At 60.0% G+C, this 57373-nt stretch carries 53 protein-coding genes and 2 tRNA genes (1 of these 55 running past the window's edge); 24 read left to right on the top strand and 31 right to left on the bottom strand.

Features of this window, described 5'->3' with window-relative positions; translation table 11 throughout:
- The 9 genes from ASD83_RS15735 to ASD83_RS15695 all read right to left on the bottom strand — a co-directional run.
- Window positions 1–751, bottom strand: partial view of an ABC transporter substrate-binding protein gene (locus tag ASD83_RS15735; protein WP_162249182.1) — the beginning only. Its footprint begins 1109 nt before the window's first position; only the first 751 of its 1860 coding nucleotides appear in the window; it begins with the start codon at window positions 749–751; its stop codon lies off the left edge, out of view.
- A 563-nt stretch (window positions 752–1314) separates the two neighbouring features.
- Window positions 1315–2130 (bottom strand): alpha/beta fold hydrolase, encoded by an 816-nt coding sequence (locus ASD83_RS15730; RefSeq protein ID WP_162249181.1) that lies wholly within the window; start codon window positions 2128–2130, stop codon window positions 1315–1317.
- 113 nt (window positions 2131–2243) lie between these two features.
- Window positions 2244–3299 carry an ABC transporter ATP-binding protein gene (locus ASD83_RS15725; protein WP_056312675.1) on the bottom strand — a complete coding sequence of 352 codons (1056 nt, stop codon included), beginning with the start codon at window positions 3297–3299 and terminating at the stop codon, window positions 2244–2246.
- Between the two features lie 17 nt (window positions 3300–3316).
- Complete coding sequence (locus ASD83_RS15720) at window positions 3317–4396, bottom strand: Gfo/Idh/MocA family protein (protein WP_056313300.1); 1080 nt, start codon at window positions 4394–4396, stop codon at window positions 3317–3319.
- A complete protein-coding gene (locus ASD83_RS15715) occupies window positions 4393–5412 on the bottom strand; it encodes a Gfo/Idh/MocA family protein (protein ID WP_056312673.1) in 1020 nt (339 codons plus the stop codon). Before ASD83_RS15715 ends, ASD83_RS15720 begins: the two co-directional genes overlap by 4 nt.
- 3 nt (window positions 5413–5415) lie before the next feature.
- Window positions 5416–6285: a carbohydrate ABC transporter permease gene (locus tag ASD83_RS15710; protein ID WP_056313298.1), complete on the bottom strand. Its 870-nt coding sequence runs from the start codon at window positions 6283–6285 to the stop codon at window positions 5416–5418.
- A 7-nt stretch (window positions 6286–6292) separates the two neighbouring features.
- Window positions 6293–7237, bottom strand: a complete 945-nt coding sequence (locus ASD83_RS15705; protein WP_056312671.1) for a carbohydrate ABC transporter permease — start codon at window positions 7235–7237, stop codon at window positions 6293–6295.
- A gap of 3 nt (window positions 7238–7240) precedes the next feature.
- Entirely contained in the window at window positions 7241–8527 is a 1287-nt protein-coding gene (locus ASD83_RS15700; RefSeq protein WP_056312669.1) for an ABC transporter substrate-binding protein, read from the bottom strand.
- A 59-nt stretch (window positions 8528–8586) separates the two neighbouring features.
- A complete protein-coding gene (locus ASD83_RS15695; RefSeq protein WP_056312666.1) occupies window positions 8587–9879 on the bottom strand; it encodes an ABC transporter substrate-binding protein in 1293 nt (430 codons plus the stop codon).
- 434 nt (window positions 9880–10313) lie between these two features.
- Here ASD83_RS15695 and ASD83_RS15690 point away from each other — a divergent pair, with 434 nt between their 5' ends.
- From ASD83_RS15690 to ASD83_RS15675, 4 genes are all read left to right on the top strand, one after another.
- Complete coding sequence (locus ASD83_RS15690) at window positions 10314–11234, top strand: LysR family transcriptional regulator (RefSeq protein WP_056312664.1); 921 nt, start codon at window positions 10314–10316, stop codon at window positions 11232–11234.
- A 63-nt stretch (window positions 11235–11297) separates the two neighbouring features.
- Complete coding sequence (locus ASD83_RS15685; protein WP_082561268.1) at window positions 11298–14216, top strand: FAD-binding and (Fe-S)-binding domain-containing protein; 2919 nt, start codon at window positions 11298–11300, stop codon at window positions 14214–14216.
- Between the two features lie 113 nt (window positions 14217–14329).
- A complete protein-coding gene (gene pncB / locus ASD83_RS15680) occupies window positions 14330–15637 on the top strand; it encodes a nicotinate phosphoribosyltransferase (protein WP_056312662.1) in 1308 nt (435 codons plus the stop codon).
- Between the two features lie 122 nt (window positions 15638–15759).
- The gene (locus tag ASD83_RS15675; RefSeq protein WP_156386011.1) at window positions 15760–16008 is read left to right on the top strand and encodes a hypothetical protein; all 249 of its coding nucleotides are present in this window, start codon (window positions 15760–15762) and stop codon (window positions 16006–16008) included.
- Here the strand turns inward: ASD83_RS15675 and ASD83_RS15670 are convergent.
- The 5 genes from ASD83_RS15670 to tsaB all read right to left on the bottom strand — a co-directional run bounded on the left by ASD83_RS15670 (window position 16005) and on the right by tsaB (window position 18716).
- A complete protein-coding gene (locus ASD83_RS15670) occupies window positions 16005–16253 on the bottom strand; it encodes a hypothetical protein (protein WP_156386010.1) in 249 nt (82 codons plus the stop codon). The two genes, ASD83_RS15675 and ASD83_RS15670, sit on opposite strands and share 4 nt — an antisense overlap.
- A gap of 77 nt (window positions 16254–16330) precedes the next feature.
- On the bottom strand, window positions 16331–17137 hold the full coding sequence (locus ASD83_RS15665; RefSeq protein WP_056312656.1) for a lysophospholipid acyltransferase family protein: 807 nt from the start codon (window positions 17135–17137) through the stop codon (window positions 16331–16333).
- A complete protein-coding gene (locus tag ASD83_RS15660; RefSeq protein WP_056313294.1) occupies window positions 17134–17535 on the bottom strand; it encodes a Fur family transcriptional regulator in 402 nt (133 codons plus the stop codon). The genes ASD83_RS15665 and ASD83_RS15660 overlap by 4 nt, the downstream gene beginning before the upstream one ends.
- A 90-nt stretch (window positions 17536–17625) precedes the next feature.
- Complete coding sequence (rimI, locus tag ASD83_RS15655; protein ID WP_056312654.1) at window positions 17626–18105, bottom strand: ribosomal protein S18-alanine N-acetyltransferase; 480 nt, start codon at window positions 18103–18105, stop codon at window positions 17626–17628.
- Window positions 18105–18716 carry a tRNA (adenosine(37)-N6)-threonylcarbamoyltransferase complex dimerization subunit type 1 TsaB gene (gene tsaB, locus ASD83_RS15650; RefSeq protein WP_056312653.1) on the bottom strand — a complete coding sequence of 204 codons (612 nt, stop codon included), beginning with the start codon at window positions 18714–18716 and terminating at the stop codon, window positions 18105–18107. The genes rimI and tsaB overlap by 1 nt, the downstream gene beginning before the upstream one ends.
- A gap of 297 nt (window positions 18717–19013) precedes the next feature.
- On the opposite strand from tsaB, the gene lnt reads away from it, so the two are divergent.
- Window positions 19014–20645, top strand: coding sequence for an apolipoprotein N-acyltransferase (gene lnt, locus ASD83_RS15645; RefSeq protein ID WP_056312651.1), 1632 nt, complete (start codon window positions 19014–19016; stop codon window positions 20643–20645).
- 57 nt (window positions 20646–20702) lie between these two features.
- On the opposite strand, the gene ASD83_RS15640 is transcribed toward lnt, so the two are convergent.
- Both ASD83_RS15640 and ASD83_RS15635 read right to left on the bottom strand, forming a co-directional pair.
- Window positions 20703–20906: a CsbD family protein gene (locus ASD83_RS15640; protein ID WP_056312649.1), complete on the bottom strand. Its 204-nt coding sequence runs from the start codon at window positions 20904–20906 to the stop codon at window positions 20703–20705.
- A 524-nt stretch (window positions 20907–21430) separates the two neighbouring features.
- Window positions 21431–23302, bottom strand: coding sequence for an ATP-dependent nuclease (locus tag ASD83_RS15635; protein ID WP_200946522.1), 1872 nt, complete (start codon window positions 23300–23302; stop codon window positions 21431–21433).
- A 402-nt stretch (window positions 23303–23704) separates the two neighbouring features.
- Between ASD83_RS15635 and ASD83_RS15630 the strand changes: the two genes are divergently transcribed.
- Genes ASD83_RS15630 through ASD83_RS15615 form a run of 4 tightly spaced genes read left to right on the top strand, consistent with a single transcriptional unit; the run spans window position 23705 to window position 27638 of the window.
- On the top strand, window positions 23705–24871 hold the full coding sequence (locus ASD83_RS15630) for a DNA cytosine methyltransferase (protein ID WP_082561266.1): 1167 nt from the start codon (window positions 23705–23707) through the stop codon (window positions 24869–24871).
- Window positions 24861–26006, top strand: a complete 1146-nt coding sequence (locus ASD83_RS15625; protein ID WP_056312645.1) for a DNA cytosine methyltransferase — start codon at window positions 24861–24863, stop codon at window positions 26004–26006. The genes ASD83_RS15630 and ASD83_RS15625 overlap by 11 nt, the downstream gene beginning before the upstream one ends.
- Window positions 26003–26818, top strand: coding sequence for a Bpu10I family restriction endonuclease (locus ASD83_RS15620; protein WP_056312643.1), 816 nt, complete (start codon window positions 26003–26005; stop codon window positions 26816–26818). The genes ASD83_RS15625 and ASD83_RS15620 overlap by 4 nt, the downstream gene beginning before the upstream one ends.
- The gene (locus ASD83_RS15615) at window positions 26811–27638 is read left to right on the top strand and encodes a Bpu10I family restriction endonuclease (RefSeq protein WP_056312641.1); all 828 of its coding nucleotides are present in this window, start codon (window positions 26811–26813) and stop codon (window positions 27636–27638) included. Before ASD83_RS15620 ends, ASD83_RS15615 begins: the two co-directional genes overlap by 8 nt.
- Window positions 27639–27696: 58 nt before the next feature.
- Here the strand turns inward: ASD83_RS15615 and ASD83_RS15610 are convergent, their stop codons facing one another.
- From ASD83_RS15610 to ASD83_RS15600, 3 genes are all read right to left on the bottom strand, one after another.
- Entirely contained in the window at window positions 27697–27993 is a 297-nt protein-coding gene (locus ASD83_RS15610) for a hypothetical protein (protein ID WP_056312640.1), read from the bottom strand.
- A 22-nt stretch (window positions 27994–28015) separates the two neighbouring features.
- The gene (locus ASD83_RS15605) at window positions 28016–28354 is read right to left on the bottom strand and encodes a hypothetical protein (RefSeq protein WP_156386009.1); all 339 of its coding nucleotides are present in this window, start codon (window positions 28352–28354) and stop codon (window positions 28016–28018) included.
- Between the two features lie 152 nt (window positions 28355–28506).
- Complete coding sequence (locus ASD83_RS15600; protein ID WP_156386008.1) at window positions 28507–29283, bottom strand: hypothetical protein; 777 nt, start codon at window positions 29281–29283, stop codon at window positions 28507–28509.
- A gap of 179 nt (window positions 29284–29462) precedes the next feature.
- Here ASD83_RS15600 and ASD83_RS15595 point away from each other — a divergent pair, with 179 nt between their 5' ends.
- From ASD83_RS15595 to ASD83_RS15555, 7 genes are all read left to right on the top strand, one after another.
- Window positions 29463–30125: a recombinase family protein gene (locus tag ASD83_RS15595; protein ID WP_056312635.1), complete on the top strand. Its 663-nt coding sequence runs from the start codon at window positions 29463–29465 to the stop codon at window positions 30123–30125.
- Window positions 30126–31085: 960 nt separating this feature from the next.
- The gene (locus ASD83_RS15580; protein ID WP_056312628.1) at window positions 31086–32120 is read left to right on the top strand and encodes a tyrosine-type recombinase/integrase; all 1035 of its coding nucleotides are present in this window, start codon (window positions 31086–31088) and stop codon (window positions 32118–32120) included.
- Window positions 32121–32884: 764 nt separating this feature from the next.
- Complete coding sequence (locus tag ASD83_RS15575; protein WP_056312625.1) at window positions 32885–33148, top strand: hypothetical protein; 264 nt, start codon at window positions 32885–32887, stop codon at window positions 33146–33148.
- Window positions 33148–33600 (top strand): hypothetical protein, encoded by a 453-nt coding sequence (locus tag ASD83_RS15570; RefSeq protein WP_056312623.1) that lies wholly within the window; start codon window positions 33148–33150, stop codon window positions 33598–33600. Before ASD83_RS15575 ends, ASD83_RS15570 begins: the two co-directional genes overlap by 1 nt.
- A gap of 56 nt (window positions 33601–33656) precedes the next feature.
- Window positions 33657–34193: a hypothetical protein gene (locus ASD83_RS15565; protein WP_156386007.1), complete on the top strand. Its 537-nt coding sequence runs from the start codon at window positions 33657–33659 to the stop codon at window positions 34191–34193.
- A gap of 67 nt (window positions 34194–34260) precedes the next feature.
- A complete protein-coding gene (gene rnhA, locus ASD83_RS15560) occupies window positions 34261–34785 on the top strand; it encodes a ribonuclease HI (protein WP_244489206.1) in 525 nt (174 codons plus the stop codon).
- An 87-nt stretch (window positions 34786–34872) separates the two neighbouring features.
- Complete coding sequence (locus ASD83_RS15555; RefSeq protein ID WP_056312617.1) at window positions 34873–37242, top strand: hypothetical protein; 2370 nt, start codon at window positions 34873–34875, stop codon at window positions 37240–37242.
- 50 nt (window positions 37243–37292) lie between these two features.
- Here ASD83_RS15555 and ASD83_RS15550 read toward each other — a convergent pair whose 3' ends face one another.
- From ASD83_RS15550 to ASD83_RS15540, 3 genes are all read right to left on the bottom strand, one after another.
- Window positions 37293–38954, bottom strand: coding sequence for a site-specific integrase (locus ASD83_RS15550; RefSeq protein WP_056312615.1), 1662 nt, complete (start codon window positions 38952–38954; stop codon window positions 37293–37295).
- Window positions 38955–39063: 109 nt separating this feature from the next.
- A tRNA-Leu gene (locus tag ASD83_RS15545) sits at window positions 39064–39148 on the bottom strand.
- Window positions 39149–39204: 56 nt separating this feature from the next.
- Entirely contained in the window at window positions 39205–39567 is a 363-nt protein-coding gene (locus ASD83_RS15540) for a GFA family protein (protein WP_056312613.1), read from the bottom strand.
- Window positions 39568–39710: 143 nt separating this feature from the next.
- On the opposite strand from ASD83_RS15540, the gene ASD83_RS15535 reads away from it, so the two are divergent.
- From ASD83_RS15535 to ASD83_RS15525, 3 genes are all read left to right on the top strand, one after another.
- Window positions 39711–40709, top strand: coding sequence for a complex I NDUFA9 subunit family protein (locus ASD83_RS15535; RefSeq protein ID WP_056312611.1), 999 nt, complete (start codon window positions 39711–39713; stop codon window positions 40707–40709).
- Between the two features lie 35 nt (window positions 40710–40744).
- Window positions 40745–41938, top strand: a complete 1194-nt coding sequence (locus ASD83_RS15530; RefSeq protein ID WP_056312609.1) for a class I SAM-dependent RNA methyltransferase — start codon at window positions 40745–40747, stop codon at window positions 41936–41938.
- 398 nt (window positions 41939–42336) lie between these two features.
- Window positions 42337–42717, top strand: a complete 381-nt coding sequence (locus tag ASD83_RS15525; protein ID WP_056312607.1) for a hypothetical protein — start codon at window positions 42337–42339, stop codon at window positions 42715–42717.
- 284 nt (window positions 42718–43001) lie between these two features.
- Here the strand turns inward: ASD83_RS15525 and ASD83_RS15520 are convergent, their stop codons facing one another.
- The 3 genes from ASD83_RS15520 to ASD83_RS15510 form a co-directional block, all read right to left on the bottom strand.
- Window positions 43002–43826, bottom strand: a complete 825-nt coding sequence (locus ASD83_RS15520) for a sugar phosphate isomerase/epimerase family protein (protein WP_056312605.1) — start codon at window positions 43824–43826, stop codon at window positions 43002–43004.
- A complete protein-coding gene (locus tag ASD83_RS15515) occupies window positions 43823–44992 on the bottom strand; it encodes a dihydrodipicolinate synthase family protein (protein WP_056312603.1) in 1170 nt (389 codons plus the stop codon). Before ASD83_RS15515 ends, ASD83_RS15520 begins: the two co-directional genes overlap by 4 nt.
- Window positions 44993–45086: 94 nt before the next feature.
- Complete coding sequence (locus ASD83_RS15510) at window positions 45087–46238, bottom strand: Gfo/Idh/MocA family protein (protein ID WP_056312601.1); 1152 nt, start codon at window positions 46236–46238, stop codon at window positions 45087–45089.
- A 339-nt stretch (window positions 46239–46577) separates the two neighbouring features.
- On the opposite strand from ASD83_RS15510, the gene ASD83_RS15505 reads away from it, so the two are divergent.
- Window positions 46578–47270 carry a TetR/AcrR family transcriptional regulator gene (locus tag ASD83_RS15505; protein WP_056313292.1) on the top strand — a complete coding sequence of 231 codons (693 nt, stop codon included), beginning with the start codon at window positions 46578–46580 and terminating at the stop codon, window positions 47268–47270.
- Window positions 47271–47371: 101 nt separating this feature from the next.
- Here ASD83_RS15505 and ASD83_RS15500 read toward each other — a convergent pair whose 3' ends face one another.
- The 6 genes from ASD83_RS15500 to ASD83_RS15475 form a co-directional block, all read right to left on the bottom strand.
- Window positions 47372–48058, bottom strand: a complete 687-nt coding sequence (locus ASD83_RS15500) for a PadR family transcriptional regulator (RefSeq protein ID WP_056312599.1) — start codon at window positions 48056–48058, stop codon at window positions 47372–47374.
- Window positions 48059–48287: 229 nt separating this feature from the next.
- Window positions 48288–48674, bottom strand: coding sequence for an endonuclease domain-containing protein (locus tag ASD83_RS15495; protein WP_082561311.1), 387 nt, complete (start codon window positions 48672–48674; stop codon window positions 48288–48290).
- Between the two features lie 290 nt (window positions 48675–48964).
- Window positions 48965–50107, bottom strand: a complete 1143-nt coding sequence (locus ASD83_RS15490; RefSeq protein ID WP_056312596.1) for a winged helix-turn-helix domain-containing protein — start codon at window positions 50105–50107, stop codon at window positions 48965–48967.
- A 156-nt stretch (window positions 50108–50263) separates the two neighbouring features.
- Complete coding sequence (locus ASD83_RS15485) at window positions 50264–51961, bottom strand: alpha/beta hydrolase (RefSeq protein WP_056312594.1); 1698 nt, start codon at window positions 51959–51961, stop codon at window positions 50264–50266.
- A 186-nt stretch (window positions 51962–52147) separates the two neighbouring features.
- Window positions 52148–52223, bottom strand: a tRNA-Ala gene (locus ASD83_RS15480).
- Window positions 52224–52363: 140 nt separating this feature from the next.
- Window positions 52364–52768 carry a TIGR02300 family protein gene (locus ASD83_RS15475; protein WP_056312592.1) on the bottom strand — a complete coding sequence of 135 codons (405 nt, stop codon included), beginning with the start codon at window positions 52766–52768 and terminating at the stop codon, window positions 52364–52366.
- Window positions 52769–52958: 190 nt separating this feature from the next.
- Between ASD83_RS15475 and ASD83_RS15470 the strand changes: the two genes are divergently transcribed.
- The 4 genes from ASD83_RS15470 (at window position 52959) to sppA (ending at window position 57358) form a co-directional block, all read left to right on the top strand.
- Window positions 52959–53612: a (d)CMP kinase gene (locus ASD83_RS15470; RefSeq protein ID WP_056313291.1), complete on the top strand. Its 654-nt coding sequence runs from the start codon at window positions 52959–52961 to the stop codon at window positions 53610–53612.
- A gap of 65 nt (window positions 53613–53677) precedes the next feature.
- The gene (gene rpsA, locus ASD83_RS15465) at window positions 53678–55513 is read left to right on the top strand and encodes a 30S ribosomal protein S1 (RefSeq protein ID WP_320409113.1); all 1836 of its coding nucleotides are present in this window, start codon (window positions 53678–53680) and stop codon (window positions 55511–55513) included.
- Between the two features lie 73 nt (window positions 55514–55586).
- On the top strand, window positions 55587–56090 hold the full coding sequence (locus ASD83_RS15460; protein ID WP_056312590.1) for a GNAT family N-acetyltransferase: 504 nt from the start codon (window positions 55587–55589) through the stop codon (window positions 56088–56090).
- A gap of 320 nt (window positions 56091–56410) precedes the next feature.
- On the top strand, window positions 56411–57358 hold the full coding sequence (sppA, locus tag ASD83_RS15455; RefSeq protein WP_200946521.1) for a signal peptide peptidase SppA: 948 nt from the start codon (window positions 56411–56413) through the stop codon (window positions 57356–57358).
- Window positions 57359–57373: the final 15 nt, after the last annotated feature.

Here is a 57373-nt window from a genome sequence, read left to right as displayed (position 1 = left end):
ACTGGTTCTGCACGAAGGCCAGAGCGCGCGTTTCTTCGGCGCCAAAGTCCTTGTAGAGCACGAACTTTGGTTTGGGTTGGCCCAGATTGCCCCAGCCGGAGCGTTCCCAGTCTTCACGCAGTTCCCACAGCTGCCAGGCGCCGTTGGGGTCGAATTCCTTGATCTTGTAGGGTCCGAGGGTCACCGCATTGGTGTTCTGGAAGGTGACGACAGCATCGCCGAGCGGCTCATAAACGTGCTTGGGCACGATGACGAACTGGCTACCCCAGGTATAGACGCCCATCACGGTCTGGAAATCGTAGGACGAGCGCGTGGTTTCGACCTCGAACGTATAGTCGTCGATCTTCTTCCAGCTCTTGACGAAATTGGCGATCACCGCCACGCGGCCAAGCTGGCTGCGATATTTGATATAGGTGTCGAGCGAATAGATGACGTCGTCGGCAGTGAACTCGACGCCATCGCTCCAGTAGACGCCTTCACGCAGTTTGACGCGGAACTGGGTGTGCTCGTCATTGAGCACTTCGACGGGGCCAGCGGCGAGTTCGGGATAGGATTCACCCGTTGCGGTGTCCATTTCCCAGAGCCAGCTCCAGCCGAGTTCGCGAAAACCGCGCCAGATGGCGTAGGAATTCATCGGGTTTTGGGCGGACGCATTGGCGGCGCGACCGTCGAAGGTCTGCACGATCAGCGTCTCGCTGCGCGGCGTGCCGACATCGGTCATGGCGCCCTGCGCAAATGCGGTAGTGGTCAACATGACGCCAAGGACAGACGCCATCAAAGAACGGCCAAGCCGAACCATATTTTCCTCCTTTGCCGGTCGCCAGCCCTCCAGCCGGTCGACCCACGAAACACGAGGCGTTTGAGGGAAACAGGGACGCGTTTTCAGCCTCGCGCACCGGGTGCATTCCGGGCACAATCAGACTGGCCAAAAGCTTTCCATATCCTCCCGCGCGCTCCCGCAGCGGCCGCAAAATCGTTTTGTTATTTTCGATTTCTTGCGATTACTAACGATTATGTACGGAACCCGAGCTTGTCAATGGCCCTCCGGCCGCCTCGATCAAATGCCTGCGCCCAATAGCGGGGCGGCAGACCATCCAGAGGCGCAGTTCCGATGCACCGCCAGTCACAATGTATGAACAGCAAATACAAAGAGTTAGCCGACTTTTGGCCCAAAGCAAAAGCGCCCGCTTTCGCCGCTTGCGCGCCAAAACCTCAGAATTCGCAAATTTTCCGAATTACGCGAAAAGCAAATTCACGCCGGAAAGCGCCGGAAACCGCATGTGAGCCCGCATATTTCCTCTGAGGAAGCCGGGTTCAATGGACCTGCACCGAGCCGAGCTGAAAAAACACCGTCAACAGCGGCGCCAGGAGTTTGGGGTCATATTCATGGCTCTGGCCGGCCAGCGTCATGCGCTCGACATTATGGAGGCCCGACGCGACCCAATCGGCGCCCGCCGCCATGAAGGGAAAACTCTTGTCCCCGTCGAGCACCAGCACCGGCATGATGGCGTTCTGCCAATGCTCGGGCGGGGTATCGCCGGCGCGGGCATCGGCGAGAATGCGGTAGTCGTGTTCGAGGGTCATGCCAACGGCGGCGTAAGCGGGCCAGGCCGGGCTCTCCTTAAACGCCTGTAGCGCCTCCCTGGACATGCCGACAGCGAGCAGAAAATCGCTCATCATCTCGGCGGCGCGACCCTGCGCCGCCTCCATGGCCATCTGCATATGCTCATAGCGATAGGCGTCGCCGGACCGGTCCGGATCGATCGGCGGCTCATAGAGCACCAGACCCTTGATCTTGCGCGGCATGGCGGAAGCCGCTTCCAGCGCCAGCACGGCGCCCGAGGACACGCCGAAGACAAAGGCCTCGCCCCCGGCGATTTCGAGCAGGGCGGCGATATCCTCTACTTCGCGCGCCACCGCATAGGGCCATTTGTCGGTGGATTCCCCGCGGCCGCGCCGGTCAAAATTGACGACGGTAAAATGCTGCGCCAAAAGCCCGATCAGCGCCGGCGTCCCGGTGCGGTCCACCGCCCGATATTGCGTCGCGCCGGCGACGAGGATCACCGCCGGGCCACTGCCGGTCACATCATAGCCGATGATGACGCCATCCTTGGAAACAACCTGCGGCATGAGAGGACCCTCTTTTGCCCGCACTATGCCCGTCCCGCCCCGCCGCGTCATGCCCGCCAAACGAAAATCCCCGCTTTCGCGGGGATTGCATTATGCGTAGCGGGGCAAAAGCCCTAGCGGATGGCGTTGCCTTCGGCGTTGAAAACATGCGCCTTGGCCGGATCGATATAGGCCGGGATGGTCGAACCCAGTTCGACATGGCGCTGGCCTTCAAGCACCACGGTCAGCGCCTGACCATCCGTTGTGGTTGCGTAGAGCACCGTCTGGCCGCCGAGATTTTCGACGAGATCGACGCGCAGATCGGCAAACTTGGCGCCCGTGCCTTCGACAATGGTGATGTGCTCGGGGCGAACGCCCAGCGTCGCCGTGCCCACGGCAGAACGGCCCAGCGGCAGCGAACCGCTGGCGGTCTTGACCGTCTCGCCCTCGCCGGTGGCGGTGAGCAGGTTCATCTTCGGGGAACCGATGAAGCCGGCGACGAAGAGATTGCGCGGGGCGTTATAGAGGTCGAGCGGCGCGCCAGCCTGTTCGATGATCCCGGCGCGCAGCACCACGATCTTGTCGGCCATGGTCATGGCTTCCACCTGATCGTGGGTCACGTAGATCATGGTGTTACCCAGATCATTGTGCAGCTTGGCGATCTCCACCCGCATGGCGACGCGCAGTTCGGCGTCGAGGTTGCTGAGCGGCTCGTCGAAGAGGAAAATCTTGGGTTCGCGCACAATGGCGCGGCCGATGGCGACGCGCTGGCGCTGGCCGCCCGAAAGCTGCTTCGGCTTTCGTTTTAGCAGCGGCTCGATTTTCAGGATCGCTGCAGCGCGCTGCACGCGGCTCTCGATCTCGGCCTTGGGCATTTTTGCCGTTTCGAGGCCAAAAGCCAGGTTCTGGTAGACCGACATATGCGGATAGAGCGCATAGGACTGAAACACCATGGCGATGCCGCGCTTGGCCGCCGGCACTTCGTTCATGCGCTGGCCGTCGATAACCAGGTCACCGCCGGTAATCGGCTCAAGGCCGGCAATCATGCGCAAAAGGGTGGATTTGCCACAGCCCGAGGGGCCGACGAAGACGGTGAAATCGCCCGGCTCGATATCGAGGTCGACGCCATGAATCACGGCGACGTCGCCGTAGGATTTCTGGATCTGGCGGAGTTGAATGCTGGTCGCCATGGGTCTTCTCCTCAAACTTACCGGAACTCGGCCGGAACCCAGCTCTTGTAGAGCGGGTGGTCGGGGCCCAGGGGCAGAACGACCTCCTGGTGGGTGGACGAGGAATGATAGAAGGCCGTCACCAGTTCAAGCGAGCGGCGCGAATCCGCTGACGTCACTGGCAGGGCAATCTTACCCTCGATAGCATCGTGGAACCTAGCCATCTGCGTCTGGAAGCGGCTCGGCACATGCTGCCAATTGGCCAGCAGCGCATCGATCCTGGCTTTCACCTCGTCATTGCGCGGCAGGATTTTCCAGAGTTCCTTGCCCGGATTATAAGGGGCGTGGTCGCTCTCGATGGTGACATTTTCGAACTGCAGGCGGATGCGGGTGATTTCATCCACCGAACCCAGCGTCGCGGTAAAACTCGCCAGCGCGCCGCTCTTCATTTCGAGCGAGGCCGAAATGGTGTCTTCCACTTCAATGGGATTGACGCGCGTCGCCACGCGGCCAAAGACGCGCGAAATATCGCCCATCAGATACGTAAAAATATCGTGCGGGTGGATGGCGTGGCCCATCAAGACGCCGCCAAGCTCGGTCTTCCACTTGCCGCGCCAGGGCACGGCATAATAGGGGGCCTCGCGCCGCCACATGGTTTCGACGGTCCCGGCATAGGGCTTGCCGGCAATGCCGGCATCGATGATTTTCTTGGCCTGCTCGATGCCGTCGCCGAAGCGATACTGGAACACCGGCATCAGCTTGCCCTTGGCGGATTTTTCCGCCTCCACGATCTGGTCGATCTGTTCGAGCGAACCGACCAGCGGCTTTTCGCAGACGACATGCTTGCCGGCGGCGAGCGCCTTGGTGACCATGGAGAAATGCACGCCGGGCGGGGTGCAGACATCGATCACGTCGATATCGTCCATGGCGAGCAGGTCGTCGAAATTGGTGATGCGGCGCTCGACGCCGAATTCATCACCGATTTTGGCAAGGCGTTCCGGATCGAGATCGCAGAGCGCCAGAACTTTGAATTTGTCGGCGTTGGGCAGATAGCCCTCGACGATATGACTGCGGCCGATACCGCAACCGACGACGGCGACGTTGAGAATACGGCTCATTTCACCCACTCCGTACCCTGTTCGGCCTTGGCCTGGGCAGTCAGCGCCATCTTCATGGCATTAAAGCAGCGCTCCTGCGGCATGGCCGTCTCGGTGCGGTTGCGCACGTCATCGAGGAACTGGCGCCCGAAGGGCAGATCGACCTGCGAACAGTCGATGTGCTGCGTGCCCTTCTTGTCGATAAGGAACAGGTGGTCGGTGCCGGGGCGGCCGGCCACGTCGATATATTTGCGCAACTCAATATAGCCTTCGGTACCGAGAATCGTCAGGCGGCCGTCGCCCCAGGTGGGCAGTCCCTCGGGGGTAAACCAGTCGACGCGGATATAGCCGGTGGTGCGGGTGGTGCGGACATGCGCGTCGCCCACATCCTGCAGGCCCGGACGATGCGGATGGTTGCGATTGTAGACGCTCGACGAGGTCACTTCGCCATCATTGGCGTTCGAGAAGAACAAAAACTGCTCGAACTGGTGACTGGCGATGTCGCACAGAATCCCACCATAGCGATTGCGGGTGAAGAACCAGTCGGGGCGGTTATTGAGGCGCAGCGAATGCGGGCCGAGACCCACGGTGTTGATCACCTCGCCGATGGCGCCCTTGGCAATCAGATTGCCCGCTTCAACGGTCGCCGGCACTTCAAAATGCTCGGAATAGAGCACGGAGAAAATCCTGCCGGTTTCCTTTTGCACGCGCTTGATTTCATCAAGCTCGGCCAGCGTCGTCATGCCCGGCTTGTCGGTGAGCACGTCCTTGCCGTGCCGCATGGCGGCAAGGCAGATCTCGGCACGATCGCCGGGAATAGCGGCGGTCACGACGATCCCGATGGACGGGTCTTCCAGAATAGCCCGCGGATCGGAAACCCGTTTGGCCTCGGGATATTTGGCCGAGAACGTCGCCGCGAGGTCATCTTCCACCGCGTGAAAGGCGACGAACTCCGCGCCGGCGCGCTTGAGGCAGTCGACCTGCCCATAGATGTGCGCGTGATTGATGCCGATGGCGGCGAATTTCAAGTCTGACATAGCTTAACGCTTCATACCGGTGGTCGCGATGCCCTCGATGAGCAGGCGCTGGAAGATGAGGAAGAACAGGAAGATCGGCACGATGGAGAGGACGCTCATGGCAAAGAGCCCGCCATAGTCCGACATGCCGGTGGAGTCGGTGAAGGTTCGAAGACCCAGCATCACCGTGTAGTCGCTCATCTTGTTGAGGTAGATGAGCGGACCGAAGAAATCGTCCCAGGTCCAGATGAAGGTGAAGATGGCAGCCGTCGCCAGAACAGGGGTCGAAAGCGGCAACATGATCTTCCAATAGATGCGCCAGGGTCCGGCGCCATCCATCATCGCGGCTTCATCGAGTTCGCGCGGAATGCCGCGGAAGAACTGCACCATGAGGAAGATGAAGAACGCATCGGCCGCGAGGAATTTCGGCACGATCAGCGGCAGGAAGGTATCGACCCAGCCGAGCTGGCGGAACAGCACATATTGCGGGATCAGCGTCACCTGATAGGGCAGCATCAGCGTCATCAGCATCAGCGCGAACCAGATTTTGCGGCCGCGGAATTCAAGGCGCGCAAAGGCAAAGGCCGCCAGCGAACAGGCAAACACATTGCCGATCACCGAGAAGATCGAGACGATGAAGCTATTGGTGAAGAAAACCGAGAAACTGGTCCTTAGCCCATGCCAGCCACGGAAATAGGCATCGAGGCTCCAGGACGAGGGGATGATGCTGGCCGAGGTGAAAATCTCGTTTTCCGGCCGGAACGATGCCGCGAGCATCCACAGCAGCGGATAGAGCATCAGGATCGAGGCCGAGATCAGGAGCCCATGGCTCACCACCGAGGTCAGGCGCTTGCGCCAGATCGGGGTTTCCGCGCCGACCACGGTCAATTTCATGGGGGCATCAGTCATCGTAGTGCACCCAGTATTTCGAGGTGAGGAACGAGAAGGCGGTGAAGACGGCGACGAGCGCCAGCAGCACCCAGGCCAGCGCGGAAGCATAGCCCATGCGGAAGAAGCCGAACGCCTCCTGGTAGAGATAGAGCGTATAAAAGAGCGTCGAGTTGATCGGATTGCCCGTGCCGCCCGAGATGATGAAGGCCGGCGTAAAGCTCTTGAAGGCCTCAATCGTCTGAATAATGGCGTTGAAGAACACGACCGGTGTAAGCAGCGGCAGGGTGATCTTCCAGAACTGGCGCCACTTGCTGGCGCCATCGAGCGAGGCCGCTTCATACATGTCCTGCGGAATCTGACGAAGTCCGGCGAGGAAGATGATCATGGGCGAGCCGAACTGCCAGATCGAGAGCACGATCAGCGTCCAGAGCGAATAATTGGGGTTCGAAATCCAGCTCGGCCCGATAATGCCGAAAATGGAGAGGAACTTGTTGACGAGACCATCGGCGGCAAAGATCTGGCGCCACAGAATGGCGATGGCGACCGAAGCGCCCAGAAGGCTCGGCAGATAGAACAGCGAGCGATAAAGCGTCAGACCCTTCATGCCGCGGTTGAGCAGCAGGGCGACACCAAGCGCGAAGGCCAGTTTCAGCGGCACCGAAAAGACCACGAAGAACATCGTCACCCGCATGGAGGCGGCGAATTTCGGGTCATTGGTGAACATGCGGACATAGTTGTCGACGCCGGCCCAGCGGGGCGCCGTCAACAGGTCGAAATGATTGAAGCTGAGATAGAGCGAGGAAATCATCGGCCCGAGCGTCAGCCCGAAAAAGCCGATGAACCAGGGCAGGAGGAATAGGTAGCCGGGGGCATCCTGTTGCCAGATGCGTTTCCACACGGAGGCCTTTGGGGCCTCCGAATAGGGGATGGTGGACGTGGCGTTTTGAACGGTCATGCTTTAGCTCGTCCTCCCCAGGGTCTGGATGACCTGGTCGTAGAAGGCGGGACCGGCATCGGCGGGCGATTGCGCGCCAAATGCCACTTCCTGGCTCTTGGTTTTGAGAGCCACTTCGATTTCACCGGCCGAAGCGGGCGGGGTCGGCGGCACATCGCCGGCGATCTCGCCGAGATCAGCGATATATTTCACCACCATCTGGCCGCGCTCGTCGAGGGAAGCCGCAACGGCGTCACGCATGGCCGACGACGCCGGCACGCCGCGCTCAACGCCGAGCAAGGTCGCCGCTGCCGGGGTGTTAACGAAGAAATTGATGAATTCAATGGCCTTTTCCGGCGCAGCGGATGACGCGGAGAGCGCAAAATACTGCGAGGAATTGCGGTAGTGGCCGCCCTTGGAGTCAGCCGAGGTCGCGGGATAGATGGCGATCCCCAGCGGATCGGGCACCAGCGTCTGGTAAGCGACGAGCTGGTTGGAGGTGGTAAAATTCATCGCCGACTTGCCGCGCACCAGCGGCGCAGTTTCAAGCTGCCCCGTGTCGATGGCCTGCTCGTCGGGTGAAATGATCGCCTTGGCCTCGCGCAGCGCCGCCCAGAGTTCGAACCATTCGGTGACGTCTTCGGGGGTGAAGGCCGGCTTGCCGTCGGCATAGAGCGCCTTGCCCTTCTGGCGCAGCCAGTTTTCAAACAGCAGTTCTATGCCGCTGCCATCGGGCGCCATGGCGGTGGCGCCGCCCGTAGCTTCCCAAACTTTCGGGCCATGGGTGAGAAGGTCGTCATAGGTCCAGCGCATGGGGTCGATATCGACACCGGCATCGCCCAAAACCTTGGAATTGAACACGGTCGCGCCGGCAGCAACACCGAGGCTGACCCCGATCAGCTTGCCGTCGATCGTACCGTTGCGCAGCTGGTCTTGGTCAAAGCTCGAGATATCGAGCCCGGCGCCGACATAGCTATCGAGCGGGGCGAGCGAGCCGCGACGGGCATATTCGCCGATATAGCGATAGTCCATCTGAATGATGTCGGGCTGGTTGCCGCCCGCGGTCTGGGTGGCCACTTTTGGCCAATAGTCGGCCCAGCCGAGGAATTCGCCTTCGATGGCGACGTCGGGATGCTCGGCGGTAAATAGGTCCACCACGCCATAGGTGCGGTCGGCGCGCGCCTGGCCGCCCCAGAAAATCAACCGCAGATTGGCATTCTGCGCCCAGGCGGGCAGCACGCCGCTGGCGCCGACTGCGAGAGCCGCAGCGCTGGAAGCAAGAAAGTGGCGGCGGGAAAGCGTAATGGACATAGGGTCACCGGGTATAAAATAACCCCGCGCCCGAGAATGGGCGCGGGGCGAAGGGATGATTAGCCAGCCCGCTCGAGAATGGCCGTGGCTTCGGCGACGAAGTACGGACCAGCGTCTTCCGGCGTACGCACGCCAAAGGACACTTCCTGGCCGATGGTGCGCAGCAGCGAGATATCGATCTCGCCTGCCGAAGCCGGCGGCGGGGGCGGCAGCGGCCCGAGCAGGTCGCCCAGGTTCGCCACGAAGTTGAGAGCGATCTGGTTGGCCTCGTCGAGGGTCGGGGCGACGATTTCGCGGGTTTCGGGCAGGCAGGGAATGCCGCGCTCGACGCCGAGAATCTTTGCCGCTTCCGGATCGGAGATGAAGAAGCTGAGGAATTCAGCTGCCTTTTCCTTGTTGGCGGAAGAACCGGCAACAGAGAAGAACATCGATGGCTTGCGGTAGTGACCGCCGCCAACACCGGCTGCGAGGCGCGGATAGCCGACCATGTCGAGCTTGTCAGGCACGAGGGCCTGGAAGCCGACGAGCTGGTTGGAGTTGGACGGCATCAGAGCCGATTTGCCCGAAACCAGCATAGTGGTTTCAAGCGGCCCGGTATCGAGAGCCTGAGAATCAGGAGCAACGATGACGCCGGCATCGCGGAAGGTCTTCCAGAGGTTAAACCATTCGGTCATTTCGTCGGCGCCAAAGCCGAGCTTGCCGTCTGCGGTATAAAGGGCAAGGCCCTTCTGGCGCAGCCAGTTGTCGAGCATCGGCTCGGTATAGGAGCCGTCCGACATCATCTTCATGCCGCCGCGGATATTGGCCTTGGAGAAGGCTTCACCCTTGGTCATGATGTCGTCGAGCGTCCAGTCATTGGTCGGGGCCTCGACGCCGGCCTCTTCGAACGCAGCGGTATTGACGAGGGTCGCCACCGAGTTGGCGCCGAGCGAAATACCATAGAGCTTGCCGTCGACCTTGCCGCCTTCGAGCTGGTCGGCATCAAAGCCATCGAGCTTGAGCCCGCCGCCAACGAATTCGTCGAGCGGGGCAATGGCGTTACGCTTGGCGTATTCGACGATGTAGCGATAGTCCATCTGGATGATGTCTGGCGCATTGCCGCCGGCGGTCTGCGTCGCGAGCTTGGGCCAGTAATCGTTCCAGGCAAGGAATTCGCCTTCGATCTTGTTGCCGCTAGCGGCTTCATAAAGATCGGTGACGCCATAGGTGCGGTCGGCGCGGCCCTGGCCGCCCCAGAAGATCAGCCGCATATTGGCGGCCTGGGCCCAGGCGGGGCTGATGCCGGCGGCGCCGGCAGCCATAAGGGCCGAAGTTCCCATCAGGAACTGACGGCGATCCATACGAAAAGTCATGTTTTTCCTCCCATGAATATTGAGGCTCCGGCCTTCCGGAGCGAATTGAGCAGCGACCTCCCCGTCGCTAAATCACCAACCAGTTACTACTGCGATCAGATCAAGCGTATTGTCAACATATCCGTGACTGTCGCTCTGCACAAAACCGCTTCTCACAAATAACCAGCCAGTTACCCCTACCATAGGACCGCGCCGTCGGGCAACAATCCTTGTATGGAAGATTTTTTGCGGCTGAGACGCCTCGTAGCGGCCCTTGCCGCGCCGTCCCGTCCTGGTGCTGACCTCCCGCTTTGCCCAGTGGCGGTGCGCATCGCGCATTCTCGCCGGGGCCTTTGTCTTTGACCCAGAGTGGCGCAAAATTGCCTCCTGGAAAACTACAAAATTGCCCGGCATATTATAGAATAAATCTATAGCGACATGCCAAGGAGGCCATTTTGGACAAATTGCTCACCCAGTTCCTGGCCGTCGCCGATGCCGGTTCGCTCAGCGGCGCCGCCACGACGCTGCTGATCACCCAGCCCACCCTGACCTTCAATATGCGCAAGCTTGAAGAGACCATTGGCGCGACCCTCTTCGAGCGCTCCTCGCGCGGCGTCCGCCTGACCCGCTATGGCGAAACGCTTTATGAAAATGCGCGGCTGATGAACCGTCTCTACGACAACACCCTCAGCGCCATTGCCGACCAGCAGCGCGGCACCGAGCGGGGGCTTACCGTCGGCTCGGGCTATTCGTGGTGGGCCATGTTCCTCAAGGATCTGGTTGTCGATTATCAGCGCGAATTTCCCAAGGCCCCGGTGCAAGTCAGTCTCGGCAACCAGTTGCGGCTGCTCGACCAGATGCTTTCGGGCGATATTTCGCTATTTCTCGCCCATGAGATCGATGGGCTCAATCCCAGCATCGGCACCGATTTCATCCCCTTGAGCCGGGTCTATAATGCCCATTTCGTCCATGACGGGCATCCCCTGCTCGGCGCGCCGCGCAATCGCGCCGAGATCAACGACTATCCCCAGATCATCAGCTCACTGGCCGAAAGCCGGCACGAGCGGTTCTTTGATATTTCCCGGCGCCGCACCCGGGTCGAAACGGTTTTCGATCGCACCCACTATGCCTTCCGCTCCAACTCGCTCGCCGCCTGCATCGACTATGCGCTCGCAACCGACGCCGTCCTCACACACACACATGTGATGCGCGCCTCCTTCACCAAAAGCGGCCTGTTCGAGGTGAAACAATCCGAACCGCTGCGCATGAATGTCGCCGGCATCTATGTGCTCAAGGAGCGGCGTGGCGAAGAGCGCGTCGAAGACCTAATCGCCCGCATCAGCGCCGCAGCCAAAACCACTTTGCCGCCGCTCTGAAAGGGATAGCGGCGCCTCCAATCGCACTCGCGCACCGCCAACTAACATGTTAGCGTCACCCCCATGCAGCAAGCCCCTCTCTTTTCCACCCAGCCCCTGGCCCCCACGCCCGATCGCCTCGCCGCCGGCGAGCGCGTTGCCGCGCGCCTCAAAACTCTTGTGCGCGGCGCCATTCATACCGATCCGCTGATGACCTATGCCTGGAGCGGGGACGCCAGTTCCTACCGGTTGATTCCGGCCGTCGTGGTCTTCGTCAATTCCGAAGACGATGTGCGCGAAGTGTTCAAGGCCGCCCGCGCCGAGGGCCTGCCGGTCACTTTCCGCGCCGCCGGCACCTCGCTGTCGGGCCAGGCGGTTACCGATGGCGTGCTGGCGGTTCTCGGCGATGGCTGGCGCACGCTTGCCATCCATCCGGGCGCCGAAAAAATCACCCTGGGGCCAGCAGTGATCGTTGCCGAGGCCAATCGCGCGCTAAAGCCATATGACAGGAAAATCGGACCGGATCCGGCCTCGCAAGCCACCTGCAAGATCGGCGGCGTCGTCAACAACAACTCGTCCGGCATGTGCTGCGGCGTGGCGCAAAACACCTATCACACCATGGAGCGCCTGCGGATCGTCCTCACCGACGGCACCATGCTCGACAGTGGTGACGCCGCCAGCCGCGACGCGTTTCGCGCCAGCCATGGCAAGATGCTCGCCGGCCTCCATCAGCTTCACCACGACGTCATGGCCGACGCTGAACTCGTTGCCCTGATCCGGCACAAATACCGGATCAAAAATACCGTCGGCTATTCGCTCAACGCGCTGGTCGACTATCACGACCCGCTCGATATTCTCATTCACCTGATGGTGGGTTCGGAAGGCACGCTGGGCTTTGTCTCGGAGGTCACCTACAACACCGTGCCCGAGCATCCCTTCAAGGCCACCGGCCTCATCCCCTTTCCCGATCCGCAATCGGCCGGCCGCGCCATTATCGAAATGGCCAATGGCGGCGTGCAGGTGACGACCGGCGTCACCGCCGCCGAATATATCGAGCGCCGCGCCCTTGCGACGGTCGAACATCTCGCCCCCATGGCGCCCCTCTTGCCCTGGCTCACGGAAAACTCCCCCGCCGTTCTCATCGACGTGACCGCACCTGATGCGGCAACGCTCGAAATGGAAGTGGCGAAAGCCAATGCTTTGCTCGCCCGTCACGGCGCCACCCATATCGACCTCTCGACCAACGAGCACCGCAGCCACGCCCTTTGGGATATTCGAAAAGGCTTTTTCACCTCGGCCGGTGCCGCCCGCCCCAAGGGCACGATCATGCTCACCGAGGATGTCGCCGCCCCCATCGAAAAGCTGGCTGAATTCGTCGTTGATCTCCGCACCATGCTCGATGATCACGGCTATACCGATGCCGTCATTTTCGGCCATGCGCTGGCCGGCAATCTCCATTTCCAGATGGGCGACGATTTTTCCAAACCCGGCGCCGCCGAAAAATTCGACATCTTCAACCAGGAACTCAGCACCCTCGTCTCGCTGCGCTATGGCGGGTCGCTCAAAGCCGAGCACGGCACCGGCCGCGCCATCGCCCCCTTTGTCGAGGCCGAATGGGGTTCTGCTGCCTATGCGATCATGCATCGCATCAAGGCCCTGTTTGATCCAGAACGCCTGCTCAATCCCGGCGTGCTGCTCAATGACGACCCAAAAGTGCACGTCAAAAACCTCAAACTCATGCCACTCAGCGATGAAGTGGTCGATCTCTGCATCGAATGCGGGTTTTGCGAGCCGGCCTGCCCCAGCCACCATATGACCCTGACCCCGCGCCAGCGCATCGCCGTCACCCGCGAACGCGAACGTATGCGCAGGACCGGCGAAGACCCGGCCCGCCTCGCGCGTTTCGATGCCGATTTCCAATATGCGGGCATGGACACTTGCGCTGCCTGTAATCTCTGCTCGCTGCGCTGCCCCGTCGGCATCGAGACCGGCACGATGATCCTCGGCGAACGCGCCCGCCGCCGCGGCGGCACGGCCCATGCGGTGGCTCGTTTCACCGCCGACCATCGCGGCACGGTCGAACGCGCCATGCGCGGCGGCGTCGCTTTTGCCGATGCGGCCCGCACGATCATCCCCGCGCCCGCCGTCGAAGCCATCACCGACACAGCCCGCCGCCTTTCGGGCAAGCACATTCCCCGCGTCTCCCGCGCCCTCCACCACGGCCCCGGCGCCCCCCGCGCCCGCGACACGCGGCAAGACCCGCGCAAAACCGGCTTCCCGGTGCCCATCACCCAGAGCGCAAGGCCGCAGATCGTCTATTTCCCCGCCTGCCCCAGCCGCATGTTCGGCGCGCCAAAAACCGAGCACGACCTGCTCGACACGCCCGCCGCCATGATGGCGCTCCTCGAACGGGCTGGCTATGACGTCATCGTACCAGAGCACCTGACGGGCCAATGCTGCGGCCAGCCCTTTCAGTCCAAGGGTTTTCCGGAGCAGGCAATCGAAGTCGGCAAGGCGCTGAAAGCCGAGCTTTCGACCCTCTCCGATGCTGGCCGACTCAATGTCGTCACCGACGCCTCAACCTGCGCCAAGCATCTGAAGGAATTTCCGGGCGATGCGCCGGTCGCCGACTCAGCGCAGTTCCTCATCGCCCATGTGCTGCCAAAGCTGGCGATCACTCAGAAACTGCCTGTTGTCGCCGTGCACCACAATTGCTCGGCCCAGCGTCTCGCCGAACAGCCGGCAACGGAAGCCATCGCCGCCGCTTGCGCCGAAAAACTCGCAGTCCTCTCCTCGATCACCTGCTGCGGCTATGCCGGGGACAAGGGCCTGTTCCTCCCCGAACTCAATGCCCACGCCACGCGGCGCGTCGGCAATGACATTCCCGACAATTGCACCCTTGGCGTCTCGACCGTCTCGACCTGCGCCTCGGGCCTCACCGAGAGGGCCGAAATCCCCTTCGTGAGCCTTGCAAGCCTCCTCGAATGGGCCAGCCGGCCCTGATTTCAAACAGGCCCCGGCGCCAAGCCGGGGCCCGACTGGACGCCCCATGGCATCCGCGACTTTTCAAGCCAACGCGACCCGCGCTACAAGTCGCGTCGCGAAGTGGGGATGAGATGGCTACCTATACCGATATTGCGCGGCGTGTTTACAACCACACCTGGAAGCTCGATCCGATCATCCGCAGTCTCCTCGACACGGATTTTTACAAGCTCCTCATGCTGCAAATGATCTGGGGGCTCTATCCCAAGGTCGACGCCACCTTCTCGCTGATCAACCGCACCAAGTCCGTGCGTCTCGCCGAAGAAATCGACATCGACGAGTTGCGCGCCCAGCTCGACCATTGCCGCACGCTCAAGGTCTCGAAAAAAGAGATGATCTGGCTGGCGGGTAACACGTTTTATGGCAGCAAGCAGATTTTCCAGCCGGGCTTTTTGCGCTGGCTCGAAAATTTCCAGCTCCCCGAATATAGGCTCGAAAAACGCGACGGCCAGTTCGTGCTCGAATTTCCCGGCCTCTGGGTCGAAACCTCCATGTGGGAAATCCCGGCCCTTGCCATCATCAACGAGTTGCGCAGCCGCGCCGCGATGAAAAGCTACGGCCCCTTCACCCTCGACGTGCTCTATGCCCGCGCCAAGGCCAAAATGTGGGAGAAAGTGGAACGCCTGCAAAAGCTGCCGGACCTCAAAATCTCCGATTTCGGCACCCGCCGCCGCCACTCCTTCCTCTGGCAGCGCTGGTGCGTCGAAGCGCTGAAAGAAGGGATCGGGGAAAATTTCACCGGCACCTCCAATGTCAAACTCGCCATGGATACCGACCTCGAGGCGCTCGGCACCAATGCCCATGAGCTGCCCATGGTGCTGGCGGCCCTGGCGCGTTCGGATGAGGAACTGCGCGAGGCCCCCTATCGCGTGTTGCAGGACTGGAAGAGCTATTATGGCGGCAACCTGCTGATCGTCCTCCCCGATGCCTTCGGCACCGATGCCTTCCTTCGCGATGCGCCCGATTGGGTCGCCGACTGGACCGGTTTTCGTCCCGATAGCGCCCCCGCCATCGAAGGGGGCGAGCGCATCATCAAATTCTGGGAAAGCCGCGGCCGCGACCCCAGGGAAAAGCTGCTGATTTTTTCAGACGGGCTCGACGTCGATATGATCGAAGAGGCCTATCTCCATTTCGACGGGCGTGTGCGCATGAGCTTTGGCTGGGGCACCAATCTCACCAATGATTTCGAAGGCTGCTCGCCCGAGGACAATCGCGGCCTTGAACCGATTTCGATCGTCGCAAAAGTCAGCGAAGCCAATGGCCGGCCGGCGGTGAAACTGTCGGATAATCCGGCCAAGGCAACCGGCGAAATCAGCGAAATCGAGCGCTATATCCGCGTCTTCGGCGATGCCGGCCGCGTAGAGCACGCCGTCCGCGTCTGACCCTTTAAAACAATCGCTGTGAACAAACCCGCTTGTGGAGAAACCATAAGCGGGCCGGCGCATTAATGCCTCATGAACCAACTAGGGCCAGTTTCGGCACGGGGGCTCCCATGGAGCCGAATATGAGTCTTGAACTAATCGACATTGCTCTTTTCGAGCGCCACGACCACCCGCGGCTGGCCAATCGGGTGACGGGCAAGGTCAAAGCTGTGCTGACGGAAACCATCGACGGCCGCGAACAGCGGCACGAATTGCTCATCCCCGCCTGGATCGAGCGCGAGGATGGCATGGACGAGGGCGACATCGACCTCGCCCTCATGGTCAAGGCGGCGAAAATTGTGGGACGCCTGAAGGCGCGGCTGGCGACCTAGTCGCTGCGCCGCGCCGTCTTGGCGATGGTCTGCAAAAACATGCGGTCGGCGGGCGACAGGCCCATTGGAATATAGGCTGGCGCCGGGGCAACAGTGCCGGCGGCGCGGTGGCGATAGGCGGGCGCGGTCGCAAAATGCCGCGCCTGGGCCGAAATCGCGGCCACCCTCTGCCGCTTCTCGCTGCGCACGAAGCTGTAGATCGTGACAAAAGCGATCAACACGATAGCGATAATTTGCCAATCCATGTCGGCCTCCTTGAACCGGGCCAACATAGCTAATGAAGCGTTAATTCCGAAGCGGGACCCGCCGTTAAGCCTAATGCCTAAACTTGCGTGGATACCGGCAACGGCAGGTTGCGATTGAGCGCCACGAGCATGGCGCGCACATCCTTCTCCGCGGCCCGGGTAATGGCCTTGCGATCGCCGCCATGGACCAGCACCTGCGGCGTGCCGAAGGCAACCGTTACCTCTTTTCTCGGCCCGCCGAGAATTTCGGCAATATTCTGTTTGATCGACTTCGATTTGATCCAGGCAACCAGCGAGCGCTCATTGCGGCTGATGGGCAGACCCTCGAGTTTTGTGTAAGCCACGGTCAGCGGCTGGATATTCACTTCCGTTGCCCCTGCCGCCTCCATGGCGTGCTGGGCGGCGCCCACCAGCGCCGAGCGGAACGGCAGGACATGCGTGCCGATATCGGACTGCCCCTCAGCAAACAGCACCACGGGGCTGCCGCTCGCCATATGCTTGCCCATGGCTTCGGCTGTGCGACCGGTGCCCGAGCGGCGCGTGCGATCGACATAGATGGTCTTTTGCAGGCGCGCCAGGGCGCTGACCACCGGCCACTTGCCGATTTCGCTCTTGGCGACGAAGGCAACCGGGGTCACCGAGCCGATGGCGACGATATCGGTCCAGGAAATGTGGTTGGAGGTTAGCAGCGTCGGCCGACCGGTCGCCGGCGCGCCGATCACCGTCACCCGAATGCCAAGGAACAGACAGGCCATTTTGTGAAACAGCGGCGGCACGATGGTCCAGAACGGCAGTTTCAGTGCCACGATCACCGCCTGCGCCGGCAGGACCACCAGCATGAAGGGCACGAAAAGGAAGACGAAAAACAGGCTGCGGCGGATCATTTGTCCGGATTTTCCTTGCTGCCCGCCTGGTCGCTGAGCGGCACGGCATAGAGTTCGAGACGGTGATCGACCAGCCGGTATCCCAGGCGCTTGGCGATCACTTCCTGGATGGCTTCGATTTCCTCGTTGCGGAATTCGATGACTTTTCCCGAGCGGATATCGATCAGGTGGTCGTGATGCTCGTCGGGAATGAGTTCGAACCGGGCCCGGCCGTCCTTGAAATCGTGCTTGGTGACGAGCCCGGCTTCCTCGAAGAGATTGACGGTGCGGTAGACGGTCGAAAGGGAAATGCGCGGGTCGATGGCCGAAGCGCGGCGATAAAGCTCTTCGACATCGGGGTGGTCCGAGCTTTCCTCGATCACTCTTGCGATAACCCGGCGCTGGTCGGTCATGCGCATGCCGCGCGCCACGCAGGCTTCTTCCAGGGTCGGATCGGACGGCGCCTTGCTCAAGCCATGTCTCCTTGCCTGACCGGTTTCGGCATCGGGTTACCCAAGATCGCGCGTCATGACAAGCGCGGTGGCGGCGCTGCCATCGGCCTTGGCATAATAGCCTTTTCGCGACGAAACCGTCGAGAAGCCGAGTTTTTCGTAGAGTTTTATCGCCGGCCGGTTCTGTTCGTCGACTTCGAGAAACATTTTTCGCGCCGGCGACATCATCAGGTCGGCAAAGACCGCGTCGAGCAGCGCCCGGCCGACCCCCTTGCCGCGCCATTTGGGATCGACGGCAATGGTCAGAAGTTCGCTTTCATCGGCGACGAGCCGGATCAGGGCAAAGCCGGCAATGCGGCGCCTGGCGTCGCAGGCGACATAGGTGGGCGTCGCCCTATCGTCGAGAAAGCCGAGAAAATCGGCCACCGGCCAGCCGCGGAAAAACCCCTGCGCATGCAATTGCGCCAGACGCTGCGCGTCTTTTACCTCGGCCGGTTCGATGTGCAGCCCATGGGGGGCCATCCAGAGCTTATCCATCACACCCGCCTCGGAATTTTCGCCGCGTCCTGGGGTTTTGCGTCGGCATCGCGGATATAGGCAGCATGCGGGGGATAGAGAAGGGGATCGACCGATCCGGCAAAGCGCACCATGGCTGCAAGGTCGACAAAGGGGGATTCGATCAGCGTCGCGCCCGGCACCACGCGGCCGCGCGCCTCTTCGATGGGCAGCAGCATGGGTTCGGTTCCAGCCACGCCCGGCGCGGAAAAAGCCTGAAAATAAGCCTCGCCCCGGCGCGCATCGAGCAACACTGTCACCGGCCCCGACGCAGCGCCGAGCGACAAGGCAAGGAGGCTCGGAATACCGACTACCGGCAGTTTTCGTGCCAGCCCCAGCCCGCGGGCAGCAGAAAGGCCAATACGCAGGCCGGTAAACGAACCGGGACCGGTGGTGACGGCAATACGCTCGACATCGGCATGGGTAAGACCATTGCGCGCCAGCAGCGCCGCCAGGCGGTCGAACAGAATTTCGGCATGCCCCGTCGCAATGTCATCGACGCTGACATCGGTCACACCATCGGCGCGCAACACAGCCAATTGCAGGCGCGGCGCGGCGGTATCGATGGCGAGGGTGATGGGGAACTGGGACATTTGCGAAACTAGCCCTCATCCCGACTGAATTCGCATGCGCGAATTCTGGGACCCTGTGGGGCACCTTCTTCCGCAAGGAGCGAAGGAGGGCTCAGTGGTTGCCGCTGACGCTGGCGCCTACCCTCGCCCCTTGCGGGAGAGGGTGGCTTTTCGCGTTCAGCGAAAAGCCGGGTGAGGGGTCTGCGATGCCTCATTGGCACTCCTAGCCCCGCATCTGCTCCAAGTCCACTGCCTTGACGCCCCCCGCCCTCGGGGCGACCTTGCCGGCATGTGCCGTGATTCGCGTCTGCCCCAAACATGATCCAGCCCGTCACCTGGCTGGCCGAAACCACCATGCTCAGCCATGGCTGGCGGCGCTTTGGCATTCTGCTTATTGCCGGCGCCGTTGCCGGCCTCTCGGTTCCGCCCTTCTTCATCTTGCCCGCGCTCTTTGTCGCCATGCCCATCTGGGTCTGGGCGCTCGATGGGGCCGAGCGCAAGCGCGGCTGGTGGCGTAAAATATTCGGGCCGGCCTTTACCATCGGATTTGCCTTTGGCTGGGGCTATTTCCTTGTCGCCTTCCATTGGCTCGGCGCTGCCTTTTTCGTCGATGGCGGCTGGATGCTGGCCCTCATGCCCTTCGCCATCGCGGCGCTCGCCGCTTTGATCGCGCTCTTCTGGGGTCTGGCCAGCGCTCTCGCCCATCTCTTCTGGAGCCATGGCGCCGCCCGCATCGTCACGCTGTCCTCATTTCTGGCGCTGGCCGAATTTGCCCGTGGCCATGTTCTCACCGGTTTCCCCTTCGATCTCCTCGGTTATGCGCTGACCGGCACCGACGAATTGATGCAGCTGGCCTCGGTGATCGGGGTCTATGGCCTTACCTTTCTCGCGCCGCTCCTGGCCATGACGCCAGCCCTGATCTGGCCGGCCGACGATCGCCCAATGAGCCGGCGGCTGTTTCCATTCTTCCTCGCCCTGGCCGTCATTGCCGGGCAGTTGGCCTATGGCTGGAACCGCCTTTCCGGCACCGTCGCGACCGAGCGTCAGGACGTCTCCGTCCGCCTTGTCCAGCCCATGGTCTATGAGCATGCCGATTTCGGCAATGTCGATCCGGTGGCGCTGATCGACCGGCTGCTGATGCTCTCGGACATGCGCATGGACCCGACCGATCAGGGTCTGGCCGATATCACCCATCTCGTCTGGCCCGAATCGAGCGTGCCCTTCTTTCTCGATACCTATCCCGATGCCCTCGCCCGCATCGCCCGCATGCTGCCGGAAAATGCCACGCTGCTCGCCGGCGTGCCGCGGCAGATTTTCGGGCTCGATGGCGAAAAGCCGCAGGGCCCGCCCTATAATTCGCTTGTCGCCATCAATACCGATGGCGAAATCATCGCCAGCTACGACAAGTCCCACCTCGTCCCCTTCGGCGAATACCTGCCGTTCCAGGAGCTTTTCTCCCGCATCGGCATCAAGCAGTTCGTGCCGGGCGCCGATGGCTGGTCGCATGGCGACGCGCGGCGCCGATTGATGGAATTGCCGGGCACGCCGGCTTTCCTCGCCGTCATCTGCTACGAAGTGCTGTTCTCGGGCGATCTCGGCGACACCGCCAAGGCCCAGTTCATCCTCAATGTCACCAATGACGCCTGGTTCGATGGCTCGATCGGCCCGGCCCAGCATGCCCATCACGCCCGCCTCCGCGCCGTTGAAGAAGGCATGAGCCTCCTCCGCGCCGCCAATACCGGCCTTACCTTTGCCACCGACCCGCTGGGCCGGATCACCGCGCAACTGGTGCCCGGTCAGATGGCCGCGCTCGATGTGCGCCCGCACCAGCGGCTGACGCCGACCATCTTCGCCCAACTCCGGCACTATCCGTTCGCGATCGCCATCATCGCCGGAATTCTGATCGGCTTCGTCGCTTCCCGCCGGGGGCGCCGGCGACTGCCCGAGTAGCCCTCAAAAAAAAGCCCCGGACATGCCGGGGCCTCTTCGCAAACGACAGGGTCGGCTTTACCAGCCCTGACGGCCGTACCAATCATCGACATCCTTACGAACGTCGTCCTTGGCCTTGCCGTAGCGCTCCTGGATCTTGCCTTCGAGCTGTTCGCGTTTGCCGTTGATCTCCGTCAGATCGTCGTCAGTGAGTTTGCCCCACTGTTCCTTGACCTTGCCGGATGCCTGTTTCCAGTTACCTTCAACGCGGTTCCAGTCCATTTGAAGCTCCTTTGGTTATAAAGGGCTAACCCCCAAGGGCCGGATGCGGTTCCGTTTTGTGATCAGGCTCGCGCGCCTGTGAGCGGGCGCCGGCCCAAAAACACGAAAGCCCCGGACCGGAGGTCACGGGACTTTTCGCATCGAGAAATTGGTGCCCAGAAAAGGACTGGCGACCTTTGTAGCGATCGCTAGTTTTTTCAATGACTTATAGGCGCTGCTGCACCGGTGGTGTACCGCGATTTTGTACCAATGTGAACCCCTAGTACGGCCGCCGCTACATCATGCTCGCCATCTATTTAGCGAAAGTCCAAGAACTCGAGCTGCGTGCAGAGCCTTCCTAAATCGGCGGTGGGCTCACCGTAGCGGTCAGCAACCGCGCCAGAGGCGTACCACCCTTTTCCCTCAAAAGCTCAGGAGCCCGGTGGCCAACGTGTCTGCATCCTTTTGAAATAAATTGTCTTCAGGTAGACACTCGCTCCCGCAGAAGGACCCGGATGATAAGAAGCGCAATACATAATGGTGCGCTAGGATGAGCTTCCTGTGAAACGAATGCCCGGTTCTCCCCCCCGCTTATCGATCCATTCTGATAGATTTGACTGTACTTGAGCTAGAAAATCCGCCTTTTCGTCATGATGGGGGGGATCAAAGCCATCGCCGTCGAAAAGGTCTCGGATAAGGGTGCGAACCTGATCTTTTAGAGCCGCGTCGCCGCTCACACGTGCAAATGCAGCATACGGTTTGTCCTTACCCAACTCCTCCTCACCTAGGAAACGTTCAAAATCGGGGACACTCCACCTGTGCCGTACGGTCAGCCCTGATTTACGACACTCAATCACCTCGTCGCGAATCTTGGAATTTATTGTCCACATGCCGTTTGCTGATCCGTCACTTCGGTAGGGCCAATCTACATCGTGCACAATTCCGAAACTTGTTTTGAAGTGGCGCAGCACTTTGATGAGCGGAACCAAGATGGCTTTGCCACGAGCCCGTATTATGCTGATCTTACTGGCAAGATCATGTTGAGACTTCACGATCGCAGATATAAATGCCGCGTGTTCCGTGTCGCCCTCGACGAGTATGGGATAGCTACCAAAGAATACCTCCGAGAAACCTATGTCTGTAAGTTGGAGCGCTTGAAGGTTTGCCCTCTCCTCCTGCGAGAAGGTCACTTCGTCAGACACGTAGAGCCGTGGCGAAAATGACTTTCCGTCTTCAGATCGCTCCAATCTGGCGATAGTAGTGTGATCTGCCAAAGGGTTAATGAAATAGGGCGAGTGGGTTGTAAGCAGAACTTGCCAATCTTCATGTTTCGCTAGCGCGTACAAATGTGCTTGTGCCGCCCTCGCCGCCATTGGGTGTAAGGCATTTTCAGGTTCGTCAATTAGAAGGATGTAGCCAGGTAACGCGGGGTCGGATGCGTCTTCAGGGATTGGTCCGCCCTCCTTCAGTGCAGCGATTTGCTGTTGTAGTAGGAGAACCTTGTCCGGATCCTTTTCTTTTCTTTTCAGCAACTCCTTAAGGAGTGACTCTCGCCGCTCTGTCTCTCGGCTCATTTCGTTGTGAACTTGAAGCATCGCCCAGAATAGGGCTCGTCTGGCGCCTGTGCCCTGCTGGCTGACCTTAGACGGACCGGCGGGTTCTTCAATCCGCAACCCCGAACCTTGTTTGAGAAGCGCCTCCAGCTTCAGCTCCGGTGAGGGCATTTCGACATGGAGTTTCACTCCAAGGCCGGGGAAAACGCCTTGAAAACCCGTTTTTACTTTATCAGAGATGCTGTTGAGGCGCTCTTGATGGGGAACAATCAGCTGGTTGACAGTCTTCGCTAACGTAGCTTTATCCTTGTGAAGCTGTGATTGTGTATCGATCTCTTGAGCTTTCAGTTCTTTTACAAAAGGACCCAGCGCTAGCGTTAAGAGAATATCTTCAGTGGTGATCGCGTCGTCGAGTGATTTAATGCGCATCGGCCTGGGAAGGCGAGACTTGAAAACGTTGTCAGCCCCTCCCGCCTTGCCGTCTTCAGCCCATGCATTCTCGGACGGGTCCCAGGTTTGTCTCTCAGTTTTGCCCCCTAAAGCTGGCCATAGCCATCGACTACGAACTAGTCGGAGGCTCCCAGCGGTCTTTTTCCATTTTTCGTCCACATTCCCCATTCCATCCGGAATATGGACATCCAAAACGACTTCCGATGCGTCCTCTTGGGGTGCCCAGTTACATCTGTCTAAAGAATAGCTGAAGCTTCCGGGGTCAAAGGCCAGCTCGTAGGCCCGTAAGATCGTTGTCTTGCCTGAATTGTTTGCACCCACGAGGCACAACACGTCATTAAGTTTAACAGTGATTCCCTCGGAGCCAATACAACCTATGTTCCTAACGGAAATGCTAGTTAATTTTGAGCGCACTAGTCCCTCCTCGACTATATTGCGGACACATTGATATGGTGCACCTGTTCAATCGTCTAGCTCCCTGCCGCCCTCATTTTGCAGCTACTTGCTAAAGACAATGCCACGGCAAGCGTGAAGCCGCAGCAGCCGATGACATTGCCGAATGCGACTCCCGAGACACGAGCCGGAGAATCTAAGGTGGACGTCCAGCGCCAGCCGTCTAACGGACTCGTCAAATTAGTTTATTGAGCCAATCCTAGCCGCTCAAGCAGCGACTTTGAGTTCTAACGGTGATGAGGCTTCCAAGAGAAACTCCCCCCGGTGTCGTCGCTTAACGATTTAAATTCAGACCGTGGATTCTCACGGTTGGACAAATCGGATAGCCTGCCCTCGCACCAGAGACATCGATAGGGGCACACCTTGCAGCGGCCAAAATTAAGAAGCGTTGACCTATTTGCTGGTGCCGGGGGCCTATCCTTGGGACTCAGTCAATCAGGTTTCACGACCCAAGTGGCAGTTGAGCAAGACAAGTGGGCCGCTGAAACTTTCTCCGCAAATTTCCCTGATGCATCAGTTATTTGCGATGACATCGAGCACATTAGCGAAGAACAAATCAAGGCATTGTGCGCTGGTGCTTCAGACCTCATCGCCGGTGGGCCTCCTTGTCAGGGGTTTTCGCACAGCAACATCGTTAATAGAGACCCCAAAGATCCGAGAAACTCTCTCTTCCTTCAATTCCTCAGGTGGGTAGACATTATCCGCCCAAAATTCTTTCTGATTGAAAATGTAGTTGGTCTTCTCTCAGCGAAAACAGCGGAAGGCCGCTATGTCATCGATGTTATGCAGGATGCCATATCGGACATTAGTTACGTCGCTGATTGGCGTATTCTGCAAGCGTCAGACTTTGGGGTACCACAAAGTAGGCAACGGCTGTTCATTGTGGGAGCCAGCTCTTCCACGCGGCTACGGAAGTTTGAATGGCCGAAGCCTATGCCAGTACGCGCTCCCACTCTTTGGGAGGCCATCTCCGATCTTTCAGAAATGGGCGGCCAATATCTCACGTCAGCAAGTAGCGACTATCAGCGACGAATGAGGGACAACTCGCTCGATTCAAGGCCTACAGCGCATGAGCCCATGCGCCACACGTCGAGAATCATTGAGCGATTCCGTGAGATTGGGTACGGGCAGAGCGAAGCGACTGTGCCACTCCATCTGCAACCCGTTCGGCGCGGTGGCGAGGGGCTTGGCTCGGCGTTCTCGCAAAACAGTAGGCGTCAACATCCAGACCGTCCTTGCAGCACGATCGTAGCTTCCTCACACAGCAACTTTATCCATCCGTACTATCATCGGAATTTTACGGTGCGGGAATTGATGCGGATCCAATCTTTCCCAGACTCTTTTGAAGTCCGAGGAAAAAGAGCGGTCCTTTCAAAGCGACTGTCCATCAAGAAGGGTCTTTTTGATGATGTTTATCTGGATCAGCGAATGCAGATAGGGAACGCGGTGCCGCCCTTGTTAGCCGCAGCGTTGGGAGAGAGCATTTCGCAAGCGTTGATTTCTACCGTCGAGATTAGCAGTGCAGCTTAGATCTATAGATTTGTTTGCTGGCTGTGGCGGTCTATCGCTTGGATTAGGGCGTGCCGGTTTCCAGACCGTTGTTGCGAGCGAACTGGACCAATGGGCCGCCGCTACTTATTCCGCCAATTTTCCTGATGTGGACCTGAAACAAGGAGATGTCGCGGAAATTGACCCGAGCTTTTGGAAAGGCCATCGGGGCCAGATAGATCTCGTAGCTGGCGGACCGCCGTGCCAAGGCTATTCTGTTGCCGGACGCCGACAGTTTGGCGAGATTCCAGGCACCAACAGTTTGGTGGACGCCTTTATTGATGTGGTGGAGCTAGTCAGGCCAAGAGCGGTGCTACTTGAAAACGTGGCGGGGTTCCGCACTGCTCATATACGTCCGGGTGTAAAAGCACTCCCACACACTATCGCTCGGCTTGAGGATTTGGGCTACTACGTTCAGTATAAGATTTTGCAAGCTGCCGATTTTGGCGTACCGTCCCTTAGAAGCAGGTTGTTCCTGATTGCAACCGCTTCTGCTTTACAGATGGATCCTTTTGAACACATTGCCGGGCTTGCCCATGCACGGGTGTCAACGCTAGAGGCAATCGGTGATCTGCCGCAGATTGCGGCTGGAGAAGGTAAGGACGATCAGGTCGATTATGATCGACTACCTACCACTGATTATCAGGTTTCGATGCGCGTCGGCAGCTCCGCGGTTACCAACCACGTGGCAATGAAACATACGCCAAGGCTCATCGAGCGATTTAGGGGCATCGCCCCCGGAGGGTCCAGTTACAGACTGAGCGCTGAAAAGGTCACAGTATATAAATCGAATAATCAGCGCTTGATTGGCGAGGAGCCAAGTCTCTGCATAACAGCCAATTTTCAGTCTAGTTACATTCACCCAATCATGGACCGCAATCTAACGGCTCGCGAAGCAGCACGGCTGATGTCATTCCCGGACAGCTTTAAATTCAAGGGAAAGCGGACTTTAATGAGTCGTAATTTCTTGAAGAAATATGGACGAGAGCATGAGGCTGGCCTAAGTCAGTACAACCAGATTGGTAACTCTGTTCCCCCAAAGTTGGCGGAGTGTTTGGGTAGAGCCATTAACGAAGCTCTTAAACACCCTAGCAGTGCAAGCGACTGCGCCGCATGACCATTGATCCGAAATTTCTTGGCCATGCGAGCAATATCGCCCATAAGCGGCGACGTGCTTCAACAGACGCCCAGCACGCCGTTGTAGACCACGTAAATCAGCAGTACGAGCAACTATTAAGTGCGCTGTCTTGGGCCAAACCGGAGACAGGTTGGCTGGAAGCCCCGGTCGCGGCTCTCAATGCTTACACTGACACGATCAAAGCTATCGAGAAGTCCGACAAATTTTTTAACTGGCGGGGCGATTTTGCCTCGTCGTTACTTCCTGAGTTCCTGTTTCGAGTGGTGCTCGCGCGACTGGAAGGGCTGGACGTTCTACCGCTTTTCTCGCGAAAGGATTCAATCGTCGACATCACTCTGAATAGCTACAGGGAGGGTGGCTGGACCGTTCGTAAGAAGAATCAGGATTTGTGCATAGGCCTTCGCACAGACACGATAGTCGACGAGAAATTATCCCGTACGTTTGTTGTTCCCTTGATAGCTATTGAAGCAAAAACAAACATAGACATCAATAAACTTAATGGGTTGGACTTTTCAGCTGATCGGCTAAAAAGAACATTTCCGGCTGCAAAATATTATCTTGTCACAGAGACTCTCGATTTCTCACTCAGTAAAAATTATTCTGGATCGATCGATGAGATATTTGTTCTAAGGAAACAGATGAGGTCGGTGTCGCGTCGCACTAAAGCGCCATACTGCTCCGACGTGTTTGAAGAGTTTGCCGAAGACGTAGCTCATTGCATGTTGCGGGCTGATGTTTCTGGGGGGCACGTCTATGATCGCCTAAAGGGCGGGAAGTTGATCAATGTCTGAGCCACAAGCCTACACACATGGTGCGCGTCTGGCTCGGAAGGCAGCAGTTGATCCGCAACTCAACGATGCCTTGCGCCTGTATAACATCTGGAAGCAAGAATCTCTTTCGATCAAAGGACGAAACACTTCGGAAATTGCCGCACTTACTGACTGTCTGAACGTTTATAAAAATGCTGTGGAGCCAATCTTCGATGGGCGCGCAAATAGTGCACAAGAGGGACTGCAACCTTCAATAATTGAAGAGTTCTTTGGTTATCTGTTCTGTAATATAGATGGCGATGTGGGGGTTGACCTTCTTAGAAGGCCCGCCTCAAGCTTCATCGGGCTTATATTCAACCCTTCAAGCGTGAAAACGCTCGTGTCCTCTCCTGAGTACACCGTCAGGTCAAAAGATCACGATTTCGTACTTGGCGCGTCGCTCGAGATGACGATAGGTGCTGACGGAGCTGGTCCGAGCAAAACCGAGAAAATAATCGTCCCTGCAGTGGCGATCGAGTGCAAACGGTATCTCGAGCGGAACATGCTCGATGAATGCGCGGGCACTGCTGAGCGGATTAAGAAGGCTACTCCCTATTGCCGATACATAGTCGCCGCAGAGTTCCTCAAGATGGATGACGCGTCTCCCGAACTTTCTCAAATCGACGAGATTTTCGTGTTGAGAAGGCAAAAGAACCTGGAACGGCGCGGGGAGCAGCTAAATCCAATATACGCTGATCTGGTAGAGGCAATTTATTTGGATGCTATGAGGCATCTAGAGCGGGTCTGGTGGGATCCCCAAAGTGGTCTTACTTCGGGGCGGGTGTTCAACTTTCCTCGCTGAGCTTGCGAAAAATTCTCGACAAATTCGAGGGGTTGAACTCGACGGCTACGCTTTGCGATCATCCCCTGGTGACATTGTTTTGTTGCTTCCGTTGAGCCTGACGACGCTCCACCTCAATGCCCGCGCGGTTCCCCGCAAAGGCACCGATCACAGTCACGACGCCGACCACGATCCACCAGCCCGCAATGGCCCCGCCAAAGGCCGCGATGCCGAGGGGTGGGACAAAGATCAGCGCGACGCCGAACCCCAGCCCAATGCCCGCCGCTGTCCATTTGCGCTCGGGCGTCTTAGTGATGTAGGCCCGCGCCTTGCTCCATAGCTGTCGCGAAGTGTTCCGCAGCGCGTCAATTTTCATGTCAATTTCTTTCCACTACGGCCTATCGGGCGGGCAGGTTATCGAAAACGTCCTGCACTGCGGCGACCACGTTGGCTAATGGTCGCTTGTCGCAATAGGCTCTGATGTGTTGCTTCTGGCGGGCAATGGGCCAGCCACGCAAATTCTTCTTCTGCCATAACGCTTGGTTGAGGCCGGACATGTACCCCTGCGCCCATGCGTAGAAGTAGTCCTCGGTGTTCTGTGGGTCCGCTTGGTACTTCTGCGCATACTCGCCGCATGACACCCACCCGGCGCCCGCGATGGTCCCCTTCTCGCCTTCCTCTGCGTACCCGGATGCTACCCCGGAAGCCGCCAAGACAAATGCCACAACTAGCCGCATCACACGCCCCCTCGCCAGCGGCCCCATCCATACCAACCATTTGCTGGCCTTGGAATATCGGTAAGCGGAGTGAACGATGGCGCAGTTAACGTCCTGCCCTAATTTTTTGCGGAAAAATCCGAGGGGTCGAACTCGACAGGTGCGGCTCGCGATCACCCCCCGCTGGGGTGCTGTTCAAAGACACTGTTCAGAAATGCGATCACGAACCCCGCCTTCAATACGTAGAAGCCGGAGGTTCCTCCCCTTACAATGATCCCGGCGAAGTACGCATGGGGCTCCCAGTTCACCAACTGTATAACGAATGCCGACCCACCACTCATTCCGTCTGGCGAGATCGTGAGTTCGCGATCCGGCCGCACACGAAGCAGCGCGAGGTCGGCTGGCTGACTATCGGGAATGCACGCCACATTCAGGCGCGCGATACCCAAGTGGTTTTTATCTTCGAGTTCGTACTTCTGCTTTTTGGTCGGGAAGCCAGTAAGCAGCATTGCCAGTATGTTTGTGTTCAGAGTGTCGGGTGGCGCTGCCAACAGATTGAAGAAGCGTTTCTTGAGGTCCGGGTGGGCAGCAACCGGCTCTGTGAAATCGAAAGCCACCAGATCATAGGCGTCAGTGTCGGAGCTTTGACTGTAAAACCGCGACCCCCCCGAGGTAACCAAAACGCTCCCGTCATCCTTCAACATGGCAACTTGTTGCATATCGACGCCAACAAGCTGGTGATTTGTGCAGAGGAGGATGTACCGCCCGTTGAATTTCACAGCGGTAGAGGAGCCAACCAGCGAAACCTTGTAGGTATCATGGTCATTGTTCACGACGAGATTGAAGGCGTGCCTTGCCAACGTTCGCTCGATTGAACGACCGGGCACTACGAGACCGTTCACATTGACGCTTAGGTTGGTCAGTTCATCTAGGAATGTTCGGTCTGCCACTCGACTTGTTCCCCGCGGATCGCGGTACCTTGGGCCTAAGCGATTACCGCTGCAAGACCGCCCACAGGCCATAGGTCTACGGGCATCGGCGTAGAAGCGAAAAAGGGTGCCCAAGAGGGTTGCCAAACAATTGTGGGCATGTCTTTATATGGGCACAACCTTAGTTGGCAGGTGTAAGCATGTCCCGAACTATCCTCTACAGCCGCGTCTCGACCACCGATCAAAACCTCGATCACCAGCTTACCCAAGCCGAGAGCGCAGGGTTCAAGGTCGATGAGGTCATTGCCGATCACGGTGTTTCCGGCGTCAGCATACCGCTGGCCGAACGCCCCGAAGGGAAGCGTCTATTCGATAAGCTCCGCCATGGTGACGTGCTGGTCGTCCGCTGGGTGGACCGGCTGGGGCGCAACTACCAAGACGTGACGGACACCATTCGGCACTTCATGCGGCAAGGCGTCGTGGTCCGTACGGTCATCAACAACATGACCTTCGACGGTGCCACCAAGGACCCTATCCAGATGGCCGTACGGGACGCGCTGATAGGCTTTATGGCCGCAACAGCACAGTCCCAAGCCGAAGCCATTAAGGAGGCCCAGAAGGCTGGCATAGCGTTCACTCGGGACAACGAACCGGAGAAGTACCGTGGCCGTAAGCCGAGCTTCACACGGGCGCAGTTGGACCTTATGCGGGATATGCTCGCGCAGGACGCTGGAGCCTCCGCTATTGCGCGGGCGACCGGCCTCACTCGACCGACCGTTCAGCGGCTTAGGGACGACCTCGGGGCGGCGGAGACGGTGCTGGCGAAGTGGGAGAAGGCCGGTGAGCAGGAGCCCGCCCAATGATCGCGACCATCGTTTCGTTCGTCGGTTGGGGGACCATCGTTGTCATGGCTTTGGCGGGGGCGTGGGGGGTGTATGACCTGTTTCGGCTCTAGTCTGGACATGGTGATCACCCCGCCCATTTGGAGTTACGCCGTCCACTAGGTTGGATGATCCCCTATTCAACCTACCTTATGGTTATATGGGAGCATTTCGTGCGGTCTCACGCATGACCGATATGGTCACCTACGGGGGCACCCACGTCCCCGCCTCCATCCTCCCGGGCATTGACAGTTTGACCGAGTGGCTTACCGGGAAGAACGTCAGCGTGACCCATCGGCGCGACTGGTGCGCACTGGCTGTACGTATGGTGCGACAATCTGCCCGCAAGGTTCCTATCCAGCAACCACCTACCCGCCCCCGTCTCCTCCCGCACCAGCCCCTGCCTCCCCCATTTCGTCCCCATACCGAAACCTGTTCCTAGCCCCGCGCCGATGGTCTCCATGTGGTGACTTCATTCTGGTTGCCGGGTGCCATTTCGTGTGACCAATAGGTGCCCTAGTCATCAACTCGACAGGGCACTTCCCGAATGAAACACCTATCCCCCGACGCCATCGCAGCGGCAGAAGCCGTGAGCTTGCACCACCTCATTGCAGCGGACGACGCTCTCCGGTCCGCGTTGCACGGCTCCGGCATTCCTAGACCAAACACCGATGCAGTTGAGGCTTTGAGGTCGAGTGCAGACTTCCTCTACCAAGCCGCTTTCGCCCTCATTGCCTCCGCTGCACTGGACGACGGCGGGGTTTTGAACCTGTACCGCTTCGCCCTCGCAAAGCTAATCGAGTTTGCCGCGTTGCTTCCTTCCGAGGCCCAGACGGTGCCCGTTCGATACTTTGGTACATTGGCCCATCCCGTGGAGCCCACGCCCATCCTGCCCGCCTCTAGCTACGGCTCTGGGTGCTGCAATGGCGGGGAGGTCTGAGCATGGCAAGGCACCGTGGCAAACTCTGGCAAGCGGACATTCGCACCGCAGAGGGCAACCGGCTCCGCCCCACCTTCACGACCGAGAGCGCGGCAACGGCGTGGGAGGAGGCAGCGAGGGCGGCAGTGCTGGACGGCAGACCGCTCCCACCCACCAAGAACACCAGCCGGGGCACCAATGGGTCTCGCGATCTCAGCCTTCTCGGCACCCTGTTCGATCACGTAGCGAGAACCGAATGGTCCACCATGAAGGCCGCTGTGACGCTCATCCGCAATGGGCAAGCGTGCGTCAATCATTTCGGACGGAATAAGCCCATCGCGGACATCTCGTCAGCCGATATTGCCGACTTCCGGGTCACGCTTGCCGACAGCGGATTGGCCCAGCCAACCATCAACCGGAAATGCTCCGCCCTCTCCAAGATGCTCAATGTCGCTGCTGATGCTGGTGCATTGGATGCGGTCCCCAAATTCCGGTGGACGCGGGAGGAGCAGACCAAGTTCCGGTACATGGACGACAGAGAGGAGCGGGCTGTCCTCGCTTTCTACAAGGCTCAGGGATGGGACGATTTCCACGACCTGACGATCCTGCTGGTGGACACCGGGGCGCGGTGCTTCTCCGAGATGCTGCCCATTCACTGGGACGCATTCGGCCCACGGTATTCGAGCGTGACCTTCTGGCATACCAAAACCGGCAAGCCGAGGACCGTCCCCCTGACGAAACGGGCTCGGGAGATCGTCAAAGACCGACACCGCATCCATGGCACTCTCACGGGTCCCTTCTCGGGGATCAACAAGAACACCTTCCGTCACCGCTGGGACGATATGCGGGCGTTCACGGGGTTGCGCGACCTGACGCCTCACACGATGCGCCATACGTGCTGCACGCGGTTGGTGCTGGGTGGGGTCGATATCAAGCGCGTCATGCAGTGGATGGGGCACGATGCGATAGCGACAACGATGCGGTACATGCAGGTTCGCCCCAGCGATCTGGAGGACGTTCTCCGCGTTCTGGAGGGTCGGGACGGGCTGGCGGCGTAGCATTCGTGGTCACAAATTTGGTCACAGTTCCGGTCAAAACGCCCCGCAAAGGCGCAGGAACTCTGGAATACGCAGGGGATTGAAATTCAAATCTGTCACCTGCTAGTCGATTGTTTTCATTGAACTAATTGACAGTTCATCTGCCGTGTCGCATATTGTGTTTAGCGGGCCGCAAGCCCGTGCGACACAGGTGCGTGGCCGATTATCCACGATGATGTAGCCGGGCTCCGCAAGGGGCTCCCCGTCAACTCTAGCTGACACGACCCGGCCTCGGGTTACCCGTACCGACCCCTCTCGAAGCCCTTACCGGCACCGAGCGAGAACCCGTGCGCGTCAATGTCAGCACTTACCCTGAACTGTTTGGTCACCCTCGGGTGGCCCGGTCGATTGCACTCATGCCACGCTGCCCGGAGACCACCGGGGCGGCGAGCGGGACCGTATGGGCCAAGACGATAACGCCCAACCGAACGATATGAATGAGCGGGGCTCCGTACACGGGACCAGCATAATGCTGGACGGCGGAGTGCCTACCTAGCCGCCGAACCGGGTAGTACCGGCAAGGGCAGCGGAGCGGGTGGCATTGCGTCAACTCGTGGGACCGCGAAGGGGCGCGGGTCAGCACGACCGCCCACGGCTCAAGAATACCATGACAACGCAATCTGACCCGGCAGCATCCGGGATCACAACAGCACTATGCCGTCCGCGTTAGCCTATCTGTTTTCACAGCCTGACTGTGACGATCATCAAAACCAAGGAAATCGAACATGACGTTCGCCACTAGCAATACCGTCGACAAAACCGCCTCCTTCGAGTTGGCAATCAAAATGCTCAGCTCAGAGGACCTGACCTTAGACTTTGAATACCCTAACGGACCGCTTTCTGAACCAGAGGTGGTAATGTTTGTGTCCGAGCAAGGCGCTGCCAAGCTGGCCACCACATTCGGCGATGAAGTTGCCGCCTCAGCGGTTCGTTCGATAGACCACGACCTTGCAGCCATCATCGCGGCTGGAAGGAAGAAGACCCAGTGATGAGCACAACAGTGCCCTCTCCAGCCCCCGAGGAAGCCCGTACGCTCCTCGAAAACCAATCCACTTACGACCTCAAGCAATCCACGCTCTACTCCGTCAAGGACCTCGCCAGAGCCTTGCAGGGCGGAAAGAAAGCTGACCCTGACGTGACCTACCCAACCCGCCTCGCAGCCCGGCTGGAGGTCCTCTTCATGGCTCTGTCACTGGCAATGCCGTTGCGTCAAATCGAGCGGGAGGGCAATCGCCCCACCGACCCAGATTGGGCAGACTTTGGCTCGGTCCTGTCCTCCGTCTCTCGCGATGCGCGATACCTCAAGCGGCTCTGCAACTATGGCTGGGTCCCTGACAACGTGGTCGAGCCACTCCGCATCATTCGGGAAATCCGGGGTAAGCTGGACGTCATCCAACGGCTCGCCCCCGAAGCACAATCGTCCACCCCACGCGCGGCCTAGTGGAATACCACCAAGACGTACTCGACAGACGCACCGGGGAAGTTCTCCGGGTTAGCATGGGGGATTGGATCACCGTCACCGAACTCGCCAACATGAAAGGGGTTGGCCCTCGACGGACCCGCGCCATCCTTGCTGAACTCGGTTTCCTTGTCTCCGAGGGACATGGCCGCAATCTCAAACTCCGCCTAGCCAACTGGGTAACAGAACGAGGATGGGGCAAACGCCAACGATCTTACCGGGGGACGCAGTTCGACGTGATCGGCCCCGATGGTCGTCGCTGGATTGAGCATCGGTGGGACGACGCCGTGGGTGAGTTCTCTGCACTGTCCACCCTAGGGCAGACCGCACGAGACCACCTAGCAGCCTTTAGAGAACGCCGGTTGAACCCCGACATGCCCGTGCAGGAGCAAGTCTGCTGGTTTGCTTTTTACTATCCCGACCTATCCCAGACCGAGAAGGCGAGGATCATCGGCGTCACCCAGCCGATAGTCAGCAAGTATGAGGCTATTCGTCGTCGGCAGCTTGCAGCATCGGTCGCTCGCCGTAATGCCCCTCTGGCACCGAAAGGGTCTCCCGTACAGCACCATGATTGATGGTGGGTAGATTACGGAAGCCCATAACAACCTGAAAAATGACATCAACCACAACGGAGAAGACCGCATGAGCGCGTCTGACAACGGCATTGCTATGCCCACGACTACCTACACCGACTACTCAATCCACACGGACGGCGCTTGCTCAGGCAATCCCGGCCCCGGAGGCTGGGGAGCCATCATCATCTTCTGGGAAGGCAATAGCGCCTCCCACCGGCAGGAGAATTGCGGAGGTCTCCCCGCCACCACCAACAACCAGATGGAGCTTGCCGCTGCCATCCACGGAATTGGTCTTCTCGCGTCCAGCGGTGGCTTCGATCCGGCACTGACCATCAAGCTCTACAGCGACAGCGAATATGTTGTCCTCGGCATGTCCGTGCGGCTGGAGAAATGGAAGGCCAACGGCTGGCGCACCAGTGACAAGAAGCCAGTCAAGAACCGGGAGCTATGGGAGAAGCTGGACCAGACGGTTCAGGGGCTCAATATCGAATGGCGCTGGACCAAAGGCCACGCTGGCAACCCTCTCAATGAACGAGCCGATGCACTGGCACGGAAGGGCATGGAGCCGTTTCTGCCCGCCGCCGCAGCGTAGTCCACCAAACCAACCCCAACCCTCTCCACGGCCTCGGCAAGCAATCGCCGGGGCCTTTCTATTTCAACCCCAACAAGGACTTAACTCATGGCCGATGGCCTATTCGGAACCAGCACTCCTCGCCCTCAACTCCAGCAAACCGCACTGCGCCCGGCTGGCATCCCCGGCAGCACCTTTATCCGTCCCCAACAGCGGGAAACCGGGGGTAACCTCCGCGCTCTTGCGGAGGCCCTTGGTGGTCTCAATCAGTCGCTCCAGAACTACGCCTCCGTCCAGCATCAAGAGCAGGAGGACCCGCAATCCAAGGCTCACCGTGAATGGCTTGGCCGGGCGCAGCAGATGGACGCCACCCAGCTATCGGCCCTTGCCGCCTCCGGTGAAGCTGACGGTATCCGGGTTCGCGAGGACGCCATGTTCGCCCTTCTGGGTGAGCGCGCCAACTCCGACTTCCGCACCGAATGGATGACCTACTACAACACCGAGTTTGACCGCGCGAACGGGGACGCCCATTCCGCCTATAGCCAGATGCGCGAACGGTACGCCTCCGGCCTCGAAAGCGACATTGCCAAAGGCAACTTCTACCGGCTCACCGGGGACCATTTCCAGTCGTGGATGGAGAAGGACGCGGAACTCGCCATCAATGAGGTCAAGACGGAGATCAGCACCGCCGTGGTCGGCAGCTTCCGCACCACCATTGACGACGCCATGGACATTCACGGCAAGACTCCGCAGGAGGCAGCGCAGCTCGTCTTTGCCCAGTCCGCAGCCAATCGCAGCTTCCTCGAAATGACGGGGCAGGAGCAGAATGACACGCTCTTTGCCATCGCCAATGAGTATGCCCTCAAGGGGGAGGAGGGGATCGCGCGGGCGATCATGGAGGGACAGCGCACGACCTCGGACGGAGCCAAGCTGCCCTCGCTCATTTCGATCCCGGCATACACCGACAAGGGCCTCCGTATGCTCGAAGCGGCGGGCGCGACACGGGACCGCAAGACTATCGAGACAGACCTACACGGGCGCATTGAGATCGACACCCTCAAAGCCGCCGGGGCCTTCACACAGGCCGACGCCGACAAGATGCTGGCAGACCCCAACAATCCCTATGACGCTGACGTGCTGGCCGGATGGGTGCGGGAAAGCGCCGCCAATCTCCAGCAGATCAGGAACCGGGCGGCAACGGAGGAGCAGAAGCGAGAGCTTCGGAGGCTTTCCGAGGGGGCAGAGGCCCAGGTCGTCGGACAAGCATTCGCCGCCATGACCAATATGGGCGGGATCAACCGCATTGTTGATGTGGAAATTCCGAACGTCGAAGGCACCGGCACCCGCACCCTCACCAAGGACCAGATCGTCGGGACCGTCACGGCCCACTTCGAGAAGAGCTTGCAGGAGCAACAGGCCAGCCTAGAGGCAAATGGCGTCCCCGAGGAGGAAGCCGCCCGTCAGGTCAACGCCACGCGCCTCGAATGGTACGCTGGCAACCGCATCGAGAATGACGTGTGGGTCAACACCCTCAACGGCATCGCCGGGCGGGCCACGGTCGAGACGATCATGCAGGGCGGGAATACGCTGGCGGCACTCACCGAGAACGCCGAACTCTACCGGACGCTCAAGGCGCAGAACTCGCCTTACACCGCGACTCTGCTCTCCGATCCGAACTCGAAGCGGTTCCTCGAAATCTACGACAACGCCGTCACGGTGCGCCGTTTTGGTCCGCAGGAAGCCCTCAACCTCGCAGCCCAGACCCTAGCCATGCCGATCATGGAGCAGGTGAAGTCGCTGGTGAGCGAGAACGACGCCACGCGGCTTGCCGAGACCATCCTGCGGGACCAAGGAGCGGACGCCAATGCCCTCAACCTCACCTATCTGAAAGAGCGCATCCACGGTCTTTCCATGGGCGGGGCGATGGACATTCGCCAGATCGACCAGATGCTCCGCGCCGAGGTCAAGGACAACTTCCTGACCATCAATGGGATGCTCCTAATGGACCACCGGGATTTGCCGGATGATTTCCCGGCGCTGGCTAAGAGGGAGTTGCAGGAGGTCATCGACGTGTTCGGGGACCGGAATGGCGGGCGCGGAGTGGAGGACCTCTATCTGGTGCCAGCGAGCGGCGGCAGCAAATGGGCGGTGTGGTCCAAGTATCTGGGCGGCCCGATCTCCTCGACAATCATCACCCCTCAGTCCCTCCAGCGTCAGCGTGGCGTCATCACCCGCGAAGCCGAACAGCGCACCACCGAACTCCTCGAATTGAAGGGTCAGGAGCGCACCCAATACCTCGCCCAGTACAAGGCCCAACTTGCCGAGGAACGGGCCTACATCAATCAAATCCAATCCCAGAATGGACAGGCCAGCAATCGCTACGCCGCCCAGATGGAGGACGAACTGGACGCCCGGCTGGCCTCAGAGGTCAAGCTCTGGGGTCTCACCCCTGAGGAAGCCGCCGCGCTCCTCAACTGATACTGAACGGAGGCCCGGAAGGGCGACCGTATGGCCCTCGCTGGTTTTCCTTATGGAGTGCTGGCGGGGGCTTCTTTGTTGCGTTTCATTTCCACATCGAACCAAGGCCAGTCGGCAAAGAACGCCTCCTGTACGTCAGGACCGTTGTCTCCGTAGTCCGCAGCGGAGTTCTTTTTGCTGTGACCTGTAATCGCATTGGTTGTGTCCATGCGCTTCTGCAGCCTACTAGTGGTGGTCTCAAAGCGATGACGCCAAGCGTGATTTGGTTGGACATTGGGGTCGGTGACAACGCCACGCACAAATACGGTCACTCGGTTCTTGGTGGTGCGGAGAGCGCCGCGAACGCCAGCGGGGCCTTCTCTCGTGATCTTGAGGAAAAGGTGCCCCGCCGGTGCCTTTCGGACGAACTCGGGGAAACCCGCCTGAACCAGATGGGGGTGCATTACAACGTCTCGGTAATCGCCCGTCTTGATGGTTCCGGCCTCCGGGGTCAGCCGCATGATCCAGCGACCATCCTCATGTCGAACGTCTTCCTTCCGAAGCTGTGCCATCTCGCCAAGGCGCGCACCTGTATAGGCCAATAGCCACGGAACCCACCGCTTTCCCTTGGTGATTTGACTAGGCTCGCGTCCATCCGGCTCATAATTGGCGGCGGCGGCAAGAATAGAGACCGCTTCGGCATCGGTGAAACCCGGCGGTCGGGTTCGCTTCCTTTTTCCAACGCTCAAGCTGACCGTGCCGGGGTGGACCGCGACCCTGTGATTGGCAACGCCCCACGTGAACAGAACCTTTAGCGCCGAGAGGTCTCCGTTCTTGACGGTTTTCGAGGTCTTTCCCTGCTCAATTCGGAAATCCTTGAAGCGGACAATGTCGATATTTCCGACAGCATTTGCGTCATCGTGCCCGAGAAAATCGGATAGCTGCTGCGCGGCCCGAGTGTAGGCTTCCATTGTGCTCCGCGAGCGTCCGGTTCGTTCCGCCTCTTTCCACCAATCGGTGGCGAGCCCTGTGATGGTTTGTTTCGCTGGCTTGCGAACGGCATGGGCGGCGATAGGCGGGGGCGGCGCGGGAGTGGGTAGGATTTCCCCGGTCTGCCGCTGTAGGGCCTTCTCCGCCACCTCGATACTCAACGCGAGATACGCCCGCGCCAGATTGCGGAAGCCGTCGCTTGCAGTGTCCACTCGGAGACCAAAACCAGCGCAGCGGTCGACGACCTCATCCCGAATGAAGTCGTCAATACGGCCTCGGGAATAGGCATGGCGGTTCATTTCTAGAGAGGCTTCTAGGTCCCCTTGGCGGTTCTCCCACCGGCGGTCAGGTCGGGGAGGGCCGTTACTGCTGCCCCCCAGCGCCGAAAGCTGACCATGCACAGCCGCATGAACCTCCTCGTCCGCACTGTCGAAGCGGGCCTCATCATCCTCGTGCATAAGGTCATGCCGGGCTTTCCCTATCAGGTGAGCGATAGTTTCCGCATTCAGAGCATCGAAATGCCCCGTCGCCCGCTTCTCAGCCATAACGATCAGCGCAGCGCATTCGCTGGCAACTTTGGAATATCGGGCGGTGATATTGGGCAACGGACTTTTGCCCTGCCCCTCGTGCGAACCCAACCACCGGACGAACTCGGTGATTTGCCCATCAATATGCGGACGCAACCGCTCAGGGATCGCCCTGCGGAATTTCCAGCGATTTCGGATGAGGTAGAGGTTTTGCACTAGATGACCCACGGGACCGCTGCTTTGTACCAAGTGTTTGGACTAGCAGCGGCCCCTAAGCCATTGTTTATGCGGATTTCTCCACCGTATCAACGGCTTCGGAGAATATTGGTGCCCAGAAAAGGACTCGAACCTTCACACCTTGCGGTACACGGACCTGAACCGTGCGCGTCTACCAATTCCGCCATCTGGGCGACGGGCGTGTAACTAGGGCCCAGCCAATTCAAAGTCAACGGGCATGTGAGCGTTTTTAGAAGTTTGCCCCATCCCAGTGCTTTATCGCGTCCCGATCAACCTTGGGCGGGTTTTCGAGACAGCTCACATTGACCATATACATGATGTTGCCCTTGCCGTCGGAACCGCGCGCAAAAGACTCGATGCCGCAGGTCTTGCAAAACAGATGGTCGATCATTTCGGTGTTGAACCGATAGGTCGTGAGATTGTCCGCACCGGCAAGCAGCGTAAAATCGGCTTCCGGCACCGATTGCATGACCCAGCCTAGCCTGCGGCAGCGCGAACAGTTGCAATCGCCCAGACCCGAAAAATCGGTGCGGGCGGAAAAGCGCACAGCGCCACAGTGGCACTGGCCCTCATAATCTTGTTTCTCGGCCATGACGGTCTCCTTACTAGAACAAACGAAGAACATTTTCTGTCGCGAGTCAAGCGCCACGCCATCACGAATGCCTCGACATCAGCGGCTTTGCTGGGATAGAAGCATTCCAAACTTTGTGCCCAAACGCCTTGCCGGAGTCCAAAATGGATCGCTTCTCGCCCAAACTCGTCACAGTCTTCGGCGGTTCGGGATTTGTCGGGACCCATCTGGCCCAGGTTCTCGCCCGTGCCGGCTATCGCATTCGTCTCGCCGTGCGCCGGCCGGACCTTGCCGGTGACGCAAAAATGCTCGGCGGCGTCGGCCAGATCGTCCCGATCCAGGCCAATGTGCGCAATGAAGCATCCGTCCAGCGCGCCGTTGCGGGCGCCGATATGGTCATCAATCTCGTCGGCCTCGGCTATGAAGGCGGCAAGCAGACTTTTGCTGCCGTGAACACCGATGGCGCCGGTGCCATCGCCCGCGCCGCCAAATCGGCCGGCGTTTCGGCGCTGGTCCATGTCTCGGCGCTCGGTGCCGACACGGCCGCCGAAGTCAGCGACTATGCGGCGAGCAAGCTTGCCGGCGAACAGGCCGTGCTCGAGGCTTTCCCGCAGGCGGTCATTCTGCGTCCCTCGCTGATCTTCGGCCATGGCGACGGCTTCTTCAACAAGATGGGCTTTCTGGCCCGCATGCTGCCGGTCATGCCGGTGATTTCGGGCGCCTCGCGCTTCCAGCCCGTGCATGTCGGCGATGTCGCCGACGCCATCGTCGCTGCCGCCGAAGGCAAGGTGAAGACCGGCCGGGTTTACGAGCTCGGTGGCCCCAATGTGGAAACCCACAAGGATCTCCTCGCCCGCGTGCTGCGCGAAACCGGCCGCAAGCGCCCACTGGTCGCCCTGCCCTCCGGGATCGCCAAGCTCCTGGCTTTGCCTTTCGCCATCCTGCCGGTCGCTCCGCTGGTCACCTCTGACCAGATCGAGCTGCTCGGCGTCGACAATGTCGTCTCCGACGCGGCGATCAAGGACAAGCGCACCCTTGCCGCCTTCGGCATCGTCCCGACCGCGATGGATACGATCCTGCCGCAATATATGTGGCGGTTCAGCAAGCACGGCCAGTTCGATCGCCCCAAGACCGGCGACGTCTCATTGGCAAACAGCCGATAAAAGGCTAGTTCCGGGGCAGCAAGCCCCGGATCGTCATGACCCTATCGACCACAATCGAATATCTCGGCCACAAGGGCGAGGGCGTCGCCCATATCGAGGGCGAGCGTATTTTTGTACCTTTTGCCCTGCCGGGAGAGGAAATTAGCCTCACTCGCGAAGGCGAACGCGGCACGCTGGTAGACGTGCTGAAGCCCTCTGCCGACCGGGCAGGTCCCATCTGCGCCCATTATGGCGTCTGTGGCGGCTGCCAGTTGCAGCACATGGCGCCCGAGGCCTATCGCGCCTTCAAAACCAGCCTCGTCGAAACCCCGCTCCTGCAGGCCGGCGTGGACGCAAAGGTGCAAAAGTTCGTGGCGGCGGGTGGAGCCGGACGGCGGCGCGCCACCCTCCACGCGCGAAAAGATGCGGCCGGCTATATGCGGCTGCGCAGTCACGACCTGCTCGATCTCGATACCTGCCCCATTCTGGTGCCGGCCCTCAAACCAGCGTCCGACATTGCCCGCGCCATTGGCGCCATGATCGGCCCCTGCGATGTCAGCCTGACCGCCACCAATACCGGCCTCGATGTCTCGGTCAAAAGCAGCGTCAAGGGACTAAAAGGCGACCGGCTGATTGCGCTCGGCAATCGCTTTCGCCTCGCCCGGCTCGCCTTCAATAATGAAATGCTGTTCCTCGCGCAGATGCCGCGCCTCACCATGGGTAAAGGTGATGTCGAACTCCCCATCGGCAGCTTTTTGCAGGCGACCGAAGAGGCCGAAAATGTGCTGGCCGCCTATGTGAGCGAAGCCGTGGGCAAGGCCAAATCGGTCGCCGACCTCTTTTGCGGCGTCGGCCCCTTCGCGCTGCGCCTTGCCGAAAAGGCGACGGTTTTCGCCGCCGATAGCGACAAACCGGCAGTTCAGGCGCTCGACAAGGCCGTGCGCTACGCCAAAGGCCTCAAGGCCGTCACCGTCAAGTCGCGCGACCTCTTTCGCGAGCCGCTGACACGGTTCGAACTCCCCTACGATGCCGTGGTGCTTGATCCGCCGCGCGCCGGCGCCGAGGCACAGGTCAAGGAAATCGCCGCCTCAAAGCTCAAGCATGTGGTGATGATCGCCTGCGACGCCAAAAGCTTTGCCCGCGATGCGGCGCTGCTGGTCAAGGCCGGTTTCGTCCTCTCGGACCTGATGGCGGTCGATCAGTTCACCTATTCGACCCATATCGAAATTGCCGCCACGTTCCGGCGCTAGCGCGTTTCTTTGCTCTGCAACGGCCATCCAGGAGACCTCATGGTGAGGTGCTTTGCGGAGCAAAGCCTCGAACCACGAAGTCGAGCGAGTGGAGGCCCACGCGCATCGCTTCGGGATAGAGTCTACTTGAAACGCCCCGATTGTCTTAAATCCGGGCAATATCTGGGGCCATACTAAGGCAACAGTGCTGGCATGCACTTGGTGCAAACCAGTAATACAGTTGAAATCCCTAGGAAATTCCGGATTTTTACAAAATCTTAGTTTGGCCGATTTTTATAGTTCTATTCACCATGAAACCTTCGGCCGGCTTCGGCGTTGGACCGTTACACAAACACATCAAGAGGGTGCTTCTGGCGCGGCGTTGCGCTGCAGCGAGTTCATCCTTTCGGAGAAAACCCATGCTACGTTACGCCCTCGCCCTTCCCATTGCGCTGACCTTTTTCGCCTTTCCGGCCGCTGCCCAGAACGTCAATCCCAATGGCGCCTGGGTCGATAATTTCGGCACGGCCTTCGAATTCAAGCTCTGCGGCGACGGCACCGACCTCTGCGGCGTCCTCAAGGACGTGCAGGGCAAGTCGCGCACGCCCGACAACCTCGCCCTCGTCAACAAGCAGGTCGTATCGGCCCAGCAGGTCGCGTCCAATGAATGGAAGGGTACCGTGGTCTATGACGGCGCCCAGGCCGCCGCGACCGTGAAGCAGGTTTCCCCCGACACGATCAAAATCACCGGCTGCCGCGCCGGCATTTTCTGCCAGACGCTGACGTTCAACCGCGTCTGATCCCCTCGCTCCCTCCCAGGAGGAGCAAAAGGCCGCGCACCGGAGCCCTCCCGGTGCGCGGCCTTTTGTATGGGCTTTTTTAGACCACGCGCTTTCGCGGCGAAAGCGGGGACCTTTGTTTCAAAACAGGGGTTCCCGTTTTTCTGAACTGATCGAGTGAACTGCCCCAAAAACGCGATTGTCATCCCGGCGAAGGCCGGGACCCATCCTGAAATCTCAAGATGGGCCCCGTCCTTCGACGGGGTGACAGCCAGTGGGGTTGAAACAGTATTGCGGCAAACCCTTCAGCAGACCGTCGCCACCCGCTCCTTGATCACCGCCAGCACCTCGTCGCCCGGCCGCTTCCACCAATTGTCCTCAGAGAAGATTTCCACTTCCTGGGGCCCGAAGAATCCGGCGTCCTCGATCATCTTGCGAATGGCTTTGAGATCAATGACCCCATCGCCCATCATGCCGCGATCGAGCAGCATATCCTTGGTCGGCACCAGCCAGTCGCAGATGTGATGCGCAAAAATCCGCTTCATGCGCCCAGCCCGCGCAATAGCCTGCGCCAGGTTCGGGTCCCACCACACATGATAGACGTCGATGGCGACGCCAACGGTCTCGCCCAGCGTCTCGCAGATATCGAGCGCCTGATCCACGGTGTTCACGCAGGCCCGGTCCGCCGCATACATCGGATGCAGCGGCTCGATGGCGATTTTCACCCCCGACGCCTTGGCATGCGGCAGCATGGCCGCAATGCCGTCGGTCACCATCTGCCGGGCCGCCGGCAGGTCTTTTGACGCGCCCGGCAGCCCCCCAACCACCAGCACGAGGCAATCGGCATTGAGCGCTGATGCTTCATCGATCGCGCGCAGATTATCCTCGATCTGCTTTTGGCGCCCCTCGGCCGTCTCGGCCGGAAACATGCCGCCCCGGCAGACGCCCGTCACCTGCAAACCGTTGGCTTTGACGATGCGCGCCGCTTCGTCGAGCCCGATGGCCGCGATCTGGTCGCGCCAGGGCGAAATGGCGGTGATCCCGGCGCGGAGACACCCATCCACCGCTTCGGCAAAACCCCATTGCTGGCGCGTGGTCGCGAGATTGAGCGAGATTTTGCGCGCGGTCATGCCGACACCCCATTCACAGCGAGAACCTGCTTCATGCGGGCGGTGGCGAGGTCGGGGTCGGCCAACACACGCGCCTTGTCGGCAAGGCGGAAAAGTTCGGAAAGATGCTGCACCGAGCGGGTCGATTGCTGCCCGCCGATCATGGAAAAATGGTCCTGCAGCCCGTTGAGATAGGCAAGGAACACCACGCCGGTCTTATAAAACCGGGTCGGGGCCGCAAAGATATGCCGGCTCAGCGGCACGGTAGGTTCCAGAATATCGAAGAACTCGTTGGTATTGCCACGCCCCAAGGCAGCAAGACCCGCCGAGGCGGCCGGTGCGATAGCATCAAAAATGCCGAGCAGCGCGTGGGAAAAACCCTGGTCGTCGCCGGCGATCAGTTCGGCATAATTGAAATCGTCGCCGGTATACATTTTTACATTCGCCGGCAGGCGGCGGCGCATGGCGATTTCCTTCTCGGCCGAAAGCAGCGAAATCTTGATGCCATCGACCTTGTCGGCATTGGCAGCGATCACATCGAGGCAGACGTCCATCGCCGCGTCATGATCGATATTGCCCCAATAGCCCTGCAGCGCCGGATCGAACATTTCGCCCAGCCAATGCATGATCACCGGCTGCTTCACCTGGCTCAGTACATGGCCATAGACCCGGGCATAATCGTCCGGCGATTTTGCCGCCGCCGCCAGCGCACGGCTCGCCATCAAAATGACCCGGCCGCCTTCGCCCTCGACAAAGCCAACCTGCTCGTCATAGGCGCGCAAAATATCGTCGATCGTCACATCCGGCCCCGGCGCCAGATGATCGGTGCCCGCGCCGTAAGCAATAAGCGCATCGTCCCGCGTACGCGCTTCCGCCTGAGCACGACGGATCAGCTCCTTGGCTTCGGTCCAGCCTAAACCCATGCCGCGCTGGGCCGTATCCATGGCCTCGGCAACGCCCAAGCCCAGATCCCAGAGCCGATGACGGAATTTCAGCGTCGTATCCCAATCGATCGCCGGGCTCAGCCAGGGATCGTTCGATGCCAGCGGATCGGCAACGACATGGGCCGCCGCATAAGCGATACGGGAAAAATCCGTCGACTTGAATTTGACGAAGGGGATCGGGTCGCCCGTCAAAGCATAGGGCGTGATCGAGCGGTCAGGATTGGGCAGGTTGATGGTCGGCATGGGTTTTCCCCCTCAAGGCCTTCGCATACTCGGATGTCACCCTGGCCTTCGCCCGGGTGACATTGGTGCGTGGATGAAAAAGGGTCCTGGACCCTCAGAATTCCAGCTTGGGCACATCGAGCCAGCGGCGTTCCGCCCAGCTCTTCAAACCAAGCTCAGCCAGCTGCACGCCCTTGGCGCCGGCTTCGAGACCATATTCCCATGGCGCGTCTTCGGCGACGTGGCGGAGGAACATTTCCCACTGCACCTTAAAGCCGTTATCGGCCGGCCAGTTGTCCGGAACTTCTTCCCAATCGTTGAAGAAATTCATGGTCTGGGGCTGGTCGGGGTTCCACACCGGCTTGGGCGTATTGACGCGATGCTGGGTCCAGCACTTGTGAAGCCCGGCAACCGCCGAGCCCTTGGTGCCGTCGACATGGAACGTCACGAGATCATCGCGGCGCACGCGGGTCGTCCAGCTCGAATTGATCTGCGCCACGACCCCGCCTTCAAGCTCGAAGGTCGCGTAAGCCGCGTCATCGGTATCGGCCTTGAAACGCTTGCCATTTTCGTCGACGCGCTCGGGAATGTGCGTCGCGCCGAGGCAGGAGACCGCCTTCACTTCGCCGAAGAGATTGTCGAGCACATAGCGCCAGTGGCAGAGCATATCGAGGATGATGCCGCCGCCATCGGCCTTGCGGTAGTTCCAAGACGGACGCTGCGCCTTCTGCCAGTCGCCTTCAAAAACCCAATAGCCGAACTCGCCGCGCACCGAGAGAATCTCGCCGAAAAAGCCGGAATCGCGCAGCATCTTGATCTTCATCAGGCCCGGCAGGAACAGCTTGTCCTGCACGACGCCGTGCTTCAACCCCGAAGCGCGGGCGGTTTTGGCCAGATTGACCGCCACTTCGAGATCATCCGAAGTCGGCTTTTCGCAATAGACGTGTTTGCCCGCGGCCAGCGCCCTTTCGAGCAGCCCGGCGCGCATCAGCGTCGTGCCGGCGTCAAAAAAGATCGTGTCATCGGGATTGGCCAAAGCCGCATCGAGATCGCTGCCCCAGCGCGCAATATTGTGCTTCTTTGCGAGGCGCTCGATCTTGTCGCGGTCGCGCCCGACAATGATCGGATCGACGACCAGACGATCGCCATTCTTCAGCGCAATGCCGCCCTGATCGCGAATGGCGAGGATGGACCGCACCAGATGCTGGTTATAGCCCATGCGCCCCGTGACGCCGTGCATGATGATGCCGATACGCTTTTCCGCCATTCACTCCTCCGACCGCTTTGCGGTGTAACTGCTTAGTTACTTACCTACAGCCAGCCGCGGGCCACCGTCAAGCGCGTTCATGCCGGAAAGAGCACGGATAGGTCACGCCTCGAAGCACTGCCCGGTTACTTGTACTTGACAGGTGCAGGCGTGCCGCCCAGACTTCCGGCAATGGCCCGAAGCGGCCGGGGAGGATTTTGGGGGAGGCGCTTCCGGCCGATCGGCGGAGCCTTGCTCGCCTATGCCTCTGCCGCGCAGCTTTACCGGCGGGAAAGCGGCTGCTATTGGCCATTCCCGACGTCATCGGCCCCCAAAAGAACGCATCCGGCGGTACCAAACGTGTCAGACACAAGTTCAACCGCCGCGGCCGAGAACCCTAGCAGCAAGCCCGAACCCGCCGTCAAACGCACGCGCAATTCGGCGAAAACTAAGGCCTCAATTCTTGCGGCCGCGCGCGTCGAATTTGCCGATCGCGGTTTTGAAGGCGCCCGGGTCGATGCCATTGCCGATCGGGCCGGCGCCAACAAGCGCCTGCTCTACCACTATTTCGGCAATAAGGAAGATCTCTACCGGGCCGTGCTGCTCGATGCCTATCAGGAGATTCGCAAGGGCGAACGGGCGCTGTCGCTCGATCAATATGATCCGGCCCAGGCCATGGATCGTCTGGTGCGCTTCACCTTCCGCCACTTCCTCGCCAATCCCTGGTTCCCGCGCCTTCTCGGCACGGAAAACATCGAAAATGCGCGGTTTTTGAAAACCCTGCCCGATATCAAGGCGCTGCATTCCCCGCTTGTGGGGCAGATCGCCGAGATCATCGCCCGGGGCAATGAAGCGAACATTTTCCGCCGCGACGTCGATCCGGTGCAGCTCTATATTTCGGTCGCCGCGCTGGGCTTTTTCTACGTGTCCAATACGGCAACGCTCTCGGTCATCTTCGAGCGCGACCTATCGAGCGTCGCCATGGTGCAAGAGCGCGAAGCCCACGCCGTGCAGATGGTGCTCGATTATCTCAAGACCAAGCCGGGCGCCTAGCTGATCAGGGGGCTCATCGCCCCCCAGCCACCAGCCCGACCCCTCCCCCTATCAGGGGGAGGATGGGTGGGGGTGCGATGCCCCCAAGGCAACAAGCGCCCCTAGAGATCCACGTCATCCTCGCTCAGCCCATCGACCTCTGCCGCCGCGCGACGCAAAATCTCGGCCGCCCGGCGCTGATGCTCTTCCGAGCCATGCCGTGCCTTGCGGATCGCCCCCTTCAGGGCTTTTCGCGCCTGATCCAGTTCCGGCACCGCGTCATGGAGCGGCCGGTCTTCACCCCCGCGATGCGGCTCGTTGCCCTCCCCGGGCCGCCCGCCAAAGGGCCAATCGGCCCGGACGAACTCACGAAACCGGTTGAACTGCTCGCCGGTCCGCGCCAGAAAATCCAGCGTCGAAGCCACCGCCTCGCGGTTTTCATTCAGATGCGTCCGGCCTTCGTCGGTAATGGTATAGAGTTTTTTATTGCCCTCGGCCGACGAGGTCACATAGCCGGCTTCCTCAAGATAGGTCAGCGCCGGATAGACGATGCCGGGGCTCGGCGAATAAACGCCGTTGGACCGCTCTTCGATAGCCTTGATCAGATCATAGCCGTGCCGGGGCTGCTGCTCGATGAGATAAAGCGCCACAAGGCGCACATCGCCCGAAGCCAGCATGCGGCCCACGCGAAAATTGCCGCCGATATTGCCAAGGTCTTCTTCGCTAAAATTCTGCACTTTGCCCCAGCCGCGACGCGCCATCTGCTCAAAACGCCGCCAATTGGGTTCGCCATTCCGCCAGTAAGACATGATGTGTCTCCGATATGTTTTGTTCCTGACCAATGAGGTCGGAACGCCCAGAGACAGTTTCAAGATATATCTTATGAAAGAATGGTAATGTGATCGACTGGGCGTCTACCAGGAGAGCACCTTGGGCTTCGGCACTATTCTCTCCCACCCACAGTCCCCAACCGAGCCGGCGGGTGGGGGACGATTCTCGCCCAATCCACCGTCCCCAACCGAATTCGCCATAGCGAATTCAGTGACACCTCCCCCTTGATGGGGGAGGCCGGGAGGGGGTGACTTCGGTGCTTTCAAGTCCCCTCACCACTTCGAGGTACACGCCTTCCTCCGCCGTCATCACATCGGAATTGGTGAACCGGACCACCCGAAACCCCTCACCCACAAGGAAGCGCGTCCGCACCACATCGCGCGCCATTCCCTCGGGCAGGTAATGGGAATCGCCATCGATCTCGACGATCAGCTTGGCCCGATGGCACACGAAGTCCACGACATAGCGCCCGATCGGGGATTGCTTGCGAAAGTGCCAGCCCGCTTCGCGCAGCGGATGAATGAGCCGCCAGAAGCGAATTTCCGGCGGCGTGGGTTGGCGCCTGAGCTTTCGTGGCAGCGAGTCCCGCGTCATTTCCTCACGCCCCCGATCACCCCCTCCCATCCTCCCCCATCAAGGGGGAGGTGTCGAGCCGGCGGGTGGGGGACGATCTCGCCCACGTCTCAGCTTTCGTGGTAGTGAATCCCGCGTCATTTTCCCGGCACCGCAATCACCCCTCCCGGCCCCCCATCAAGGGGGAGCTGTCACTGAATTCGCCATAGCGAATTCGGTTGGAGCCGGCGGGTTAGGCACGATCTGAACAAAAACTGGGTGCAGCACCTCCCCCTTGATGGGGGAGGATGGGAGGGGGTGTCCGGCAAGCACTAAACCCCCAATTGAAACCGCTCGAACCGCCCCAGTTCCACATCCACCGCCGCCCTCTCCTCTGCGCCAACCTCTTCCAGCCAGGTCCATTTCTGCACCAGCAGTTTTCCCGCGGCGCGGTCGGTCTTCAAATCCACTGCTGCGACCACCCGATCACCCACCAGTACGGGCAGGGCAAAATAACCATAGACCCGCTTGGCCGCCGGCACATAGGCTTCGAACAGGTGGTCGTAGCCGAAGAAAATTTTGAGCCGCTTGCGCTGGATAACCAGCGGATCGAAGGGCGAAAGCACGTGCACGCGACCGGAAGGCCGCGCCTCGGCCTCCAGGACCGAGGGTGCAGCCCAATGCGGCACTTTTTCCGCACCCTCGATGATCACCGGCACGAGGTCCCGGCGCTTCACCCGCGCCTCGATCAGTTCGCGCACCGGTTTTTTCGCCTTGGCGTTGAGGTGGCAGATGGAATCAAGACTGACGATGCCCTGACTCCTGAGCGCCCGGTCGAGCAGATAGGCGGTGATCTGCCGCTCGGTCGCCGGTTTGGGAGTGCTCGCCCAACTAAAATGCCGCTCGATCAGGTCATAGGTTTTCAGCATGCCCTCGCGCGCCGCAATCGCGACATGGCCCTGATAAAACATCAGCTGCAGCACGCGCTTGGAGGGTTTTCTGCTCGCCCAGGGGTGATCCTTTTCCACCAGTTCATCGTCGTCGATATCGCGGATCGACAGCGGCCCACCCTCGCGCAGGCGCTTTCTCATGGCTGATATCTCGGCCTTCGACACCGTCCCGAACCAGGCGCTCGGATTGTCCCGAAAAACCTTCATTGCCGGCACGAAAAACCGCAAATCCTCGACCGGCACATAACTCAGCGCGTGGGTCCAATATTCGAAAATGGATTTTTCCGCGCTTTGCAGATGCGAGAGATCGGCGCGGCGATAATCGGGAATGCGGGAATAAAGAATATGATGGTGGCAGCGCTCGATCACATTGATCGTGTCGATCTGCACATAGCCCAGATGCGCAATGGCCGCCGCCGATGCCGCGGGGCCAGCGCCAAACGGGGCTTCCTCATCCAGCCGCTGCGCCTTGAGCCAAATGCGCCGCGCCGTTTCGCTCGAAAGGGTAATGGGGTTTCTGGCCATTTTTTTGGTCCTGGTCCGGCACGGAATCGAAGAAATGCCAGAAGGATAGTGAGCGTCAAACCCGATTATGGCAGGAGTGTCGCTTTCCCGAAAATCTCGCCACCCACGGATTGTCACCCCGGCTTTAGGCCGGGGTGACAATCGCGTTTGCTTCAATCAGTTTTCCACAACCGGCTGATTGTGCAAAAACCAGCCACCCTCGATCAGCGCTCGCGGCCCGTGCCGGGTCAGTTTTGCTTCCAGCGCTTCCAGTTCGGCACTTGTAAAACCCTCTGGCGCGGTGACGGCCACCCAGCCGTCAAAATAGTCCTGCGGCGCATAGACGTGACCAAAGCCGATGGGCGCGGTCTGGGCGAGCGCCATGTCGAGCGCCAATTGCAGGAAGGTGACGACCGGGTACCAGTTGAGCAGCGGGGAAACCGAAGGCGCCCGCTCCCCGCTCAGCCATAGGGGCTCGCGATAGGGCAGGGCCCAGTCGAAGAACACGATCGGATCGGAGGGATATTGCAGATAGACGATGCGCAGCGGCCCCCAGGCCTCGGCAGTGTCGAGATCGTCGCCCTTATTGGCAAAGCGGACCGTGGTTTCCTGGCCGATGCGCGGCCGCCAGACGGGCGAGCCGGGATCGCGATTGGCCGTCGTCGTGCGCCAGGCGGCGCTCGCAAAGGGCGGCCCGACCCAAAGCGCGCCATCAAAGGGATCGCCCAGAATATCATAGAGCTGCGCCGAGGCGGCCGAACTATAGGCGCCAAGGCTGAGGCCATGGAGATAGAGTTTTGGCCTCTGGTCCCGCGGCATATGGGTCCAGCGGTCATAGACGGCGTTGAACAGGGCCCGCGCCGTTTCCACCCCGATATCGGGCTCGGACACCAGCGACAGCCAGCTCGTCAGATAGGAATATTGCACGGCGACGCTGGCGACATCGCCACCGTGGAGAAATTCGAGCGTGTCTATCGCCGCCGGCTCGACCCAGCCGGTGCCAACCGGCATGATCAGTACCAGCACCGCCCTATCGAAAGCCCCCACCCGGTCCATTTCCTTGAGGGCCAGCGCGGCGCGCTGCTCCGGGGTATCGGCCGAGCGCAGGCCGACATAGACGCGCAGCGGCGTTTCCGCCGGCTTTTCGGTGATGGCGGCGATCTCCCCGGCGCTGGGGCCGGTTTCGACATAGACGCGCGCATCAAGCCCAATCGTGTCCCAGCGCACCAGCGATTGAGCGCTGCCCGATTTGAGCGGATCGGTCGGCATGGGTTCTGAAATCCCCACGAGCCGGTCGAAATCGCCATAGAACCGGTCGGCCGCCAGAAACAGTCCGCGCGCAATAACGCCATCGCCCACTGTCGCGGTGGCGAGCCCGACAAGGATCATGGCCCCAACGAGCGCCACGCGCGGCGGGATCAGTCTGGTGAGCCAGCGGGCGACCACGCGCACGCCCTCGACGATCAATGTGCCAAGGCCGATCAGCAGCGCCGCCGGCAGCAGGGCAATCAGGGCCACCAGCAGCGGCTGGGTCGCTTCAAGCGGCGCCTCGCCCATGCCGGCGCGGATGGAATTCTGCCAGCCCGTCCAGAACCAGAGAAAGACGATGGTCAGCACGAGGCACGCCCCGGCGCAGAGCCGTCCGGTCCAGCGCGCTATTTTTCGGTTGGGCCAGCGCAGTTCGAGAAAATTCCACAGCCATTCGAAAAACACCCCGATGCCATAGCCGGCCGCAAAAGCGCAGCCGGAAAGCACCCCCTGCACCATGACATTGCGCGGGATCAGCGAAGGGGTCAGCGATAGCGCGGCAAAGAGCAGGCCAAAAAGCCAGCCACCGGCGGAAAGCGTATCGAGACGCCGCCCGGCGAATCGCACGGCCCGCCGCCAACGCGGTTCGATTTTTCTCGGATGGGGATCGATACTGGACGACAAAAAGGGGCGTCCCCGGCTGGTTCTTGCCGCCCAGTATAGAAAACTGGCGCAAGGACACAACCGAACCCTGACGCATTCGCGCCAAAACCGCGCTCGATGCTAGCAGTCTGTCAACAATTTCGGAGGAAATGGTGGAGCCTAGCGGGATCGAACCGCTGACCTCTTGCATGCCATGCAAGCGCTCTCCCAGCTGAGCTAAGGCCCCATTCCATGGGTACTTCAGGGACAGTGCCCGGCTGAAGCGAGGCGGAACCTAGAGGATGATTCCGGACAACGCAAGAGCCTAAATGACACTTTTTTCATCCGCCGGGGAAAACCCTCCCCGGCGGAAATAGTCAAATAAAATCAGCGGTCTTCGTCGTCGCCGACCTCAAAGCCGAGGCCGTCGTCGGCGTCGTCGTCTTCCTCTTCGAGGAACACGTCTTCCTCGTCGTCGCCCAGTTCTTCGTCGACTTCGACATCGTCGGTATCTGGGATTTCCTCGTCGCCGCCGCTCTCTTCAGCGTCGGCATCCTCGAGGCTGACGATTTCAGGGGCGTTGGTGTCCTCAACCTCTTCTTCCTCGACCTCATCTTCATCGTCGACCTTGCGCGAAGTCACGGTCGACGCCTTGCCAACGGCCAGGGTGTCGAAATAGGAGCGGGGATAGGACTTGCCGGAATAGGGCGAGACGATCGGATCCATGTTCAGATCGTAGAACTTCTTGCCGGTATCGGGATCGGTACGCTTGGTGCCGCGTTCGTTGGCCATTTCACATGCCTCGTCGATAGGGGAAAATGCCTTGGGCCGACCGCCGCGGCCAAGCCTGATATTCGGCCAGTCCGGTTAGGTGCAAAGCCGGGTTGTGTCAAATCCTAAATGCTGAATGGGCGAGGGTGGCTCCGTCGGGCCAAGCCATGCTAAGGCGGTCAGGGATATGCCAAGCGCGGGAATGAAGCTCATGATCATAGCCGTCGACGGGCCGGCCGCCTCCGGCAAGGGCACCCTGGCTCTGGGTCTGGCGCGACACTATGGGCTGCCCCATCTTGATACCGGCCTGCTCTATCGCGCGGTCGGGGTCGCGGTCGAAGCCTTTGAAGACACAGGCGAATTCGAAACAAAAGCAATCGAGGCCGCACGAAAACTCGATGCTGGCCACCTTACCGATCTCGAAACCCTGACCAGCGCCAAGGCCGGCACATTGGCCTCAAAAGTCGCCGTGATCGCCGAGGTGCGAAAAGCCCTCTTCGATTTTCAGCGCAATTTTGCCCTGCAACCGGGCGGCGCCGTGCTCGACGGGCGCGATATCGGCACGAAGATCTGCCCCGATGCCGATGTGAAACTCTTTATCCAGGCCGACAGCAAGGCGCGCATGGAGCGCCGGGCCCGCCAGTTCGAAGCCCGCGGCGAGGTGGTTGACCGCTATAGCCTCTATCACCAGATAGAAGAGCGGGACGCCCGCGACATGCTCAATCCCAATGGCGGCTTCTACAAGTCGAACGACGCACACTTGCTCGATACGACACAACTGAGTATAGAGGCCGCACTCCGCGCTGCCATCGCGATTGTCGATGAGGCCATGGCGCTCAAGGCAGGGGAACGCTCGTTCTCCTAATTTCCTCCTTGAGGCTTGGTCTATCTCAATCACCAAAGCTGATGGCCCGGACCTGAAATAACCCAATCATCCTTGCAAGAAGCGGCGCTCCGTGTGCCGGCTTTGGCGTTTCGTCAAAGCGGACCCGTGTTCGGCAGGGATCAGCAACCACAAAACCACCGGCGCACCGGAGAAAACGTTTGGCACAGCAAACTGTGACTAAAGAAGATTTCGAATCGATGCTGCTCGACAGCTTTGTCGACAATGATGCCGCTGAAGGCACCGTTGTTCGTGGCACTGTCGTCGCCATCGAAAAAGACCTGGCGATCATCGACGTTGGTCTGAAGACCGAAGGCCGCGTTCCGATGAAGGAATTCGGCCAGGCCGGCCGCGACGGCACCATCACCATCGGTTCGGTGGTCGAGGTCTATGTCGACCGCGTCGAAAACGCCCTCGGCGAAGCCGTTCTTTCGCGCGAAAAGGCTCGCCGCGAAGAGAGCTGGGTCAAGCTCGAAGAAAAGTACAACGCCAATGAGCGCGTTGAAGGCACGATCTTCAATCAGGTCAAGGGTGGTTTCACCGTCGATCTCGAAGGCGCCGTGGCCTTCCTGCCGCGTTCGCAGGTCGACATCCGTCCGATCCGCGATATCGCGCCGCTCATGAACGTGCCGCAGCCGTTCCAGATCCTCAAGATGGACAAGCGTCGCGGCAATATCGTCGTGTCGCGTCGTGCTATTCTCGAAGAATCGCGCGCCGAACAGCGTTCGGAAATCGTCCAGCAGCTCGAAGAGGGCCAGGTTGTCGACGGCGTGGTCAAGAACATCACCGATTACGGTGCGTTTGTTGATCTCGGCGGCATCGATGGCCTGCTGCACGTCACCGATATCGCTTGGCGCCGCGTCAACCACCCGTCCGAAGTGCTCACGATCGGCGAGACCATCAAGGTCCAGATCGTTCGCATCAACCACGAGAGCCACCGTATCTCGCTCGGCATGAAGCAGCTCCAGGCTGATCCCTGGGAAGGCATCGAAGCCAAGTATCCGATCGGTGCAAAATTCTCTGGCCGCGTGACCAACATCACCGACTACGGCGCATTCGTCGAACTGGAACCAGGCATCGAAGGCCTGATCCACGTTTCGGAAATGAGCTGGACCAAGAAGAACGTCCACCCCGGCAAGATCGTCTCGACCTCGCAGGAAGTCGATGTCGTCGTGCTCGAAGTCGATCCGGACAAGCGCCGTATTTCGCTCGGTCTCAAGCAGACCCTGCAGAACCCATGGGAAGCCTTCGCCGAGAAGAATCCTGTTGGCTCGACCATCGAAGGCGAAGTCAAGAACAAGACCGAATTCGGCCTGTTCATCGGCCTCGAAGGCGATGTGGACGGCATGGTTCACCTGTCCGATCTCGATTGGCAGAAGTCCGGTGAAGTCGCTCTTGACGACTACAACCGTGGCGACATGGTTTCGGCCAAGGTTCTCGACGTCGATGTCGAGAAGGAACGTATTTCGCTCGGCATCAAGCAGCTCAATGGCGAAGGCACGTCCTCCTCGGCGTCCTCTTCGAGCGAGCCTGCGGAGGCCGGCGGCCTGCGCAAGAACGCTGTCGTCACCACTGAAGTCATCGAAGTCAACGATGGGGGCATTGAAGTCCGTATCGCCGACAGCGACGTCACGGCCTTCATCCGCCGCGCCGACCTCAGCCGCGATCGTAACGACCAGCGTCCGGAGCGTTTCTCCAAGGGCGAAAAGGTCGATGCACGCATCACCCAGTACGACCGCAAGACCGGCCGCATCCAGCTCTCGATCAAGGCGCTCGAAATCGCCGAAGAACGTGAAGCCGTTGCAAACTTCGGTTCCTCGGATTCGGGTGCTTCGCTCGGCGACATCCTCGGCGCTGCCCTCAAGGGCCGCGACGACAAGTAAGCCCTGGGCTTAACTGCAATCCTTCGACCCGCGCTTTCTCGGCGCGGGTCGTTTTGTTGATGGGACCAATGTCATGCTTTTCAGGGACGTTTCCTGGCGCGCCATGAGCGGCTACGACCTCAATGCGGTCTCGACCATTGCCGCAAAGGTCCATCCCGGCTTCTTCGAAGCGGATGAAGTGCTGGCCGAAAAGCACAGCCTCTACCGCAATGGCTGCTACATTCTCGAAGTCGCCGAAAAACCCGCCGGCTATGTGCTGAGCCATCCCTGGACACGCGGCGCACTGCCGGCGCTCAACGAACTTATGGGTGCGCTGCCTGAACGCCCCGACACCTACTATATCCACGATCTCGCTTTATTGCCCGTCACGCGTGGCGTCGGGGCAGCCGGTCAGATCGTTGCAGCCCTCACCAAGCACGCCGAAGCCATGAGCTTTCCCACCATGAGCCTCGTTGCCGTCAACGGCTCGTTGCCCTTCTGGGAAAGGCAAGGTTTTGTTGCCGAAGACCGCCCGGACCTAGCCGAAAAGCTCGCAGCCTATGAAGACGCAGCGCGGTACATGGTGAAGACGCTTTAGGCTTTCGTGAGTGGGGAAGAACCCCCACCTAGCCTCCCCCTCAAAGGGGACTGTTCACTTCGAGCTGATCGGCGCTTATCAAATTCACCGCGTCATTCCCGCGAAAGCGGGAATCTCTCTTACCGAAGCCTGGATTCCCGCTTTCGCGGGAATGACGCCGGGGACGACGATGAAAGTGCGGCGTCGGTCCAGAGTACACAGTTCAGGGGGAGGCTAGGTGGGGGCATCGGCACCCACAACCGCTTCAAATTAGCTCGCCACATCTGGCCGTTTTGCCCCAGCCGTGTATGGTCGCCCGCAAAATCCCCTAGGACCGTGCCGTGACCCAGATTCCTCCCTTCGAAGCGCATGAGGCGCTGGCTGCCGATACGTTCCGGCGTTCGCGCGGGCGCTGGCGTATCATTGCGCTTGTTTGCGCCATTGCTGTTGTGCTGGCGCTATTCGGCCGGTTCGCCATGCCAAGCGCGACAGGCAGTGGCACCATTGCCCGGATCACCATCGACGGGACCATTTCGACCAATGCCGCGCGGCAGAAAATGTTCGCGGAGCTGATCGAGGACGACAACATCAAGGCCGTGATCGTCGCCATCAATTCTCCCGGCGGCACCACGGCGGGCGGCGAGGAGCTCTATGAAGCGCTCCGCCGGCTCAGCGCCGAAAAGCCGACGGTCTCGGTCATCAACGAGCTTGGCGCTTCCGCCGCCTATATGACCGCCATCGGCACCGATCACATTTTTGCCCGGCGCCTGTCGATCGTTGGCTCGATCGGCGTGCTTTATCAGCACGTCAATGCCGGCAAACTGCTCGATACCATCGGCATCGACCTCGACAAGGTCGCCTCGGGCCCGCTCAAGGCCGAGCCCGATTTCAACGAACCGCTGGAGGGCGCGCCGCGCGCTTCGCTTGCCGCTCTCGTCGAAGACAGCTTTGTCTGGTTCGTCGATATCGTCGCGGAACGCCGCAATCTGCCGCGCCCCAAGGCTCTCGCGCTTGCCGATGGCCGCATCGTCACCGGCCGCGTAGCGCTCGAAAATGGCCTCATCGATGCGATCGGTGGAGAAACCGAAGCCATTGCCTGGCTCGAAAGCGAAAAGGGCATTGCCAAAGACCTGGCCGTCCGTTCCGCCTGGCCGCTGCCCGACCAGGGCTTTGGCTGGGTCGGGCAATTGCTTGGCGGCTCGGCCCGTGCGGCATTGGGACTGCCGATGGAAGGTCCTGTGATGCTTGACGGTTTGGTTTCGCTTTGGCAGGTTGGAACGAACCCCTGAGGCAAGGGGACCAGC

It is taken from the genome of Devosia sp. Root685 (assembly GCF_001427875.1).
In the GTDB taxonomy this organism is placed as follows: Bacteria; Pseudomonadota; Alphaproteobacteria; order Rhizobiales; family Devosiaceae; genus Devosia.
The sequence above is the reverse complement of the archived record's forward strand: the minus strand, read 5'-3'. Positions and strand labels throughout refer to the sequence as shown.

Coding starts and splice junctions, on each gene's coding strand:
- rnhA (WP_244489206.1), top strand. CDS start 34,261: ATGAGCGCGTCTGACAACGGCATTGCTATGCCCACGACTACCTACACC.
- ASD83_RS15730 (WP_162249181.1), bottom strand. CDS start 2,130: ATGCCGCAGGTTGTTTCCAAGGATGGCGTCATCATCGGCTATGATGTG.
- ASD83_RS15595 (WP_056312635.1), top strand. CDS start 29,463: ATGTCCCGAACTATCCTCTACAGCCGCGTCTCGACCACCGATCAAAAC.
- ASD83_RS15660 (WP_056313294.1), bottom strand. CDS start 17,535: ATGCGCATGACCGACCAGCGCCGGGTTATCGCAAGAGTGATCGAGGAA.
- ASD83_RS15715 (WP_056312673.1), bottom strand. CDS start 5,412: ATGTCAGACTTGAAATTCGCCGCCATCGGCATCAATCACGCGCACATC.
- ASD83_RS15530 (WP_056312609.1), top strand. CDS start 40,745: ATGACCCTATCGACCACAATCGAATATCTCGGCCACAAGGGCGAGGGC.
- ASD83_RS15540 (WP_056312613.1), bottom strand. CDS start 39,567: ATGGCCGAGAAACAAGATTATGAGGGCCAGTGCCACTGTGGCGCTGTG.
- ASD83_RS15535 (WP_056312611.1), top strand. CDS start 39,711: ATGGATCGCTTCTCGCCCAAACTCGTCACAGTCTTCGGCGGTTCGGGA.
- ASD83_RS15490 (WP_056312596.1), bottom strand. CDS start 50,107: ATGGCCAGAAACCCCATTACCCTTTCGAGCGAAACGGCGCGGCGCATT.
- ASD83_RS15605 (WP_156386009.1), bottom strand. CDS start 28,354: ATGCGGCTAGTTGTGGCATTTGTCTTGGCGGCTTCCGGGGTAGCATCC.
- ASD83_RS15495 (WP_082561311.1), bottom strand. CDS start 48,674: ATGACGCGGGACTCGCTGCCACGAAAGCTCAGGCGCCAACCCACGCCG.
- ASD83_RS15510 (WP_056312601.1), bottom strand. CDS start 46,238: ATGGCGGAAAAGCGTATCGGCATCATCATGCACGGCGTCACGGGGCGC.
- pncB (WP_056312662.1), top strand. CDS start 14,330: ATGGCTACCTATACCGATATTGCGCGGCGTGTTTACAACCACACCTGG.
- ASD83_RS15725 (WP_056312675.1), bottom strand. CDS start 3,299: ATGGCGACCAGCATTCAACTCCGCCAGATCCAGAAATCCTACGGCGAC.
- ASD83_RS15700 (WP_056312669.1), bottom strand. CDS start 8,527: ATGTCCATTACGCTTTCCCGCCGCCACTTTCTTGCTTCCAGCGCTGCG.
- ASD83_RS15610 (WP_056312640.1), bottom strand. CDS start 27,993: ATGAAAATTGACGCGCTGCGGAACACTTCGCGACAGCTATGGAGCAAG.
- ASD83_RS15555 (WP_056312617.1), top strand. CDS start 34,873: ATGGCCGATGGCCTATTCGGAACCAGCACTCCTCGCCCTCAACTCCAG.
- ASD83_RS15640 (WP_056312649.1), bottom strand. CDS start 20,906: ATGGACTGGAACCGCGTTGAAGGTAACTGGAAACAGGCATCCGGCAAG.
- ASD83_RS15620 (WP_056312643.1), top strand. CDS start 26,003: ATGACCATTGATCCGAAATTTCTTGGCCATGCGAGCAATATCGCCCAT.
- ASD83_RS15710 (WP_056313298.1), bottom strand. CDS start 6,285: ATGAAATTGACCGTGGTCGGCGCGGAAACCCCGATCTGGCGCAAGCGC.
- ASD83_RS15695 (WP_056312666.1), bottom strand. CDS start 9,879: ATGACTTTTCGTATGGATCGCCGTCAGTTCCTGATGGGAACTTCGGCC.
- ASD83_RS15685 (WP_082561268.1), top strand. CDS start 11,298: ATGCAGCAAGCCCCTCTCTTTTCCACCCAGCCCCTGGCCCCCACGCCC.
- ASD83_RS15675 (WP_156386011.1), top strand. CDS start 15,760: ATGAGTCTTGAACTAATCGACATTGCTCTTTTCGAGCGCCACGACCAC.
- ASD83_RS15500 (WP_056312599.1), bottom strand. CDS start 48,058: ATGTCTTACTGGCGGAATGGCGAACCCAATTGGCGGCGTTTTGAGCAG.
- ASD83_RS15525 (WP_056312607.1), top strand. CDS start 42,337: ATGCTACGTTACGCCCTCGCCCTTCCCATTGCGCTGACCTTTTTCGCC.
- ASD83_RS15665 (WP_056312656.1), bottom strand. CDS start 17,137: ATGATCCGCCGCAGCCTGTTTTTCGTCTTCCTTTTCGTGCCCTTCATG.
- ASD83_RS15475 (WP_056312592.1), bottom strand. CDS start 52,768: ATGGCCAACGAACGCGGCACCAAGCGTACCGATCCCGATACCGGCAAG.
- rimI (WP_056312654.1), bottom strand. CDS start 18,105: ATGGATAAGCTCTGGATGGCCCCCCATGGGCTGCACATCGAACCGGCC.
- ASD83_RS15575 (WP_056312625.1), top strand. CDS start 32,885: ATGACGTTCGCCACTAGCAATACCGTCGACAAAACCGCCTCCTTCGAG.
- ASD83_RS15615 (WP_056312641.1), top strand. CDS start 26,811: ATGTCTGAGCCACAAGCCTACACACATGGTGCGCGTCTGGCTCGGAAG.
- lnt (WP_056312651.1), top strand. CDS start 19,014: ATGATCCAGCCCGTCACCTGGCTGGCCGAAACCACCATGCTCAGCCAT.
- tsaB (WP_056312653.1), bottom strand. CDS start 18,716: ATGTCCCAGTTCCCCATCACCCTCGCCATCGATACCGCCGCGCCGCGC.
- ASD83_RS15670 (WP_156386010.1), bottom strand. CDS start 16,253: ATGGATTGGCAAATTATCGCTATCGTGTTGATCGCTTTTGTCACGATC.
- ASD83_RS15580 (WP_056312628.1), top strand. CDS start 31,086: ATGGCAAGGCACCGTGGCAAACTCTGGCAAGCGGACATTCGCACCGCA.
- ASD83_RS15460 (WP_056312590.1), top strand. CDS start 55,587: ATGCTTTTCAGGGACGTTTCCTGGCGCGCCATGAGCGGCTACGACCTC.
- ASD83_RS15470 (WP_056313291.1), top strand. CDS start 52,959: ATGATCATAGCCGTCGACGGGCCGGCCGCCTCCGGCAAGGGCACCCTG.
- ASD83_RS15570 (WP_056312623.1), top strand. CDS start 33,148: ATGAGCACAACAGTGCCCTCTCCAGCCCCCGAGGAAGCCCGTACGCTC.
- ASD83_RS15565 (WP_156386007.1), top strand. CDS start 33,657: ATGGGGGATTGGATCACCGTCACCGAACTCGCCAACATGAAAGGGGTT.
- ASD83_RS15705 (WP_056312671.1), bottom strand. CDS start 7,237: ATGACCGTTCAAAACGCCACGTCCACCATCCCCTATTCGGAGGCCCCA.
- ASD83_RS15520 (WP_056312605.1), bottom strand. CDS start 43,826: ATGACCGCGCGCAAAATCTCGCTCAATCTCGCGACCACGCGCCAGCAA.
- ASD83_RS15515 (WP_056312603.1), bottom strand. CDS start 44,992: ATGCCGACCATCAACCTGCCCAATCCTGACCGCTCGATCACGCCCTAT.
- ASD83_RS15720 (WP_056313300.1), bottom strand. CDS start 4,396: ATGAGCCGTATTCTCAACGTCGCCGTCGTCGGTTGCGGTATCGGCCGC.